General features: G+C 73.0%; 61 protein-coding genes (2 of these 61 cut by a window edge). 25 read left to right on the top strand and 36 right to left on the bottom strand.

The genetic code is table 11. The features are described 5' to 3' along the window. The 11 genes from J2W20_RS14600 to J2W20_RS14550 form a co-directional block, all read right to left on the bottom strand. Positions 1 to 798, bottom strand: partial view of a FliI/YscN family ATPase gene (locus J2W20_RS14600; RefSeq protein WP_307007417.1) — the 5' portion only. The gene continues 519 nt to the left of window position 1, outside the view; the window shows 798 of its 1,317 coding nt (coding positions 1-798); its start codon is at positions 796 to 798; its stop codon lies beyond the left edge, outside the window. Next, on the bottom strand, positions 795 to 1,487 hold the full coding sequence (locus J2W20_RS14595; protein WP_307007416.1) for a FliH/SctL family protein: 693 nt from the start codon (positions 1,485 to 1,487) through the stop codon (positions 795 to 797). Before J2W20_RS14595 ends, J2W20_RS14600 begins: the two co-directional genes overlap by 4 nt. After that, positions 1,477 to 2,514: a flagellar motor switch protein FliG gene (gene fliG, locus J2W20_RS14590; RefSeq protein ID WP_307007415.1), complete on the bottom strand. Its 1,038-nt coding sequence runs from the start codon at positions 2,512 to 2,514 to the stop codon at positions 1,477 to 1,479. The genes J2W20_RS14595 and fliG overlap by 11 nt, the downstream gene beginning before the upstream one ends. Next, positions 2,511 to 4,118, bottom strand: coding sequence for a flagellar basal-body MS-ring/collar protein FliF (gene fliF, locus J2W20_RS14585; RefSeq protein ID WP_307007414.1), 1,608 nt, complete (start codon positions 4,116 to 4,118; stop codon positions 2,511 to 2,513). The genes fliG and fliF overlap by 4 nt, the downstream gene beginning before the upstream one ends. Then, the gene (gene fliE, locus J2W20_RS14580) at positions 4,118 to 4,447 is read right to left on the bottom strand and encodes a flagellar hook-basal body complex protein FliE (RefSeq protein ID WP_307007413.1); all 330 of its coding nucleotides are present in this window, start codon (positions 4,445 to 4,447) and stop codon (positions 4,118 to 4,120) included. The genes fliF and fliE overlap by 1 nt, the downstream gene beginning before the upstream one ends. Next, positions 4,444 to 4,839, bottom strand: a complete 396-nt coding sequence (locus J2W20_RS14575) for a flagellar basal body rod protein FlgC (protein ID WP_307007412.1) — start codon at positions 4,837 to 4,839, stop codon at positions 4,444 to 4,446. The genes fliE and J2W20_RS14575 overlap by 4 nt, the downstream gene beginning before the upstream one ends. After that, the gene (locus tag J2W20_RS14570) at positions 4,839 to 5,180 is read right to left on the bottom strand and encodes a flagellar basal body rod protein FlgB (protein WP_307007411.1); all 342 of its coding nucleotides are present in this window, start codon (positions 5,178 to 5,180) and stop codon (positions 4,839 to 4,841) included. Before J2W20_RS14570 ends, J2W20_RS14575 begins: the two co-directional genes overlap by 1 nt. 116 nt (positions 5,181 to 5,296) lie before the next feature. After that, a complete protein-coding gene (locus J2W20_RS14565; protein WP_307007410.1) occupies positions 5,297 to 5,656 on the bottom strand; it encodes a hypothetical protein in 360 nt (119 codons plus the stop codon). Then, entirely contained in the window at positions 5,649 to 6,074 is a 426-nt protein-coding gene (gene fliS / locus J2W20_RS14560) for a flagellar export chaperone FliS (protein WP_307007409.1), read from the bottom strand. The genes J2W20_RS14565 and fliS overlap by 8 nt, the downstream gene beginning before the upstream one ends. 22 nt (positions 6,075 to 6,096) lie before the next feature. Next, the gene (fliD, locus tag J2W20_RS14555; protein ID WP_307007408.1) at positions 6,097 to 7,506 is read right to left on the bottom strand and encodes a flagellar filament capping protein FliD; all 1,410 of its coding nucleotides are present in this window, start codon (positions 7,504 to 7,506) and stop codon (positions 6,097 to 6,099) included. A 116-nt stretch (positions 7,507 to 7,622) separates the two neighbouring features. After that, positions 7,623 to 8,513, bottom strand: a complete 891-nt coding sequence (locus J2W20_RS14550; protein WP_307007407.1) for a flagellin N-terminal helical domain-containing protein — start codon at positions 8,511 to 8,513, stop codon at positions 7,623 to 7,625. A 218-nt stretch (positions 8,514 to 8,731) separates the two neighbouring features. Here J2W20_RS14550 and flgN point away from each other — a divergent pair, with 218 nt between their 5' ends. The 4 genes from flgN to J2W20_RS14530 are packed head-to-tail and all read left to right on the top strand — an operon-like array spanning position 8,732 to position 11,901. Then, positions 8,732 to 9,217: a flagellar export chaperone FlgN gene (gene flgN, locus J2W20_RS14545; protein ID WP_307007406.1), complete on the top strand. Its 486-nt coding sequence runs from the start codon at positions 8,732 to 8,734 to the stop codon at positions 9,215 to 9,217. Positions 9,218 to 9,233: 16 nt separating this feature from the next. Further along, on the top strand, positions 9,234 to 10,655 hold the full coding sequence (gene flgK, locus J2W20_RS14540; RefSeq protein WP_307007405.1) for a flagellar hook-associated protein FlgK: 1,422 nt from the start codon (positions 9,234 to 9,236) through the stop codon (positions 10,653 to 10,655). A gap of 2 nt (positions 10,656 to 10,657) precedes the next feature. Then, positions 10,658 to 11,542, top strand: a complete 885-nt coding sequence (gene flgL / locus J2W20_RS14535; RefSeq protein ID WP_307007404.1) for a flagellar hook-associated protein FlgL — start codon at positions 10,658 to 10,660, stop codon at positions 11,540 to 11,542. Next, positions 11,539 to 11,901, top strand: a complete 363-nt coding sequence (locus J2W20_RS14530) for a flagellar assembly protein FliW (RefSeq protein WP_307007403.1) — start codon at positions 11,539 to 11,541, stop codon at positions 11,899 to 11,901. Before flgL ends, J2W20_RS14530 begins: the two co-directional genes overlap by 4 nt. 44 nt (positions 11,902 to 11,945) lie before the next feature. On the opposite strand, the gene J2W20_RS14525 is transcribed toward J2W20_RS14530, so the two are convergent. After that, a complete protein-coding gene (locus J2W20_RS14525; RefSeq protein WP_307007402.1) occupies positions 11,946 to 12,704 on the bottom strand; it encodes a hypothetical protein in 759 nt (252 codons plus the stop codon). A 207-nt stretch (positions 12,705 to 12,911) separates the two neighbouring features. Between J2W20_RS14525 and J2W20_RS14520 the strand changes: the two genes are divergently transcribed. Genes J2W20_RS14520 through J2W20_RS14510 form a run of 3 tightly spaced genes read left to right on the top strand, consistent with a single transcriptional unit; the run spans position 12,912 to position 14,789 of the window. Continuing rightward, positions 12,912 to 13,397, top strand: a complete 486-nt coding sequence (locus J2W20_RS14520; protein ID WP_307007401.1) for a hypothetical protein — start codon at positions 12,912 to 12,914, stop codon at positions 13,395 to 13,397. Further along, positions 13,394 to 14,356 (top strand): hypothetical protein, encoded by a 963-nt coding sequence (locus J2W20_RS14515; protein WP_307007400.1) that lies wholly within the window; start codon positions 13,394 to 13,396, stop codon positions 14,354 to 14,356. The genes J2W20_RS14520 and J2W20_RS14515 overlap by 4 nt, the downstream gene beginning before the upstream one ends. Continuing rightward, positions 14,349 to 14,789, top strand: coding sequence for a hypothetical protein (locus tag J2W20_RS14510; RefSeq protein WP_307007399.1), 441 nt, complete (start codon positions 14,349 to 14,351; stop codon positions 14,787 to 14,789). Before J2W20_RS14515 ends, J2W20_RS14510 begins: the two co-directional genes overlap by 8 nt. A gap of 102 nt (positions 14,790 to 14,891) precedes the next feature. On the opposite strand, the gene J2W20_RS14505 is transcribed toward J2W20_RS14510, so the two are convergent. The 6 genes from J2W20_RS14505 to J2W20_RS14480 all read right to left on the bottom strand — a co-directional run bounded on the left by J2W20_RS14505 (position 14,892) and on the right by J2W20_RS14480 (position 20,917). After that, positions 14,892 to 15,251, bottom strand: a complete 360-nt coding sequence (locus J2W20_RS14505; protein ID WP_307007398.1) for an SPW repeat protein — start codon at positions 15,249 to 15,251, stop codon at positions 14,892 to 14,894. Between the two features lie 147 nt (positions 15,252 to 15,398). Then, positions 15,399 to 15,899, bottom strand: coding sequence for a universal stress protein (locus tag J2W20_RS14500; RefSeq protein ID WP_307007397.1), 501 nt, complete (start codon positions 15,897 to 15,899; stop codon positions 15,399 to 15,401). Between the two features lie 253 nt (positions 15,900 to 16,152). Next, positions 16,153 to 16,845 (bottom strand): DUF6328 family protein, encoded by a 693-nt coding sequence (locus tag J2W20_RS14495; protein WP_307007396.1) that lies wholly within the window; start codon positions 16,843 to 16,845, stop codon positions 16,153 to 16,155. Between the two features lie 172 nt (positions 16,846 to 17,017). Continuing rightward, the gene (locus J2W20_RS14490; RefSeq protein WP_307007395.1) at positions 17,018 to 17,908 is read right to left on the bottom strand and encodes a glycosyltransferase; all 891 of its coding nucleotides are present in this window, start codon (positions 17,906 to 17,908) and stop codon (positions 17,018 to 17,020) included. Then, positions 17,905 to 19,434 (bottom strand): PfkB family carbohydrate kinase, encoded by a 1,530-nt coding sequence (locus J2W20_RS14485; RefSeq protein WP_307007394.1) that lies wholly within the window; start codon positions 19,432 to 19,434, stop codon positions 17,905 to 17,907. The genes J2W20_RS14490 and J2W20_RS14485 overlap by 4 nt, the downstream gene beginning before the upstream one ends. A 1-nt stretch (position 19,435) precedes the next feature. Further along, positions 19,436 to 20,917: an aldehyde dehydrogenase family protein gene (locus J2W20_RS14480; protein WP_307007393.1), complete on the bottom strand. Its 1,482-nt coding sequence runs from the start codon at positions 20,915 to 20,917 to the stop codon at positions 19,436 to 19,438. Positions 20,918 to 21,187: 270 nt separating this feature from the next. Between J2W20_RS14480 and J2W20_RS14475 the strand changes: the two genes are divergently transcribed. After that, complete coding sequence (locus tag J2W20_RS14475) at positions 21,188 to 22,300, top strand: glycosyltransferase family 9 protein (protein WP_307007392.1); 1,113 nt, start codon at positions 21,188 to 21,190, stop codon at positions 22,298 to 22,300. A 216-nt stretch (positions 22,301 to 22,516) separates the two neighbouring features. Here the strand turns inward: J2W20_RS14475 and J2W20_RS14470 are convergent, their stop codons facing one another. From J2W20_RS14470 to J2W20_RS14440, 7 genes are read right to left on the bottom strand one after another with little or no spacing between them, the layout of a single operon-like run. Further along, positions 22,517 to 23,257: an SDR family oxidoreductase gene (locus J2W20_RS14470; RefSeq protein WP_307007391.1), complete on the bottom strand. Its 741-nt coding sequence runs from the start codon at positions 23,255 to 23,257 to the stop codon at positions 22,517 to 22,519. A 52-nt stretch (positions 23,258 to 23,309) separates the two neighbouring features. Further along, a complete protein-coding gene (locus J2W20_RS14465) occupies positions 23,310 to 24,716 on the bottom strand; it encodes a PfkB family carbohydrate kinase (protein WP_307007390.1) in 1,407 nt (468 codons plus the stop codon). Further along, positions 24,713 to 25,474 carry a D-sedoheptulose-7-phosphate isomerase gene (locus tag J2W20_RS14460; RefSeq protein ID WP_307007389.1) on the bottom strand — a complete coding sequence of 254 codons (762 nt, stop codon included), beginning with the start codon at positions 25,472 to 25,474 and terminating at the stop codon, positions 24,713 to 24,715. The genes J2W20_RS14465 and J2W20_RS14460 overlap by 4 nt, the downstream gene beginning before the upstream one ends. Positions 25,475 to 25,476: 2 nt before the next feature. After that, the gene (locus J2W20_RS14455) at positions 25,477 to 26,763 is read right to left on the bottom strand and encodes a glycosyltransferase (RefSeq protein ID WP_307007388.1); all 1,287 of its coding nucleotides are present in this window, start codon (positions 26,761 to 26,763) and stop codon (positions 25,477 to 25,479) included. Further along, positions 26,760 to 27,764, bottom strand: a complete 1,005-nt coding sequence (locus tag J2W20_RS14450) for a glycosyltransferase (protein ID WP_307007387.1) — start codon at positions 27,762 to 27,764, stop codon at positions 26,760 to 26,762. The genes J2W20_RS14455 and J2W20_RS14450 overlap by 4 nt, the downstream gene beginning before the upstream one ends. Beyond that, positions 27,764 to 28,789 (bottom strand): glycosyltransferase family 9 protein, encoded by a 1,026-nt coding sequence (locus tag J2W20_RS14445; RefSeq protein ID WP_307007386.1) that lies wholly within the window; start codon positions 28,787 to 28,789, stop codon positions 27,764 to 27,766. The genes J2W20_RS14450 and J2W20_RS14445 overlap by 1 nt, the downstream gene beginning before the upstream one ends. After that, the gene (locus J2W20_RS14440) at positions 28,786 to 29,391 is read right to left on the bottom strand and encodes a D-glycero-alpha-D-manno-heptose-1,7-bisphosphate 7-phosphatase (RefSeq protein ID WP_307007385.1); all 606 of its coding nucleotides are present in this window, start codon (positions 29,389 to 29,391) and stop codon (positions 28,786 to 28,788) included. The genes J2W20_RS14445 and J2W20_RS14440 overlap by 4 nt, the downstream gene beginning before the upstream one ends. A gap of 136 nt (positions 29,392 to 29,527) precedes the next feature. Between J2W20_RS14440 and J2W20_RS14435 the strand changes: the two genes are divergently transcribed. Then, positions 29,528 to 30,490, top strand: coding sequence for a glycosyltransferase family 9 protein (locus J2W20_RS14435; protein WP_307007427.1), 963 nt, complete (start codon positions 29,528 to 29,530; stop codon positions 30,488 to 30,490). A gap of 137 nt (positions 30,491 to 30,627) precedes the next feature. On the opposite strand, the gene J2W20_RS14430 is transcribed toward J2W20_RS14435, so the two are convergent. Beyond that, a complete protein-coding gene (locus tag J2W20_RS14430) occupies positions 30,628 to 31,461 on the bottom strand; it encodes a sigma-70 family RNA polymerase sigma factor (protein ID WP_307007384.1) in 834 nt (277 codons plus the stop codon). 638 nt (positions 31,462 to 32,099) lie between these two features. Here J2W20_RS14430 and J2W20_RS14425 point away from each other — a divergent pair. After that, positions 32,100 to 32,510, top strand: coding sequence for a hypothetical protein (locus J2W20_RS14425; RefSeq protein ID WP_307007383.1), 411 nt, complete (start codon positions 32,100 to 32,102; stop codon positions 32,508 to 32,510). Between the two features lie 50 nt (positions 32,511 to 32,560). Here the strand turns inward: J2W20_RS14425 and J2W20_RS14420 are convergent, their stop codons facing one another. Further along, positions 32,561 to 33,544 (bottom strand): DNA topoisomerase IB, encoded by a 984-nt coding sequence (locus tag J2W20_RS14420; RefSeq protein ID WP_307007382.1) that lies wholly within the window; start codon positions 33,542 to 33,544, stop codon positions 32,561 to 32,563. A gap of 80 nt (positions 33,545 to 33,624) precedes the next feature. Between J2W20_RS14420 and J2W20_RS14415 the strand changes: the two genes are divergently transcribed. Then, entirely contained in the window at positions 33,625 to 34,509 is an 885-nt protein-coding gene (locus tag J2W20_RS14415; protein ID WP_307007381.1) for an SDR family oxidoreductase, read from the top strand. A gap of 90 nt (positions 34,510 to 34,599) precedes the next feature. Here the strand turns inward: J2W20_RS14415 and J2W20_RS14410 are convergent, their stop codons facing one another. Together J2W20_RS14410 and J2W20_RS14405 are read right to left on the bottom strand one after the other, a co-directional pair. Continuing rightward, positions 34,600 to 34,881, bottom strand: coding sequence for a DUF2795 domain-containing protein (locus J2W20_RS14410; protein WP_307007380.1), 282 nt, complete (start codon positions 34,879 to 34,881; stop codon positions 34,600 to 34,602). Between the two features lie 24 nt (positions 34,882 to 34,905). Then, positions 34,906 to 35,517 carry a hypothetical protein gene (locus tag J2W20_RS14405; RefSeq protein WP_307007379.1) on the bottom strand — a complete coding sequence of 204 codons (612 nt, stop codon included), beginning with the start codon at positions 35,515 to 35,517 and terminating at the stop codon, positions 34,906 to 34,908. A gap of 92 nt (positions 35,518 to 35,609) precedes the next feature. Between J2W20_RS14405 and J2W20_RS14400 the strand changes: the two genes are divergently transcribed. Further along, positions 35,610 to 37,397, top strand: a complete 1,788-nt coding sequence (locus J2W20_RS14400; RefSeq protein WP_307007378.1) for a glycoside hydrolase family 15 protein — start codon at positions 35,610 to 35,612, stop codon at positions 37,395 to 37,397. Here J2W20_RS14400 and J2W20_RS14395 read toward each other — a convergent pair. Beyond that, complete coding sequence (locus J2W20_RS14395; protein WP_307007377.1) at positions 37,394 to 37,957, bottom strand: very short patch repair endonuclease; 564 nt, start codon at positions 37,955 to 37,957, stop codon at positions 37,394 to 37,396. The two genes, J2W20_RS14400 and J2W20_RS14395, sit on opposite strands and share 4 nt — an antisense overlap. Positions 37,958 to 38,077: 120 nt before the next feature. Here J2W20_RS14395 and J2W20_RS14390 point away from each other — a divergent pair, with 120 nt between their 5' ends. From J2W20_RS14390 to J2W20_RS14330, 13 genes are all read left to right on the top strand, one after another. Next, positions 38,078 to 38,587 (top strand): hypothetical protein, encoded by a 510-nt coding sequence (locus tag J2W20_RS14390; protein WP_307007376.1) that lies wholly within the window; start codon positions 38,078 to 38,080, stop codon positions 38,585 to 38,587. Beyond that, entirely contained in the window at positions 38,584 to 39,207 is a 624-nt protein-coding gene (locus J2W20_RS14385) for a gluconate 2-dehydrogenase subunit 3 family protein (protein WP_307007375.1), read from the top strand. Before J2W20_RS14390 ends, J2W20_RS14385 begins: the two co-directional genes overlap by 4 nt. After that, positions 39,204 to 40,892 carry a GMC family oxidoreductase gene (locus J2W20_RS14380; RefSeq protein WP_307007374.1) on the top strand — a complete coding sequence of 563 codons (1,689 nt, stop codon included), beginning with the start codon at positions 39,204 to 39,206 and terminating at the stop codon, positions 40,890 to 40,892. The genes J2W20_RS14385 and J2W20_RS14380 overlap by 4 nt, the downstream gene beginning before the upstream one ends. A gap of 1 nt (position 40,893) precedes the next feature. After that, positions 40,894 to 42,684, top strand: coding sequence for a thiamine pyrophosphate-requiring protein (locus tag J2W20_RS14375; protein WP_307007373.1), 1,791 nt, complete (start codon positions 40,894 to 40,896; stop codon positions 42,682 to 42,684). Next, on the top strand, positions 42,681 to 43,817 hold the full coding sequence (locus tag J2W20_RS14370; RefSeq protein ID WP_307007372.1) for an enolase C-terminal domain-like protein: 1,137 nt from the start codon (positions 42,681 to 42,683) through the stop codon (positions 43,815 to 43,817). The genes J2W20_RS14375 and J2W20_RS14370 overlap by 4 nt, the downstream gene beginning before the upstream one ends. Before the next feature lie 131 nt (positions 43,818 to 43,948). Further along, positions 43,949 to 45,397 carry an MFS transporter gene (locus J2W20_RS14365; RefSeq protein ID WP_307007371.1) on the top strand — a complete coding sequence of 483 codons (1,449 nt, stop codon included), beginning with the start codon at positions 43,949 to 43,951 and terminating at the stop codon, positions 45,395 to 45,397. After that, complete coding sequence (locus J2W20_RS14360; protein WP_307007370.1) at positions 45,394 to 45,897, top strand: hypothetical protein; 504 nt, start codon at positions 45,394 to 45,396, stop codon at positions 45,895 to 45,897. Before J2W20_RS14365 ends, J2W20_RS14360 begins: the two co-directional genes overlap by 4 nt. Further along, positions 45,894 to 46,208 carry a monovalent cation/H+ antiporter complex subunit F gene (locus tag J2W20_RS14355; RefSeq protein WP_307007369.1) on the top strand — a complete coding sequence of 105 codons (315 nt, stop codon included), beginning with the start codon at positions 45,894 to 45,896 and terminating at the stop codon, positions 46,206 to 46,208. Before J2W20_RS14360 ends, J2W20_RS14355 begins: the two co-directional genes overlap by 4 nt. Further along, complete coding sequence (locus J2W20_RS14350; protein WP_307007368.1) at positions 46,208 to 46,507, top strand: hypothetical protein; 300 nt, start codon at positions 46,208 to 46,210, stop codon at positions 46,505 to 46,507. Before J2W20_RS14355 ends, J2W20_RS14350 begins: the two co-directional genes overlap by 1 nt. Then, positions 46,504 to 46,797: a Na(+)/H(+) antiporter subunit B gene (locus tag J2W20_RS14345; RefSeq protein ID WP_307007367.1), complete on the top strand. Its 294-nt coding sequence runs from the start codon at positions 46,504 to 46,506 to the stop codon at positions 46,795 to 46,797. The genes J2W20_RS14350 and J2W20_RS14345 overlap by 4 nt, the downstream gene beginning before the upstream one ends. After that, a complete protein-coding gene (locus tag J2W20_RS14340; protein WP_307007366.1) occupies positions 46,794 to 47,573 on the top strand; it encodes an MnhB domain-containing protein in 780 nt (259 codons plus the stop codon). Before J2W20_RS14345 ends, J2W20_RS14340 begins: the two co-directional genes overlap by 4 nt. Next, complete coding sequence (locus J2W20_RS14335; protein WP_307007365.1) at positions 47,570 to 47,917, top strand: sodium:proton antiporter; 348 nt, start codon at positions 47,570 to 47,572, stop codon at positions 47,915 to 47,917. Before J2W20_RS14340 ends, J2W20_RS14335 begins: the two co-directional genes overlap by 4 nt. 3 nt (positions 47,918 to 47,920) lie before the next feature. Beyond that, the gene (locus J2W20_RS14330) at positions 47,921 to 49,741 is read left to right on the top strand and encodes a complex I subunit 5 family protein (RefSeq protein WP_307007364.1); all 1,821 of its coding nucleotides are present in this window, start codon (positions 47,921 to 47,923) and stop codon (positions 49,739 to 49,741) included. A gap of 16 nt (positions 49,742 to 49,757) precedes the next feature. On the opposite strand, the gene J2W20_RS14325 is transcribed toward J2W20_RS14330, so the two are convergent. From J2W20_RS14325 to J2W20_RS14300, 6 genes are all read right to left on the bottom strand, one after another. Beyond that, entirely contained in the window at positions 49,758 to 50,186 is a 429-nt protein-coding gene (locus J2W20_RS14325) for a rhodanese-like domain-containing protein (protein WP_307007363.1), read from the bottom strand. A 93-nt stretch (positions 50,187 to 50,279) separates the two neighbouring features. After that, positions 50,280 to 51,134 (bottom strand): aldo/keto reductase, encoded by an 855-nt coding sequence (locus J2W20_RS14320; RefSeq protein WP_307007362.1) that lies wholly within the window; start codon positions 51,132 to 51,134, stop codon positions 50,280 to 50,282. Positions 51,135 to 51,241: 107 nt separating this feature from the next. Further along, positions 51,242 to 51,682, bottom strand: coding sequence for a hypothetical protein (locus J2W20_RS14315; protein ID WP_307007361.1), 441 nt, complete (start codon positions 51,680 to 51,682; stop codon positions 51,242 to 51,244). An 8-nt stretch (positions 51,683 to 51,690) separates the two neighbouring features. After that, positions 51,691 to 52,338, bottom strand: a complete 648-nt coding sequence (locus tag J2W20_RS14310; RefSeq protein WP_307007360.1) for a proteasome activator — start codon at positions 52,336 to 52,338, stop codon at positions 51,691 to 51,693. A gap of 90 nt (positions 52,339 to 52,428) precedes the next feature. Then, positions 52,429 to 52,680, bottom strand: coding sequence for a YbdD/YjiX family protein (locus tag J2W20_RS14305; RefSeq protein WP_307007359.1), 252 nt, complete (start codon positions 52,678 to 52,680; stop codon positions 52,429 to 52,431). After that, on the bottom strand, positions 52,680 to 53,278 hold the 3' portion of the coding sequence (locus J2W20_RS14300; RefSeq protein WP_307007358.1) for a carbon starvation CstA family protein. Its footprint extends 1,699 nt past the window's final position; the window shows 599 of its 2,298 coding nt (coding positions 1,700-2,298); its start codon lies beyond the right edge, outside the window; its stop codon occupies positions 52,680 to 52,682. Before J2W20_RS14300 ends, J2W20_RS14305 begins: the two co-directional genes overlap by 1 nt.

Below are 53,278 nucleotides of genomic sequence, written 5' to 3'. Positions count from 1 at the left end.
GAGGCCGATCTCGCGCTGGGCCATCGCCACGCGCGTGAGCGAGTCCATCATGAGCAGGGCGTGGGCCCCCTGCTCGCGGAACGCCTCGGCGATGCGGGTGGCGGTCGAGGCCGCGCGCAGGCGCATGAGCGCGGGCTCGTCGCTGGTGGCGACCACCACGACCGAGCGGGCCAGGCCCTCGGGGCCGAGATCGTCCTCGAGGAACTCGCGCACCTCGCGGCCGCGCTCCCCCACGAGGGCGATCACGGAGACCTCCGCCTCCGTGCCGCGCGCCACCATGGACAGGAGCGAGGACTTGCCCACGCCAGAGCCGGCGAACAGGCCGAGGCGCTGGCCGCGGCCCACCGTGGCGAGCGTGTCCAGGACGCGGACGCCGGTCTGCAGGGGCATGTCGATCCGGGCACGCTCGAGCGCGGACGGCACGGTGCCCTCGTCGGGGACGCGGGGGCCGGGGATGGGACCGCGCCCGTCGATGGGACGGCCGAGGCCGTCGAGGACGCGGCCGAACAGCGCCGGCCCCGTGGGGACGAGCGAGCCGCCTCGGCGGGCCCGCACCGGGTGGCCCACGCGGAGGCCGCCGAGCGGGCCGAGGGGCATGCAGGTGAGGCTGCCCCGCGCGGAGGCGACCACCTGGGCCCCGGTGACCGAACCGGCGTCGCCCGCGATCTCCACGAGGTCCCCGACGGCGCAGCCCAGCCCGGCGACCTCGAGCCCGAGGCCGCGGACGGCGGTGACGGTGCCGACCCGTTCGGGGGCCGCGGCGGCGACGGCGCCGGGGAGACCCTGCAGGACGCTCATGCGCGCGCTCCGGGCGAGGCGGCCTCAGGTGGCGGGGCTTCGTGGTCCGACGCCGTCAGGGCGGCGGCTGCGCGGGCGAGGGCGGTGCCGATCCTGGCGTCGAGCTCCCCGTCGGGGTAGACGGCCACGGCGTCGCCGCGGGCGAGGGACGGGTCCGGCTCGAGGGTGACGCCGGCCGGGACGGACACGGAGCCCGCGGCCTGGCCGAGGAGGGCGAGGTCCGCCGGGTGGAGGCGGACGGCGAGGACGGCGGCAGCGTCCGGTGCGGACAGGGCGCGGGCGAGGGCGGCCCGGGCGCTGCCCGGGGCGTCGCCCAGTTCCCGGCCGATCACGGCCTCCGCGACCGTGAGCGCTGCGGCCGTGAGCTGGGCCTCGGCCTCGGCGAGGACGGGGGCGGTGCGCGAATCGAGGGCGCGGGCGGCCGCGGCGAGGACGGACACGGCGGCCTCGACCCGTGAGCGCGCGGCGGCGAGCGCGGCCGCGTGCTCGGCCCGGCGCTCCTCCTCGCGCTCGGCGGCCTCGGCAGCGGCGCGGCGCAGCCCGGCGGCGTACCCGGCGGCGTGGCCGCGCGCGTAGCCCTCCGATTCCCCGGCCGGGTCCAGGTCCGGGAACACGACCGGGCGCACCGGTGCCCCGGGGACATGCGCACTGGGCCGGGGCGCGCCGAGGTTCACCGTGTCAGTAGACAAGGTCGTCCTCCTCGCCGCGGCGCATCGTGATGGCCCCGGTGGCCTCGAGCTCGCGGATCGAGCGGACGATCTCGGCGCGCGCTTCCTCCACCTCGGAGGCCCGCACCGGGCCCAGGGCGGCGATCTCGGAGGTGAGGATGTCCCGGTTGCGGTCTGAGACGTTGCCGGTGATCGCGTCCAGCACGGGCTGGGAGGCGCCCTTCATCGCCCGGGCGAGCAGGCCGGCGTCGACCCCGCGGAGGATGAGCTGGATGTCCTTGCGCTCGAGCTTGACGACGTCCGCGAAGGTGAGCATCTTCGAGCGGACCTCCTCGGCCAGCTCGGGGTCGCGCTCGGCGAGCCCGTCCAGGACGGTGCGCTCGGTGGCCACGTCGGAGCGGTTGATGATGTCCACGAGCGGCTGGACGCCGCCCATGACCTCGACCTGCCGCTGGCCCGGGGTCACGGCCGTGCCGGTGCGGGCGCGCAGGCTCTCGGCCACGACGCTGACGGCCTCGGGGGTCGCGGAGCCCATGGTGGCCAGGGCGTGGGCGACGTCCGTGGCCTGCGCCGGGCCGAGGCCGGCGACCACGTGCGAGGCCTGCTCGGGCCGCAGGTGAGCGAGCACGAGGGCGATCGTCTCGGGCAGCTCCCCGTCGAGGAGGGTCAGCAGCTGCGCGGGGTCCACGGTGTCGAGGAACTCGAAGGACTTCCCGGCCATGGTGGAGGCGAGCCGGTCCATGACGCCCGCGGCTCGGTCCGGCCCGAAGGAGGATTCGAGGAGGCCGACGGCGAAGTCCCGGCCCCCGCGGGTCATGCGCCGCCCGGAGACCGCGATCTCGTGGAACTCGGCGATGACCTCGTCGGAGACCGCGGGGTCCACGCGGCTGAGGCGAACGATCTCGGCGGCGATGTCCTCCGCCTCGGCCTCGGTGAAGTGGGCCATGACCTTCGCGGCGGACTCGGGGCTCATCTGCATGAGCACGATCGCGACCTTCTGCGTCCCGGTGAGCCTGAGCTCTCCGACGGCCGCCAGTGCGGGCGTCATACCGTCTGCCTCTCGTCCATGAGCCCGCGCAGGTACTCGGCGGTCTTCTGCGGCTCGGTGGCGCCCAGCCGGTCCACCTGGGCGCGGCGCCGCTCGGCGTCGAGCACCTCCTCGCCGGGATCGGGCAGGGCCGGCACGAGCGGCTCCACCGCCGGGAGGGCCGTCGTGACGGAGGGCTCGATGGCGACGGGGACGGGCAGCTCATCGAGGAGGATGTCCCCGCCGAGCTCCATCGGCTCGCGGGCGGCCATGCGGCGCCGGCGCATCCACAGCAGCACGGCCGCGACGATGAGCGCCAGGAGAGCCACCCCGGCCCAGATCATGGTGGTCAGCAGCTGGCCCTGCAGCCTGGCGGCCTCGTCGGCCTGCTGCTGGGCGAGCGCGGCCTTGGCCTGGTCCGCCGCGGCGGTGCTGAACGGCACCACCTGCATCGAGAGCACGTCGCCGCGGGTCGCGTCGATGCCGGCGGCGGCGGAGACGAGCGCGTTGAGGTTCTGGATGTTCACCCCGGTCGCGGCCGAGGAGTTGACGGCCACGGAGACGGACTGGCGCTTGAGCGCCCCGGCGGGGATGGTGCGGTCCTCGGTGACCTTGTTCACCGCGTTGTCCCGGGTGTCCTTGGTCGAGTCATACGTGCCGTTGCCGCCGGCCGCGCCCGAGGGCACGGCGATGTTGTCCGGCCCGAGCACCCCGGAGGCGCCCGAGGCGCCGGTGCCGCTGTACTTCTCGGTGGTGGTCGACTGGCTCAGGGGGGCCGCCGAGGCGCTCGCGTAGGTCTCCGACTTCTGCTGCGCCGACTGCTGGTCCACCTCCGGCACCACGGCCACGGTCGCGTTGCCCGGGCCGAGCACGCGGTCGAGCACGGCCTGGACGGCGGCCTGGGTGCGCTGCTGGTAGTCCGCGGCCTGCTTGGCGCCGTTCGCGCTCAGGCCCGCGCCGACGGCGGAGAGCACGTTGCCCTGGGCGTCCACCACCGAGACGTTGGCGGCCTTGAGGCTCGGCACGGCCGCCGAGGTCAGGTGCACGATCGCCTCGACCTTGTCCGCCGAGAGGGCCTGCCCGGGCACGGTCTCGACGAACACGGACGCCGTGGGGTCGACCTGCTGGGACGTGAACACGGTCTTCTGGGGCAGGGCGAGCTGCACCGTGGCGGCCTTGACGCCGTCGAGGTGCGAGATCGTGGTGCCCAGCTCGCCCTCGATGGCCCGCTTGTAGGTGACGTCCTGCTGGAACTCGGAGGAGGTCACGCCCATCTTGTCCAGGAGTGAGTAGCCCGTGGCCGGCGCAGCCGGGAGGCCCGCCGAGGCGGCCTTGAGCCGCTCGTCGTAGACCTTCTCCTGCGGCACGAGCACGGTGGCCCCGCCGTCGGCGAGCTGGTACGGGACGTTGTCCTTGCCGAGCTGGGCCACCACCGCGCTCGCGTCCGAGCTCTGCATTCCGGTGAACAGCGGCGCGTAGGTGGGCCGGGTCAGCCACGAGACCAGGGCCACGGTGCCCAGGGCCAGGACGGCGAGGCCGATGACTGCGAGGGTCCGCTGCCCCGTCGTGAAGCCCCTGACGGTGACCCCGAGGCGCCTGCCCGTGGCCAGGAGGAACGGCGGCATCAGCCCTGCATCCTCATGATCTCGTTGAACGCGTCCACGCCCTTGTTGCGCACGGTGGCCGCGAGCTCGAGGGTGACCTGGGCCCGGGTCGCGGCGATGGTCGCGTTGTGGATGTCATCCAGGTTGCCGGTCACCGCCTGGACGGAGAGCTGGTTCGAGGTGGACTGGAGCTGCTGCAGGTTGTCCACCGCGCCGGCGAGGCTCGCCGCGAAGCCGCCGCCCGCCGTCGTGCTCGCCGCGGTTCCGGTGACGCCTGCGGCGCCGGTGGTCCCGTCGAGGCCCTGCACGCCCTGCAGCGGGGAGACCGGTCCGATGGGTGCGATGCTCATGATGACTTGCCGATCTGCAGCGCTGACTCGTACATGGTGCGGGCCCGGTCCACGACCTGGGCGTTGGCCTGGTAGCCGCGCTGGGCCATGATGAGCGAGCCCATCTGCTCGTTGAGGTCGATGTCCGGGTAGCGCACGTAGCCCTGCGCGTCGGCCACGGGGTTGGAGGGCTCGTACACCATGCGCCCGGCCGCGCTGCCCTGCGGGGTGCTCTTGACGTACACGCCCGAGGTGCCGGGGCCGGCCTGCGCCTCGATGAAGCGGGCCTGGAACGCGGGCCCGCTCGTGGGGACGGCGTCGTTGACGTTGGCGAGGTTGTCCGAGATGGCGTCGAGCCACTTGCGGTGGACCGTGAGGGCGGTGCCGGCGATCCCGATCGCGTCGAAGGTCATCAGGCCGTCCTCATCGCCGTGCGGATCCCGGTGAACTGTGCGTTGATCGCCTGCGAGGCGAACTGGTAGCGCAGCACGGTGTCGACGTTGGAGAGGGTCTCCGTGTCGAGGTTGACGTTGTTGCCGTCCGTGCGGGTCGGCTCCGCGGAGACGGAGGTGGTCGCCGATGCGCGGCCGTCGCCGGCCTGGACGGACGCGGCGAGCGCGGACTCGAACGACACCCGCTGGGCGTGGTAGCCGGGGGTGTTGACGTTGGCGATGTTGTCCGCGATGGCGCGCTGGCGCTGCGAGAGTCCGTCGAGGGCGCTGGTGAGCGCGGCGGACGTCACGGATTCGAGCACAGTTCTCCTGCCCAAGAGGAACGCGAGGGGGGCCGGTCCATGGCCTGGTCTGCGAGCAATCCGTGCTCGCAGGGAATTATCGGCAGGGAGGGCGCGGGCGTTAGCGCTCGGGCGCGTCAGCCTTGGACGTCGAGGTACACCGGGGCGTCCCGCCGTGCCGAGGGGACGGCCCGGAGCGCGCCGAGGTGGGTCGCCGCGTTGGAGCGTGCCTCGGCGAGCCGGCCCGCGAGGTCCTGCTGGGCGGCCTCGAGGGCGCGGGCGCGCTCGGCGAGGTGCTCCGGCAGCGGGCCGAACCGCTCCGGTGCTGCCCAGCGCACGACGGCGGGCGGGAGCCCCGCACGGGCGGGCCGGCCGGCGTCGTGCTCGCCGGGGAGGGGGCCGCCGAGCAGCCGCTCGGCGGCGGCGAGGTCCGACTCGAAGGCAGCGAGGATCGACTCCCAGGCCCCCGTCTGGACGTCCGTGGCCTGCTCAGCCAACGGCGTAGCCCTGGGAGGGCTCGATGCCCGCGGATTCCTGGTCGGCGACCACGCCGGCGGCGGCGTGCCAGGACTGCTGGAGCGGCTCGAGGAGGGTGATCGCCTCGCGGGTGCGCTCGGGGTCGCGGTGGATGTTGGCGTTGACGAGGGCCACGCGGACGTACTCGTAGATGGCCCGCAGGCCGTCGGCGCCGTCCCACACGCCCGGCCGGAGGGTCGCGGTGAGCTCTGCGATGATGTCCTGCGCGTGCAGGAGGTTGTCGCTCGCCGCCTGCCAGTCTGCGGCGCCCTGGGCGACCTCGGCGCGGCGCAGGTCCAGGAGGAGCCGGTCGTAGAGCATGGTCAGCAGCCGGGCGGGGCTCGCGGACAGCACCGCGTCCCGGGTGTACTGCTGCCGAGCGTAGGATGCGCCTCTCACGGGCGGTCCCCTTTCTTCGGGCTCACTTCGAGCTCTGGCTGTAGGTCGGGAGCCCCGCGATCTGGCTCGTGAGCCAGGACTGCTGGGACTTGAGGGTTCCGAGGGCGGTGTCCATCGCGTTGTACACAGCGGTGAGGGACGCCCTGCGGTCGGCCAGCCGCTGGTCCCAGTCGCTGATCTGGGTGCCGAGGTCGTTGACGGCGCTCTGGCGTCCTGCGATGAGCGAGGTGATCGAGCCGGTGACCGGGTCCGAGGCGTTCGTGGCCGCGGTAGCGACGCGGCCGGCGATCTCCGCGAGGGCGGCCTGGGTGCCCGCCGGGTCCGCGGCGAGGGCCGCGGAGAACTTGGCCGAGTCGAAGGTGAACGTGCCGTCGCGCTGGATCACGATGCCGATCTGCGACGGCGACTGCCCGTTCGAGGTCGGCATGTAGACGGCGTCAGTGATGGCCGAGCCGACGGCACGAACGCTCGAGTCTCCGGTGAAGAGCCCGCCGGACGCGGACGTCACCCCCGAGGAGCTGCTCGTCGTCGTGACCTGCGAGTTGCTCGCGATCGTGTTCAGGAGGTCGTTGACCGAGGCGACGAGGTCGCTGGCCTGCTTCGAGATCCCGGCCGCATCGCTCGCGACGGACACGGCCACGCTGCTGCCCACGGCCCCCGCGGAGGCGGTGACGTTCACGCCCGGAAGCAGGTTCGTGAACGTGTTGGTGGCCGAGGTGACGGTCTGCTGGGCGGCCGTGCCCGCGTACAGGGTCGCCTTGGCGTCCTGCGCGGAGGTCACGACGGCGGACCCCGGCTGGGACATGAGGTCGGTCGCCGTGCCGGCGCTCACGTCGGCGGACGTGCCCTGGTACGCGGTGAACGCACCCGCGGCGCCCGACTGCGTGGCGGTGAGCTGGAGGCGGTAGAGCGGGTTGCCGCTCGCGTCCGTGCCCGAGGCGACCTTGAGGGCCTTCGCGGGGCCGCCCGAGGCGTTGATCGCCGTGACCACGTCGTCGAGGGACGTGCTTGCCGGCGTGATCTGGGTCTGCTTGCCCGTGGAGTCGACGAGGGTGAGCGCCGAGGGCGCCCCGGTCGAGTCGGTGGGCCACGAGGCCATGGCAGCGGTGACGTCAACCTGGGTCTGGGCGAGCTGGTTGATCGTGACGTTGAACGTGGCCGCCGTCGCCGTGGTGCCGGCGGTGGCGGTCACGGCTGTGTTGTCCGTCGTGGCCGTGAAGAGGTTGGTCGCTCCCGGCGCAGAGATCTTCGTGGCGAGGTCGCCGAGCGCGGAGGCCTTGGTGTTGAGGCCCTGGAGGGCGGTGATCATGCTCTGCTGGTCCGCGCTCGCCTGCTTGAGCTGCTGCTGGGGCAGCGCCTCGACGTTCATGAGCGACGTGATGATGGACGTGATGTCCATTCCGCTGCCCAGTCCGTTGACCGAGACTCCCATGGTGGTGCTCCTTCGGTCCGACGCGGTGCCGGTCGGGGCCGCGCCGCGTCAGGGGTGGGACGCCGAGGGCGGCCAAGCCGTGGAGGGCCTGGCCGCCGCGGGCGCTACTGCAGGGTTTAGCCGAGGAGCTTGAGGATGCCCTGGCCGGACTGGTTGGCCTGGGCGAGCATCGCCGTGCCGGCCTGCGAGAGGATCGAGTCCTTCGTGTAGTTGACCATCTCGGACGCCATGTCGGTGTCCGCGATGTGCGACTGCGCGGCCGCGAGGTTCTGCGCCGAGACGTTCGCGATGTTCATGGCGTGCGAGAGGCGGTTCTGCGCGGCACCAAGGTCGGAGCGCTGAGCCGAGACAGCCTTGATGGCTCCGTCAAGACTCGCAATGGTCTTGGCGGCCGCGGTCGAGTCCGTCACGCTGAACGCGCTCGCGGGCGTGCCGAACGAATTGCCGGCAGCGTCCTTGAGCGATGCAGTCAGACCGCTCAGGTCCACCGTGATCTGGCTAGAAGTAGGCGTTCCGGACGCCGCTGCTGCATCACCAGCAGCCCCGACCTGGAACGTGAGCTTCCCATCGTTGCCCGGGCCACCCTTGTCATCGAGCAGAGTGATGCCGTTGAAGTTCGTGGACTTTGTGATCCGATCCAGCTCACTGCTGAGAGCATCGGCTTCCTTCTGGATCGACCCCCGCGAATCAGCGTTGTTGGAGTCGTTTGCGCCCTGCACCGCGAGGTCGCGCATGCGCTGGAGGATCGAGTGGACCTCGCCCAGCGCGCCGTCCGCGGTCTGGATGACGTTGATGCCGTCCTGCGCGTTGCGGGCAGCCACGCCGTAGCCGTTCACCTGCGACTTGAGGCCCTCGGAGATCGAGAGGCCCGCGGCGTCGTCGGCGGCGGTGTTGATGCGGAGACCGCTCGAGAGCTTGGCCATCGAGTTGGCCATGCTGATCGAGGTCTTGTTGAGGTTCTGGTAGGCCTGCATGGCCGAAAGGTTGGTGTTGACGGTCAGTGCCATCGTGGGTTCCTCCGTGAGTGGTTAGGGGTCCTGCTCCGGGCCCGTCCGTGGGCCCTCAACCGCACCTATCGGCGGCCCCCGGGAACGCGTTAGCTGCGCGCCGAAAAACTTGCCGGGCTAATTTTTCGGGCCGCCCTGCCGACAGTCCTCTGTACACGGCGCGCGTGCGCGCCACGCACCCGGCACTATTGCCTCATGGATGAGGAGTTGGCCAAGGAATGGCGATCCACGACCTGTCGGCCCAGCTCTGGCACGAGCGCGAGCTGCTGGACCTGCTGACGTTCAAGCTCGAGGAAGAGCAGCTGCTGCTGACCGCGGGGAAGACGCGGTGGCTCTCGCATGCGACCCGCGAGGTCGAGCATGTCCTCGAGCGCCTCCAGGCGGTGGGCCTGGAGCGCGCGGTGACGGCCGCCGCCGTCGCCCGCGAGTGGGGGCTCGACGAGGAGGCGACGCTCCGCGACCTCGCGGCCGGCGCGCCCGACGCCGCGTGGGCGGACATCCTCTCGGCCCACCTCAAGGCGATGACGGACCAGGCCGCCCTGATCCGGCAGCTGCGCGATGCGAACGCGCAGTTCCTGCGCGCGGCCGCCCGGTCCACCCAGGAGACCCTCGCGGAGACCGAGGCGTCCGTCACCACCCTCTACGATGCGCGCGGGCGCTCGGCTGCCCAGGGCAGCGCGCGCCTGTTCGACCAGAACCTCTGAGCGGATAAGGACCCCTGTGAGCACCTTCGGCGCCCTCAACACCGCCTACCGCGGCCTCTCCGCAGCCCAGCAGGCCATGGACCTTGCCGGCCACAACATCTCCAACGCCGGCACCGATGGCTACACGCGCCAGCGCATCGAGCAGTCCTCCGTGGCGGCGCCCGCGGCGATGGGCCTCGCGACGACCGGCCCCCAGGTGGGCCAGGGTGTCTCGGTGGACCGGATCGCCCGCCTCGGCAACGCCCTCCTCGATGCCTCCGCCCGCACCACCGCCGCCACGGCCGGGTACACGGCGCAGCGCTCCTCCGCCTACCAGCAGATCGAGGCGGCCCTCCAGGAGCCCGGCACCGACGGGCTGTCCGCCAGACTCCAGTCCTTCTGGTCGGCATGGCAGGACGTGGCCAACCAGCCCGGCCAGCCCGCGCCCGCGAGCGCCCTGATCCAGGCCGGGAACCAGATCTCCTCGGCCCTCTCCGCCGGCTACGGCGCCCTCGACGCCCAGTGGTCCGCCACCCGCGCCGACGCGCAGTCCATGGTCGCCTCGCTCAACGACGCCGCCGCCCAGGTCGCTGCCCTCAACAAGAGCATCCGCTCCACGCTCGGGGCGGGCGGCTCGGCCAACGAGCTCATCGACGCCCGGGCCACGCTCACGGAGTCCATCGCCTCCCTCGCCGGCGGCACGGTGCGCGAGGAGGCCGACGGCACCGCCACGGTCTACCTCGGCGGGAACGCCCTCGTGAGCGGCGACTCCGCCCGGTCGGTGCAGCTCGCCGGCGCCGCCACCATGGCGGACACCGCCTCGGGCGCCCCCACCCTCGTGTGGGCGGACCGCCCGGCACAGGCGGTGGGGCTCGACGGCGGGTCGATCGCCGGGGCGCTCTCCGTCCTCGGCCCCGCGAACGGCGGCAGCGGCGGAGCGATCGCCGAGGCCGCCCACCAGTACAACGCGGTCGCCGCCTCCCTGGCCGCCTCGGTCAACGCGGTCCACAGCGCCGGGCAGACCTCGACCGGCGCCCGCGGCGGGGCCTTCTTCGCCCTCTCCGCCTCGCTACCTGCCGCGCAGGGCCTCACCGTTGCGGTGACCGGCGCGGACCAGATCGCGGCCGGCGCGCCGGGAGCGGGCGCCCTCGACGGCTCCACCGCGGACGCGATCGCCCAGCTCGGCCTCGCCCCGGGATCGCCTGACGCCGGCTGGGCCGCGTTCGTCACGGCCACGGGGTCCGCCTCCCGCGCCGCCCAGCAGCAGGGCGACCTCGCGGACACGGCCGCAGCGAACGCGAAGCAGGCCCAGACCTCCAACGCGTCGGTCAGCCTCGACGAGGAGAACGTCAATCTCCTCGCGGCCCAGCACGCCTACCAGTCGGCGGCCCGCGTCCTGACGGCGGTCGACCAAGCCCTCGACACCCTCATCAACCACACCGGAACGGTAGGACTGTAGCCATGCTGCGCGTGACAGACCAGACCATGACCCTCGCGGCCCAGCGCGCCCTCGGCGCCCGGCAGGCGCGGCTCGCCGAGGCCCAGGCCACCGCCAGCTCCGGCACCCGCATCACGCGGCCCTCCGACGACCCCGTGGGCACCGGCGAGGCGCTGCGGGTGCGCGCCCAGATGGCAGCCGGGGCGCAGTACAGGCGGAACATCGACGACGGCACCGCCTGGCTCGGCACCCTCGACTCCGCCCTCGGTTCGGCGACCGACCTGCTCCGGCAGGTCCGGGACGCCACGATCCAGGGCGGCAACGGCTCGCTCAACCAGGACGGCCGCAACGCCCTCGCCGCCCAGATAGACTCCCTCCGGCAGGACCTGCTGGCCACCGCCAACACCCAGTACATGGGCCGCAGCGTCTTCGCCGGGACCTCGGACGCCGCGAGCGCGTTCACGGACGGGACCCCGCCCACCTTCAACGGCACCCAGGGAGGCACCGTGCAGCGCCGGATCGGCCCCGATCAGACCGTCCGCGTGGACGCCGACGGCGCCACCGCCTTCGGGACGGGCCCCGGCTCCGTCTTCGCGGTGCTGGACAGCATCGCCGCCGATCTCCGCTCGGGTGCGGACCCGACGTCGCGCCTCACCGCGCTCGACGACGGCATGAAGACCGTGGCCGCTGCCCGCTCCGACGTGGGCGGCCGGCTCTCCCAGCTCAGCCGCGCCGGCCAGGCCACCGCTGACGCCGCCACCTCGCTCGAGGCGCGCCGCAGCGGCATCGAGGACATGGACCTCGGCAAGGCCGTGCTGGACCTCCAGCTGCAGCAGACCGCGTACCAGGCTGCCCTCGCCGTCACCGCCAAGGTGCTCCAGCCGAGCCTGACGGACTTCCTCCGGTGAGCGCGCTCGCCTTCGCGGAGCCGCTCCCCGGCCTTGCCCCGCACACGGACTGGGTGCTCGAGGCGGTCGACGGCGCCCCCGGCCTCTTCAGCCTCTGCCCCCCGGCGGACCCGGCGATCAGGCTCTTCGTCCTCGACGCCGCGGTGTACGTGCCGGGCTACTCCCCCGACGTCGCCGGACCGGCCGCCCGTATCGGCCTCGGCGAGCAGGACCGCCCGCGCATCCTCGTCGTCGCGACCCCGGCCGGCGGCGCCACGACCGTGAACCTCGCGGCTCCGGTGCTGGTCAACGACGCCGACGGACGGGCGGTGCAGGCCGTGCTCGACGGCTGGCCCGTGCGAGCCGGACTCGGCGCATAGTAGGGCCGGACAGCCGTCGCCTCCGGCGGGCGGCCCCGCTGGTCCTAGTTCCCGCGGCCGCCCTGGCCGTTGCCCTGGTTCCCGCGGCCGCCCTGGCCGTTGCCCTGGTTGCCATTGCCCTGGCTGCCGTTGCCCTTGGCAGGGCCGTTCCCGTTCCCCGGGCCCGCGGATACGGAGATCCCGTAGGGGTCCGTCAGACCGAGGATCCGGTCGAGGGTGCTCACGAGCTGCCCGGCGGCGGACGCAGTGCTGTTGCCCTGTCCCTTGCCGCCGCCACGGCCGTTCGCGTACCCGTTGCCCTGGCCATACCCCTTGCTCTGGCCGTACCCGTTCCCGTTGTCCTGGCCGTTGCGCTGGGAGGCGGCGCCGCCCTGGCCGCGGCCGTTCGGCCCAGGGCCCTGGGCGTTGCCTGCGGCGCCATCGTCGTTCGAGTCCGCGGGATCCTGGCCCTTCCCCAGCGCGGCGGCCTGGGCGCCCGAGGAGCCGCGGCCCTGGCCGGGTGCGCTGCCCGTCCCCGAACTGTCGGGGCTGCCGTCAGGGCCGCCGCCGTCTCCGCCCGGATCGGCGGCAGGGCCGGCGTCGGCCGCTGCCTTCGCAGCGGGGGTGAGCACGACGGCGGAGGGGTCGCCGCAGGCCCCGGTGGCGCAGGGATCGAGGGACGGCATCGCCATGGGCTCGACGCCGGCGGCACTCGCGGGCGGAGCCGGGGAGGCGGAGGCGGGCACGGCACGGAGCGCGGCGGCCGATGCGCTGGCCCGCGCCGACTGGACGGAGGCACCGTACTGCTGGAGCGGCCCGTTCATGGCCGCCTGCAGTGTGCTGACGCCGCAGAATGTCAGAACAGCTGTCCCCCCGACCACTGCCGGCAGCTGCCACATCAACTTCTTCATTTTTCAGCCTTGATGTCGCGCGGCCGTTCATCCGGCCCTCACGCAGACCTTACACTGTGACCAGTGGTGCTGGTGCCACTGGTGCTGGCGGGACCACGGGGGACTAAGGGGGGTTGTGTCGTGGACACAGACGTTCTCCGGCGGCAGGCGGCCGCCGCGTTCGAGGCGCTCGGGGCGCCCGATCATCTTACGCTCGACTCGCTCGCCGAGCGGATCGAACTGCATCGTGGCCGGAAGATCGTGGTCCGCGCGGTCGATCATCTCGGGGCTGACAAGATTTCGGGGCTGTGGCTCTCGCTGCCCGCGGCAGAGCTCGTGCTCCATGCCAAGACCGGCTCGGAGCTGCATCGCGAGCAGATCATCCTCCACGAGCTGGCCCACATGGTGCTCCAGCACGACCTCCTCGAGGGTGAGGACCGCCATCTCGCGTCGCTCCTGCCGGACCTGGACCGCAGCATCGTGTCCCGGGTCCTGGCTCGCTGCCGCCGGCAGTCGGAACCAGAGATCGTCGCCGAATCCCTCGCCGACCTGTTCGCCGGGGCCATCGCCCGCGGCCGGCGGGCCCGCCGGGACGAGCCCCTCAACTTCCGGGGCGTGTTCGGATGACCCCGCTCGCCGCAGCGACGGCCGCACTGTGGATCCTGGTCCTGACCCGGCTCGGGCCGTTCCTGCGCAGACGCGGGGACCTCGTCTTCTCCGCGGCCCTCGCCGGCGCCGCGGCCGCGGTCCTCATGGCGCCCGCGGTGAGCGGCGCCGTCTTCGGCGGGGGTGCGGCGGTGCCCACGGTCGGCTCCCTCATCATGCTCGCCCTCGGGCTCGTGCGCGCGGCGATCGTCCGCGCCGTCGTGCTTCCGGCAGACCAGGCGTCGGTGCTGCAGCGCGGGCTGCTGCAGACTGCCGCGGCGATGACCGCGTACTGCTCGGCCTACGCCTGCGCGGTCGCGGTGGGCGCCGTTCCGCTGCGCGGCCTCCCCGCAGGACCCGAGGCCCAGGTGGACGTCGGGGTGTTCGTGTTCACGACGACGCTCTCGATCTACGTCATCTTCGCCGCGGTCCAGATTGCGCTCGTGTGCCTGCGCTACGTGCCCCAGATGGCGTCCGGCCTGTTCAGGACCGGCTTCACCACGGTGGCCGTGGGATGCGGCTCCGCCGTGGCGGGCATGGCGGCCAACGTGCTCCGCGAGGCCGGTGACCTCACCTCGGTGGGCCTCGACGCCGGGCCCGCGCTCGAGGCCTCCTTCGAGTGGTTCGCCGGCTGCGCCGGGGTGCTGCTGCCGCTCGGGCTCGCCCTCCCCTCGCTGACGCGGTGGGCCGACGCCTGGCAGGTGTACGAGCGATACTGCCTGCTGCGCCTGGACCGGGTCTGGCGGCGCGCGGCCGATGCCAACCTCGTGATGGATGCGCTCACGGCGCCCCTCAACGGTGTGGTCAGCAGGGACCCCAGGTCGCGCCTGCACCGCGCCCTGGTCGAAATCATGGACAGCGAACTCGCCGCCGGCGGCTCGCTCCTGACATCATCGGAATCGAGACTCGTCAAGAAATCGGAGGAAGCCTTCTATGCCTGAGCATCTCCCGCCGGAGCCGCAGGAAGTCTTGGCGGAACGCCTCAACACGCTCCTCGACGTCGTGGCTGCCGAAGGCGGCAACCGCTACACGTTCCCGGAGATCAAGACCGCCATGGAGGCCCGTGGCGTGCACATCTCCCGGCAGCGCTGGCACTACATGCGCGCCGGCACCGGTCCGATGACCACGGACACCCCCCTGCTCGAAGCCCTCGCAGACTTCTTCGGGGTGCCCGTGTCTTTCCTGACCGACGCCGACGCCGAGGTGCCCTCGCGCGTGACGGCCCAACTCGAGCTGCTCCGCACGCTCAAGGAGGCCGAGGTCAAGAACTTCGCGGCCCGTGCCCTGACCAGCGACCTCTCCCCCGAGACGCTCCTGGAGATCCGCGACATCATCGATCAGACCCTCAACCGCCAGTCCCACGACCACGACTGAGCCAAGCACCACTGAGCAGGGACGGCACGGCGCAGGGCCCGCCTCGTGACGTGAAAGGGCCGCGGCCCCTGCGGGCCGCGGCCATGGTGAAGGATGACTCGTTCAGTGCGAGGGCATCACGCGGTGGTGCCTGGCATCGTTGGCCGGCTTGAAGGCCGCAGCTGTCACTCCAGCGGCGACGATGCCGGCGATCCAGGAGGTCCAGGACGCTCCCGTGTGAGTCGTGTACATGCCCATCCACGGGGACACGAACAGCAGGACGCCCAGTGCGCACTGCACGTATTCGAGCCACGGCGTGCCGGGCAACGACAGGTTGAGGACGCCCGACGCGATCAGCAGGATCCCGAACACGAGCATGAGCGAGGTCGACGACGCAGTCTGCGACGTCCACATCGTTGCAAGCGCCGCGTAGAGGCCGCAGATGAGCGCGACGTAGTCCTCCCAGCGCGTCCACTTGTTCATGGGTTGCTCTCCTCCCAACTCTCCACCCCCGGTCCCCCCGGGGGACTCGGTCAGTGCTCGGCTGGTCGGTGCAGATGCGCCGGCGCATGGGCGCTGGCCACTTCCAGTACACGCCGGAGAAAGGCCTCTGTAAAGGGCGGAAGTCCCCTAGCTGCGGGTCAGCTCCTGCGCGTCGAGCGACTCCCCCGCCTGCTCGTCGCCCTGGGTGTGCAGCACCATCACCGGGCAGGAGGCGTGCTCGGCCACGGCCCGGCTCACGGACCCGAGGAGCATCCCCATGAAGCCTCCGAGGCCGCGGGAACCGACCACGAGCATGGTGGCGTCCCGGCTGGCCCGGACGAGGACCTGGGCCGGGCGACCCTGGACCGTGAGCGCCCTCAGGCCCTCAGGCTGGTGCTCCCCGTAGGCCTCCTGGAGCGAAGACTGCAGCACCGTCGCGGCGTCCTCCTCGGGGTTCCAGTCGATGCCGGGGTACGAGACGTAGCCGGCGCTGCTGGCGGGAATGTGCCAGGCCGCGATCGCCGTGATGGGGCCGCCCACCGTGGGTGCGAGCCGCGCGGCCCACTTGAGGGCCTCGATCGAGAGGGGCGAACCGTCGACGCCGACGACAATCCCTTGGACGGGGGCAGGATCCTGTGCTTCGCTCATGGCCAGAGCCTAGGGGCCCCGCTCGCCCGGGGGCTAGGGAACTTGGGCCCCGGTGCACGGCGATGGCGACGCCCGCGAGCGCGCTCCGCAGCTGAGCCGACCCCGGCCCGAGGATCTCCATCCCTCTCCCCACGGCATGAGGTCGGCGGACAGGTTGACGGTGTTCGCCACCGTCAGGAGGACGAGGAGGATTCCGACGGAGCCCTTCCAGTCTGTGCCAGCGCGCCTGCCGCCTGCCGCCCATGGGGTCCCCTCACTCGGCCGGCAGTCCGCGCGCCTCGGGGTCGCGCGGCTCGTGCACCTGGCGCGTGTGCACCTCATGTGTGCCGTGGTCGTGTGTGTCGGGGTCGCCCGTCCCGCGGTCCGGGCTGCCGTCGCCCGGCTCAGCCTCCCGCTCCTGGCTCGCTGCCTCTGTCTCGGGCAGCTTGGTGGGCTCCGGGAAGCGCGAGATGGCGGCCGGCACGGCGAGGAACATCATGATGCAGAGCACGCACAGGACACCTCCGGCCACGAGGGACTGCCACCGGCCGAGCACGACGTCGAAGATCAGCGACGAGGTGCCCATGATGAGCAGGGCGGCCAGGCCGAGGGCCACCTTCGCCGCCCAGGACCCGCTCGCCACGAGGCGGTCCTTCACCTGCTTGCGGAAGAGCCACCGGTGCACGCTCAAGGGCGTGAGCACCACGAGGAGGGCGATCGCCGCGACCACGACCAGCACGAGGTAGAGCGTGCGGGCGTAGTCGTCCAGCGCGGTGAAGCGGGCCTGGAACGGCAGCGTCATGAGGAAGCCCGCAATGAGCTGCAGGCCAGTCTGCAGGATGCGGAGCTCCTGCAGGATCTCAGCCCAGTTGCGGTCCAGCTTCTCCGCATACGTCTCCCGGCGGTGGTAGAGGAGGTGGCGCTGAGACTTGCGCTCGGAGGTCCGCTCAGTGGTTCCGGAGGGCATCGACAAGCTCACTCATGCGCAGGGAGGCGTGCCCTTTCGCGCGCAGCCCCTCGTACATCTGCGGACCTTTGACGCTCGGAGGCGTCCGACTCGCCGGCATTGCCGTTCTCCTTCCACCGCGGGCCGCACCTTCCGACCCGCCTGAGCTGTTGTTTCCCTCTCGATGCCGGGTTCACACCTCTTCAGGACCCCGCCCCCCGTCCCCGACCAGGACGGCCGAGGCCTCGACCGAACGGTCCGTGACCGTGGTGGGGCTCTCGAGATGCACGGCCTGGGAGGGGATGATGCCGGCACCGCCGTAGCGCTCCATCACTCGCCACTGCGCCACAACGTCCTCGCCGGCATGGGCTGCGGGGAGGTCGCGCCAGAACCCGAAGCCGCCGCAGTCCTCGAGGGCCTCCCGGCGGTAGAGCACGCACCCGCCGACCCAGGCCACGCGGTACGGGAGCCACTCGCCTGCCCGCAGCCTGCCGGTGCGGCGCAGGTCCGCTGCGAGGTGGGCCAGATTCGCGGCATTGTGCAGGCGCCAGCGCACGAACCCCGGGGCGCCACGGTCCATCCGCTCGGGCCGCACCGGGCCGTCCCACACCGAGAAGGCCTCGACTTCTTCCGGGCGGGGGTCGTCGAGGTAGGACAGGCCTTGGACGGCCATCCCCACGAACCCGCATCCGAGGGTGCCGAGCGCTTCTCCCAGGGTGCGGACCGCGCCGGGGGCCAGCCAGACGTCGTCGTCCAGGAAGAGCACCCGCGGCGCGGCGGAGGCCTCGAGGAGGAACTGGCGGTGCTCCGCCAGACCCCTCCGCGGGTGGTGCCGGAGGGTGCGGACAGGGCGGCCCTGCGCCTCGAGCAGCCGCAGCATCGCGGCGGCCCCCTCGTGCTCCCAGCCTGCCGCACCGTCGCTCTGGTCGCTGACGACGACGCCGAAGCCGTCCGCGTCCTGGGCAGCGAGCCCGGCCAGGGTGGTGGCCAGCTCGGTGGGGCGGTTGCAGGTCGGGATGAGGACCTCGAGGAGCGGTTCGCCGCTCGGGCTGGGTGCGGCCCAGTCCTCGGGACCGCGGGTCACCGGTCCGCCCTCCTGTCCACAGGGCGGCTGCCCATCGCGCTGCCGGCCTCTGGGTGGTGGCTGTCCCTCGGGCCGCTGGCCTCTGGGTGACTGTCTGTCCGGCGTTCGTCCACCGGGCGGCGGCGCGGGCGTTCGGTCCAGCCGAGGGTCTCGAGCCGCCCGCCGACGGCCGCGACGGCGCCCGCCTCGGCGAGCATGCCCGGAAGGTAGTCGCCGCCCTTGACGTAGACGTCCGGGGCGAGGGCCTCGATGAGCGGCACGGCCGTCTCGGAGTCGAAGACCAGAGCGTGGTCCACGGAGCCGAGGGCCGCGACGACGGCCGCCCTGTCGTCCTCCGCGGCCGACGGCAGGACTCCGTGGAGGCGGTGCGCGGACTGGTCCGAATTGACGCCGACCACGAGCAGGCCGCCCATCCGTGCGGCTTCCTCGAGGAAGGCGGTGTGGCCGCGGTGCAGCCCGTCGAACACCCCGTTGGTGAGGACCACCGCTTGGCCGGCGGACCGGGCGGCGGCCGCGGCCTCGCGGGCCGCCTCGAGCGTGCTGACGCGGCGGGGCGGTTCGCGGCGGAGCGCGGCGGCCAGCCGCTCCCCGGTGCAGGTGCTCGTGCCCGGGAGGCCCACCACGACGTCCGCGGCGGCCTGGCCGACGTCGGCGGCCGCATCGACGGGCAGGCCCAACGCAAGGGCGTACGCGAGCCCGGCCACGAAGGTGTCGCCGGCGCCGACCGCGTTCTGCTCAGGGGCGGGACGGGCGGCCGTGGCGTGCACGCTGCCCGGCGGCCCCAGGAGCACGGTCCCGTCCCGGTCCAAGGTCACGAGGGTGTGTGCAGCTCCGGTCGCGGTGCCGAGTTCGCGCGCATGCCCCTCGGCCCAGGCACGCCGGTCTCCGTGGGGCGCAGGCTCGCCGAGGAGGTCGGCCGCCTCCTGGGCATTGGGCGTCGCGACGTCGGCCCGGAGGCTCGCCCAGTCGTGGAAGCGGCGGGCGTCCACCACGAGCGCGTGCGCTCCCCGGCGGACTGCGCTGCGGTCCAGGGCCGCGAGCGCGCCGAGGCCGTAGTCGCACACCACGACGGCGTCCACCCCCGCCAGCGCGGCGAGGGAACGGTCCGAGACCTCGCGGGCCTCGTCCTCGTCAGCACGGCGGCACGAATCCACCCTGAGGAGCAGCTGGCCCCCGGCGAGCATCCTGGACTTCACCGACGTGGACCGGCCGGCACGCCGCACGAGCGTTCCCTCGGTGCTGACCCCTGCCCGGTCCAGGCACACGGAGAGCGCGGCGCCTGGTTCGTCGTCGCCCGCCACCCCGGCGAGCACCACCTCCGCGCCGAGCGCGGCGAGGTTCATGGCGGTGTTCCCCGCCCCTCCCGGAGCGTCGACGACGCGGGCCACGTCAAGCACCGGAACGGGCCCCTCGCGGCAGAGCCGTTCGGCGCCGCCCTCGCACCAACGGTCGAGGAGCACGTCCCCGAGCACGAGGATCTTGGGGCGGCGGCGGCCGAGGGCAGCGAGGATCTCTGCGGCGTCCACCTCAGATCACCAGGCCGGGCCCGGGCCGGGAGACCACGGGCGGTTCGAGGTGGATCACCTTGGGCCGGCTCAGCTCGTCCAGCAGGCGTGGGCCGAAGCCCACCGGGCTGCCGGTCTGCGGGAGGCCCGGGGCATCGGTCCCGGTGGCTCCCTGGGCGACGCCGTTGACCACCACCGTGCCCACCGGCAGCTCGGCCGCCGCGATCTGCGCATGGGCGATGTCCCGGGTGAGGACCGTTGCAGAGGCACCGCAGGGGCAGTGCGCGGCCTCGGCGATCGCCTCGCCGAAGCTTCCCACCCGGATGACGGCGGCCACGGGACCGCGGACTTCTTCGGTGAAGCCCTCCAAGGTCGCGGCGGGGCCGGTGAGGATGGTCGGCGGGTAGTAGGAGCCCGATCCGTCGGGGATCGCGCCGCCGGCGATGCGCAGGGCGCCTCGGTCCAGGGCCTGGGCCACCACGCGGTGGACGTCCTTCCGCGCTCGGGCGTCGACGAGCGGACCGAGCCGCTCGCCGGACGTCCATTGCCGGGCCTGGCCGGCGAAGGCCTCGAGGAAGTCGTCGGCGATGTCCTCGAGCACGTAGATCCGGCTCGCCGCGGAGCGCAGCTGGCCCGCGTGCCGGAAGGCGGCCTCCGCGGCACTCGCAGCGGCCCAGCCGGGATCCACCTCCCGGTCCACGATGAACACGCCGTTGCCCGGCCTGCCGCGGACCAGATGGGCACCCGTCGCGCACGCGGACTGGGTCAGGCTGTCCGCCGCCTCCGAGGACCCGATGTGGACGATCGCGTCGACGCGCAGGTCCTCGGCGAGGGCCGCGCCCACGGCGCCGCTGCCGGTCACGGTGCCGATCACCCCGGCGGGGACCGCGGAGGCGAAGAGCCGTCCGAGTCGCCGGCCGAGCGCGGGGCAGCGGCCGCTCGGCTTGAGGACCACGGCGTTGCCTGCGGCGAGGGACGCGCCGACGACGGCGCAGGCCACCGCCACGGGGTCGTCCCAGGACGTCAGGCCGAGCACGACTCCGCGGGGTTCGAAGACCGTGAAGTCGAGCCCCGAGAACGCCCCGGCGAGACTCGGGCCCGAACGGAGCAGGCCCAGCTCTGCGAAGCGCCGGAGCGCCTCGGCTCCCGAGCGCACGCCCTCCAGGGCGTCGTCGAAGAGGCGGCCTGTCTCCCGGGAGTTCAGGTCGGCGAGCTCGTGGGCCGCCGATTCGACGGCTGCGGCGATCTCGCGCAGAGCCGTGGAGCGTTCCGCCTGCGGCGTGCGTCGCCACAGCGCTGACGCCCGGCGCGCCGACTGGAGCGCGCTCTCGACCCGCTGTGCCTCAGGCGCGGCGAGTGCTCCTGCCTCTGCCTCCGTCTCCGTCCCGGAGGCTGCGCCTCCTGTTGCTGCGTCGGCTCCGGATGCGTCCGTTCCGAAGGCGTCGTCTCCCGATGGGTGCGGCGCACCCGCGTAGTCTGCCTTGCCCGGCAGGACAGCGCTCATGTCGACCTCCTGTACAACGTCTATCGGCCTACTACCCCTGCCCACCTCTCCCAAGCGACCCCTTCGGGAGACTTCTCGGGGTCGTTTGCGCGCGGGCCCGGGGGGTAGCGGATCCGCACGGAGCCGACTGCGGCCGGGGTCCGCGGAGGTTCGGGGCCCCGCCTGGGAGCGCGCGGCCGGAGGTCCGCCGCCGGACGTCCCGACGCAGGTGGCGCCGCCGGCGCGGCCGGCGTCGGCCTACCAGAACACGGAGAGATTCAAGGAGACACGATGGCGCGAGCCGCCCACGGAGAGGACCAGCCCTTCGACGGCGTGGACCGGATCGCGGTGCTCCGGGGCGGCGGGATCGGAGACCTGCTCTCGGTCCTCCCCGCCCTCGAGGCCCTGGCAGAGACCTACCAGCCCGCACACCTCACGCTGCTCACGACCCCGCTGCTGGCGGCGCTGCTCGAGGGCCGTCCTGGCCCGTGGGACCGCGTCATCGTCGTCCCGACCTTCCCCGACGCGCCGGACGCGTCGGGGCACACGTGGCGGGATGACCCGCGCACCGCTGACATCGTCGCTGCGCTGCGGGCCGAGGGGCTCGGGCTCGCTGCCCAGCTGCATGGCGGCGGCAAGAACTCGAACCCTTTCGTCCTCGCCCTGGGCGCCGCCCACACGGTCGGCTGCTCGACCCCGGACGCGGACCCGCTCGACCGCCAGTTGGCGCACCTCTACTACCAGCGCGAGGTGGACCGCTGGCTCGAGGTCGTCTCGCTCGCGGGGGCTGAGACGGCGCATCTCGAGCCCCGGCTGGCTGCCGTTCCTGCCGACGCCGACGCTGCCGCTCCCTGGCTGCAGACGGAGGCAAGGGGCCTCGTCGTCGTCCATCCGGGCGCGAGCGATCCGCGGCGCCGCTGGCCTGGGGCACGGTTCGCCCACGTGGCGGCGGCCCTCGCTGAGGAGGGCTGGCAGGTCCTCGTGGTGGGCGATCCGGACGAGCGCGGGCTCGCCGAAGGGATCGCGCACGACGCCGCGCGGGCGGCTCCCAGCGCCGCGCACCTCATCGGGTCGGCGGCCGGGCGGACGGACCTGCACGGGCTCGTGGGCCTCCTCGACGCGGCGCAGCTCGTGGTCGCCAATGACAGCGGTCCGCGGCACCTCGCGCAGGCGCTCGGGACCCCGACCGCGTCCGTGTACTGGGGCCCCAATCTGGTCAATGCGGGACCGCGCCAGCGGAGGATGCACCGGGTGCAGATCTCGTGGCGCCAGCTGTGCCCGGTGTGCGGGGCGGATGGCACCGACCCCTTCGGCAGGTCCTGCGACCACTCCGAGCCATGGGTCTCCGACGTCCCGGTCGAGGGCGTCCTGGCCGACGCGAGGGCCCTCCTCGCTGGGCAGTAGGCAGCACTCCCCCGGCCCCTCACGGGTGTCACCCCCGTCGGCGCTCAAGGTGCCGCATTCCCGTGTCAGCCCGCAACGCCGCCGAGAGCACCGGCCCCAGCGCACCCGGAGCCACTCCCTGCGGCCGCGCCAGATCATTGAGCTCCCATTCCAGCCGCAGCCACTCCGGCGGCTCCGGCGGGACCCAGCCAGACGCGCCGTCGTCCGGCAGGCGGCCTACGGCCAGGAATCCTCCATGGAACCGGCCACGAGCAGCTCGCGGACCTCGCAGCCGCGCGGCTGCGAGAGGGCGAAGAGCACCGAGCGGGCCACATCCGAGGGCCGGTTGAGGGTGCTGCGGTCGTGCGGCTTGTACTCCTCGGGCCGGTCATCGAAGAAGGCCGTGTCCATGCCGCCGGGGATGAGCGTGGTCACGCCCACCTTCCCCTTCAGCTCAGCGGCAAGGGCCCTGCTGAAGCCGATCACCCCGAACTTGGAGGCGCAGTAGGCCGTGGCCCCCGCAGCGCCGCGGAGGCCGAGGGTCGATGCCACCGTCACCACCCGGCCGTGCGACTCGAGCAGATGCGGGACGGCGGCGCGCACCACGGCGGCCGTCCCGAGGAGGTTCACGCGCAGCACGCGCTCCCATTCGTCGGCGGGCACCTCCGCGAGTTCGCCGCAGCGGTCGATGCCTGCGGCGCACACCACCGCATCGAGCCCGCCGGCCTCCTCGACGGCGCGGGCGACGGCGGCCTCCGCCTCCTCGCGCACCGAGAGGTCCGCGACCACCCCGGCCACGCCCTCGGGTGCAGGCTGCCGGTCGACGACGATCGGCCGCGCCCCCTGCCCCGCCGCGGCGTCGACGATCGCCGCGCCGAGGCCCGAGGCGCCCCCGGTCACGAGGATCCGGGCGCCGCGGAGTGGCCCCTGGCTGGCCTGGTCGGCCTCGTGGCTGATGCGTGTACTCGTGGTGGTCATGGGAGTCCTTCCGGTTCAGTGGTGATGGTCAGTGGTCTGTCGTCGCCCGGCGTCAGCCGAGCCCCGCGATCGCGGAGGCGAGGCCCGTCGTCGACCGTCCCGGCTCGAGCGGGACGGTGACGACGTCGCCGCCCCACTCCCGCAGGAGTGCGGTCTCGGGCAGCCGGTCCGCGTCGTAGTCGGCGCCCTTGACCCAGACGTCCGGGCGGAGCGCCTTGAGCAGCTGCTCCGGTGTGTCCTCGGAGAAGACCTCCACGGCGTCCACGCAGCTGAGCCCGAGGAGCAGGTCCACCCGATCGGCCTGGGACATGAGCGGGCGGCAGTCGCCCTTGAGACGCCGGATCGACTCGTCCGAGTTGAGGCACACGATGAGGCAGTCGCCCAGGTCGCGGGCCGCCTCGAGGAGCCGGAGGTGGCCGGCGTGCAGGAGGTCGAAGCAGCCGCCCGCTGCGACCACGCGCCCGCCGGTGGACTGGACGCGCCGGGCAAGGGCGAAGGCCGCGCTCTCCTCCTGCTCCTCCCCCACGGCCAGCGCCTCCGAGACGTCGCCAGAGGCCGCGGGGGGCAGGGGCATCTGGCCGCCCTCGAGCGAGGAGACCCCGCCCCCGCCGAGGAACTCCACCGCCCCGGAGATGGCCGCCTCGACCGCGCGCTCCAGTCCGTGCCCAGAGGCGAGCGCGACCGCGAGCGAGGCGGCGAAGCGGTCCCCCGCGCCGCACGAGTCCTCGATCCGCAGCCCCGCAGCCGGGGCCGCGATGTGGGTGTCGGCGTCGGGCCCGCACACGAGGGCGCCCCGCTCGGCCAGGGTGACCACGACGGCCTCCGCGTTCCAGCGCTGCCGCAGCCGCCCCGCGGCGGTCGCCACGGCGCCGAGTCCATTGACCGCCCGCCCGGAGAAGGCCAGCAGTTCGGGCAGGTTCGGCGTCACGGCGGCGGCCTTGGAGACCGGCCGGGCACCTTGCGGGTGGGGGTCCCAGACCACGGGGACGTGCCGGGCCGCGGATTCGATCGCCGCGCGGAGGGTGGGGGCTTCCGCGAGCCGCCTGCCGTAGTCGGCGACCACGATCGCGTCCGCACCGGCGATCCGCTCGAGCATCACCTCGTCGACCAGGGGGAACGGCTTCTGGCCGCAGCCCTCGTCGATCCGTGCGACCCTCTGGCCGTCCGCGATGACCCGCATCTTGACCGGCGTCGGGCCGCCGAGCGCCCCGGCGGTCACGCGCACCCCGCTGAGCAGGGCGCGGAGGCGCGCCGCCGCCTGGTCGTTGGAGAGGGCGGTGACGAGGTCGACGTCGTGCCCGTCCTCCGCGAGCATCGTCGCCACGAGGCCGGCACCCCCCGCGCGCTCGAGCCGGCGGCCCACTTCGACGACGGGAGCGGGGGCGTCCGGGCAGAGACGGCTCGCGTGGCCGTGCAGGTCGATGTCCATGAGGGTGTCTCCCACCACGGCAAGTCTCATCTGGGGTCCCTTCCTGGGATGCTCCGGCCGGCCCGGGGCCGCGGCGCCGGGGTATCTGCGATGCACGCGTCGAAGCACGCGCAGAGGGCGTGGATCGCCACGAGCTGCGACTCCTGGACGTGGCAGTTCCTTCCATCGAGGAGCACAGCCTCGTCCACCGCTGAGGAGAGCGGATTGGGTCCCGGGCCGGTCATGGCCCAGCTGACCGCCCCGACCTCCCGCGCCGCCGCGGCTGCGCTGAGGAGGTTGGGGCTCTTCCCGGAGGTGGAGAGGAGCACGACGACGTCGCCCTGCCTGGCATGCGCCCTGACCTGCCGGGCGAAGACCTCGTCGTAGCCGTAGTCGTTCCCGATCGCCGTCATCGCCGAGGTGTCCCCGTGGAGGGCGATCGCCGAGAACGGTGCCCGCTCGCCGTCGTACCTCCCCACGAGCTCGGCCGTGAGGTGTTGCGCCTCGGCCGCGGAGCCGCCGTTGCCGGCCACGAGGAGCCTGCCGCCGTGGGAGAGCCGCTGGGCCAGCTCATGCCCCCACCGGGCCAGCACGAGGGAGTGGCGCTCGAGCACCTCGAGGGCCACTATGGACTCCGCGATGTGGGCGGCCACACTGCGTGCGAGCGCAGCGGTGGGGTCGCTGGCGCCCCGGCCGCGCTGGGCGGCGGAGCGGAAGGCGGCGCTCCCTGCGCCGGGTACGGGCCCCAGGGCCGCCCAGGAGCGGGGCGCGGTCCGCGCGGCGTCCAGTCCTCGGTGAGCAGCACACATCCTCAGGCCCCCTCCTCGACGCGGCGCAGCCTGCGCCGGGACCGCAGGACATCCGGCTCCGGCTGCTGCCAGTGCTCGCGCATCACCCGGTAGATGCGCTCGGTGTCCGAGGCCACCTTGTCCCACGTGTAGCGGCTCCGTGCGCGCTCGATCCCCGCGGCGCCGAGGGCCGCCCGGCGCTGCGGATCGTCGGCGAGCGCGGACACGGCGTCGGCGAGCGCCACGGGGTCCCTGGGCGGGACGTGGAGGCCCGTGACGCCGTCGACCGTGGTCTCGGCGAGCCCGCCCACGGCCGCCACGATCGTGGGGACTCCGCAGGCCATGGCCTCGAGCGGGACGATGCCGAAGGGCTCGTACCAGGGGCAGCAGACCACGGCGTCGAGGCTGCGCATGAGCTCGGGCATGGCGTCGCGGGCGACCTGGCCGGTGAAGATGATCTGGCTGCCGATCCCGAGGGATTCGGCGAGGTCGCGCAGGCGCCGCGCCTCCGGGTCCTCGGCGACGCGCTCCTTGGCCACGGAGCCGCCGACCACGAGGAGCTCGATGTCCCGGCGCCCGGACTCGGCGAGGAGGGCGAGCGCACGGATCACCGTGTCCACGCCCTTGCGGGGCACGAGGCGGCCGATCGTGGCGATCCGGAACCGCTGTCCCCGGGTCCGTGCCGGTCCGTCCGGGGTGAAGAGGCCGGTGTCCACGCCACAGGGCGCGATCGAGATGTGCCGCCGGCTCACGCCCATGGAGCGCAGCTCGAAGGCCTCGTCGGGGCACGTGGCGATGACGCGGTCCACCGACCGCGCGACCCACGGTTCGAGGGTCTCGCGCTCGGGCGGGCTCGTGTCCTCGACCCCCTGGTGGCGGCGCTTGACCACGCCCAGCGCGTGGAAGGTCTCTGCCACGACGGGCGGGGTGAGGCCGAGGCGCTGCACCTTGTCCGCCGCCTCGATGCACGCGACGCCGGACATCCAGAAGTGCCCGTGGACCACGTCGGGGGTGTCCTGCGCCCAGTACTCGCTGATCCGGTCCGCAAGTTCGGGGATGTAGGGCAGCAGCCTGTCCTTGGGAACGGCGCGTGCGGGCCCGGCGTCGACGTTGACGAGGGCGACGCCGGTGGGCAGCATCTGCTCCCAGTGGAGCCTGTTGCTGTCGCGCCGCGTGAACACGGTGACGGCGTGCCCGCGGCGGACGAGCGCCGCGGAGAGCTCAGCGACGTGCACGTTCTGCCCTCCCGCGTCCTCGCCCCCGATGGCCGCGAGCGGACTCGCGTGCTCAGAGACCATGGCGATCTTCATCGTTGTGCTCCTTTCAGCGTGCTCGCACCGCGCCTACCGTCCGCGGCCTCCGCGAGCACCTGGTCCCACGCAGCGTGGAACCGGTCCAGTCCGTAGCGGGCCAGGGCGGCCTCGCGGGCGTTCAGCCCAGCCTCGACGGCCTCGTCCGGGTGGGCGAGCAGCCGGCGTGCGGCAGCGAGGAGTTCCTTCGGGTCGGAACTGACGCAGCCGGCGCCCGGGGGCACGGCGCGCCAGGCTTCCGTGGAGCCCACCACGAGCACCGGCAGTCCGAGGAACATCGCCTCGATGAGGGCAAGTCCCAGGGAGGTCCAGCGGAAGGGATGGAGGTAGGCGCGGCGGCGGCCGAGCTCGGCGTGCAGCGTCCCGGAGGGCAGGTCACCGGCCCAGCTCAGGCGGTCGGGCCCCAGGCCTGTGGCGTCCTCGAGGCCGCCGCCGCCCATGCCGAAGACGTCGACGGGTGCTGCCTCGGAGAAGACGGGCAGCAGGTCCGTGCCGGCCACCCGGCGGCGCCGGACGGGCTCGTTCACTGCGACCCCGAGCCTCTCGAGCTCGCCGGTGTAGCGCAGGCCGGGGTCGTTGACCCCGTGCTCGACCACGAGCACGGGCGCGTGGCCGCAGTCCCACATGAGCGCGTTGAAGTGGGTGACGTGCACGATCGGAATGTCGGTCTGGTCGGCGAGCGGGTGCCGGCTCTCCGGGACGGAGCCTTTGGGGGTGTTGTGCTCGACGAATACCGCGGGGATGTCGATCCCGGGCCGCAGGCCCGTCAGGGACTGGACCAGCCCGATCTCCTCGGTGCGCTGGAGCACGACGGCGTCGATCTCGCCCCCGCGGACCGCGAGCTCCTCGGCCGTGGCCTCCACAGCGCGCGGCCAGGGCCTGCCCGCGAGGCCCAGCCCCCAGGGCCCGCGCTCGGCGTCGACGGGGACCACGTATTCGTGCGCGCCGCGGACGAATCCGTCCATCCAGCCGCCGTGGACGTGCCACACCAGGATGCGCATCAGGCCACCGCCCCGGTCTGGGCCGCGAGCAGGTCCTGCACGGCCTCGACGACCTGCTCGGCCAGCACGCCGGCCAGGCACGGATGGCCCGGGAGCGGGCAGATCCGCGCACGGGTGCCGGCGCAGGCCGCCCCCTGGTCGCCGAGCAGGACGGTGGGCGCCCCCCTCGGCCGCCAGACCTCGGCGGGCACCACGGGGGCGAAGAGGCTCACCACGGGCGTGCGGACGGCGGCCGCGAGGTGCGCGGGGCCGGTGTTGCCGGCGACGACGACGCTGGCGCCTTCGAGCACGTCCACGAGGCCGGGCAGGCCCGTGCGTCCCCCGAGGTCGATCCCGTGGGAGCCCGCCACGCGGGCGGTCAGCGCGCGCTCGTCCGGTCCGCCCGTGACCAGCACCCGCAGGCCCGTGGCGGCGAGCTGCTCGACCAGCTCCGCGGCGTTCTCGGCGGGCCAGGACCGTGCGGGCGCGTCGGCCCCTGGGTGCACCACGACGTAGGGGCCGTCGGGACGGAGCCCGCTGCGGTGCTGGGGCACGAGGGCGGGCAGGCCGTCGTCGTCGGCCGGTAGCGGGAAGCCCGCCGCGGCGGCGATGCCGAGTGCCCTGTCCACCTCATGGGCCTCCCAGGGGAGTTCGCGCGAGGTCACCCGCACGTCGAGCAGCGAGCCCGGGTAGTCCTCCGAGAGCGCTGTGATCCGCGGGACCCCGCAGAGCCGCAGCTCGAGGGCGAGGGGCAGGGGCGACTGGTGGAAGGAGGTGAAGATGACGGCCTCGTCGGGGGCGATGTCCGCGACAAGCCGCTCGAGCCGGCGGAGGTTCCGCGGGGTCGCCTCCGGCGCCGGGTTGCCGATCCAGGGGCAGTCCCATTCGCGGGTGTGGCGCACCTGAGGCAGCAGGCGGGCCGCGCCGGTCCCGCGGGGCCCGGTGAGCAGGTAGGGCTCCGCATGGGCCGCGATCGCCCGGATGGCGGGGCCGGCCATGACCACGTCCCCGAGGCTGTCGAGCCGGACGGCGAGGACGCGCCTCACGCCGCGCTCCCGAGGGGCGGGGCGCCCGGGTCGAGCCGGGTGCTGTGCGCCAGCTCGGCTCCCAGGGCGAGCATGACGGCGGACGAGAGGTCCCCGGCGACCGTGGGCGCGTCGAGGATTTCGGGGCGGAGGGTGATGGGCGTGGGGACCATGATCCCGCGCGAGCCGGCGCGGCGGGCCGCCTCCATGTCCTTGCCGATGTCGCCGATGACCACGGCGTCCTCCGGCCGGATCCCGAGGTCCCGGCAGGCCGCGAGCACGAGGCCGGGCTTGGGCTTGCGGCATTCGCACCGGTCCTCGGGGGCGTGCGGGCAGACCTGCCAGGTGTCGAACGGGCCGAGGATCTCCTCGATGCGGGCGTTGACGGCCCGGAGCTCGTGCTCGGCGATGAGGCCGAGGCCCACCCCGGCCTGGTTGGTCACGACGCCGCAGGCGATGCCGAGTGCGCGGAGGCGGCGGAGCGTCTGGAGCGCGCCGGGCATCGGGACCACGAGGTCGGGGTCCGTGTTGTAGGGGACGTCCGCGACGAGCGTCCCGTCGCGGTCGAAGAGGATTGCGGACGGTACCGGCCGCCGCTCCCTCTCGCCATCGGTCTTCCTCATAGGAGAAGCAGTGCCCCTGCAGCAGTACACTAAACGGAACTAACACGACTTCTTCTCCTCCTCCTTCTCCCAAAATCGCTCAAGCCGCGGGCGTACGCCATCCCACACTCAGGGAGCAGCCGTGGCACAGCGCGCAATGAAGCCGACCGTCCTCGCCCTGCGGGCGCTCAAGCTGGGCGACCTCCTCGTCGCCGTCCCGGCGCTCCGGGGCCTCCGCCGGGCCTTCCCCGACCACGAGCTCGTGCTCGCTGCCCCGCGCTGGCTCGCGCCGATCGTCCCCCTCATCGGCGGGATCAACGCGCTGCTGCCGACGCCGGGCCTCGACCACCCGCTCGCGTGGCGCCGCCCGGTGGACGTGGCCGTCAACCTGCACGGGAACGGGCCCGAGAGCAGGGGTCGGCTCGATGCGCTGAAGCCCACCTACCGGATCGGCCACGCGGCGCCCGGATGGGCCGGCCCCGAATGGGACGACTTCCTCCACGAGCGGGACCGCTGGGTGCGCCTGCTGACGTGGAACGGCATCGTGGCCGACTCCTCCGACTTCCGGTTGTGCCCGCCCGAGACGCCGGCACCGGTGGAGCGGGCCACGATCATCCACGTGGGCGCCGCGTACGGCAGCAGGCGCTGGCCCATCGAGCGGTTCGCGGACGTCGCGACCGTGCTCTCCCTGCGGGGCCACCAGGTGGTGGTCACCGGTGGGCCGGACGACGTCTTCCGCGCCTCGGCGGTGGTCAAGGCCGCAGGGCTGCATGCCTCAGCCTGCGTGGCCGGGCGCTGGGAGCTCGATGCGTTCGCCGCCGCGATCGCCGCGGCGCGGGCCGTGATCACCGCGGACACCTCGGCGGCCCATCTGGCCACGGCCTACGGCACCCCCTCGGTGGTGATGTTCGGGCCGGCGGCCCCGGAGCAGTGGGGGCCGCCCGCGGAGGGCCCGCACGTCGTCCTCACGGATCCGCGGGTGCGCGTGGGCGATCCCTTCGCCGCGGACCCCGATCCTGCACTGCTCGCCGTCCTGCCCGGCCACGTCCTCGACGCGCTGGAGGGGTTGGAAGAGGACGACGCCGCCGGCCAGGAGGGCGGGCAGGTCGCCTTCAGCTAGGGCCGGCCTGACGGTCTGCCGCTCCGAGGACCAGGCACAGTGAAGGGCGCGGTGCACGCACCGCGCCCTTCCTGCGTGCCGCGCCCGGACCTGATGCCGCCCCCCTCACACCGGCATCATGCCCGGACGGACGGGCCTCAGGCCGCCATCCTCCTCCGCAGCCTGTCGAGCAGGCGCTTGAGGAGGCGCGAGACCTGCATCTGGCTCACGCCGAGCTCCTTGGCGATCTGGTCCTGGGTCATCTCCTGGACGAAGCGGAGGTCGAGGAGCTGCCTGTCATTGTCGGTCGCGTCGGACATCGCCCCGGCGAGCGCGTGCATCTGCTCGACGTGCTCGTAGCCGGGGTCCTCGGCACCGAGGACGACGTTCAGCCGGCGTTCCTCGGGATCCTCTGACGAGTCTCCATGCTCGACCGGCTGGCCGACCATGGCCGATTCGGCGATCTGCGCCTCCGCCACGTCGGAGGCCGGCACCCCGGCCGCCATGCTCAGTTCGGCCGTGGTGGGATCGTGCCCGAGCTCCTGGGCGAGGCCCGGGCGCAGCGCGTTGACCTTGAGGCGGAGCTCCTGGAGCGCACGGGGCGGCCGGACGACCCACGACTGGTCACGGAGATAGCGCTTGAGTTCTCCCGTGATGGTGGGCACCGCGTAGGGCACGAACCCGTGTCCGAGGGGCTCCCGGTAGCGGTGGGCGGCCTTCAGCAGGCCGAGCCGGGCAACTTGGCGCAGGTCCTCAGTGTCGTGCCCCGCGCAGCGGAACCTGCGGGCGAGGGCATCGGCGACCCCGAGGTACTCGATGGCGAGCTGTCCCGCTGCCACCGGGTCGGTGCCGTCGGTCGGAGGCTCGCTGCGGCGCGCCCGGCCTTCGGGCGCGGCTCCCAGGATGACGCCGTTGACGCTCTCCGGAGCGCCGGCAAGGTCTGAATCGTTGGGGACTGGGAGCAGATGAGTCTGCCGTGGAGCTTCCTGCATGGCGAGTTGCCTCCTCGCTGGAATTGGAAAGATGTGGTGGGGCGTCAGTGACTGCCGGGCGCCTCCTGAGCTGGGTGGTCCGCGTCGTGCGCGGGGACGTATGGGGGCCAGGTCCCGGTGTCTCGAGTCCTGGTGGGCTGGTGGTCGGCGTCGCCTGGGAGGGAAGAGGGACCGCGAGTGGCCGCGGCGACTCGTGCGGGCGTCGCTACGCGCACAGCGGCGCGGCAGGCGTCTTCTTCGATCAGCTCGCGGCGGCCGAGGGGTCGCGCCGCTTGGGTCATAGTGACGGTGAATCTCCAGTCAACTGGCCATCCGGCGTGGTAGTGCGGGCCAGCTGCTTGACTCCGGCTTCCACCGTAGGCACGACTGCTCGTCGAATACAACGGCGCGAGAAGGAACAGTTCTGTCTCTTGGCATGTGGAGTGCAGATTATCTCGCGTGCTATTCAAGGGCGTGCTCCCAGTTGACCCGCCCGATCCCCGGAAAGGCGCGGGCACAGGGCACTCCCGCCGGGCGCGCCCTCGGCGCAGACCCGATGCGGTTCTGATGCGATGTTGATGCGGTTTTGATGCGGGCGATCGGCGGGTATGGACAGGAGAGCGGGCCAGTCCCGCCTTCCATCGATTCGAGAGGACGCCATGGACCAGCGGAATCTTCCTGACGAGCCCGAGCGCCGGGAGGGCACACCCCTCGAGAGCGGCGAGGCCCACTACGCGGACCGGGAGCCGGGCGAGGAGCGCACGGCCGAGAGCTCGGGCCCGCACCCGGGGACCCCGGTGCCCCGGCACGGGGTGGACGACACCGTCGCCGACGGTCCGAGCGATGTCACCCCGTCCTCTCAGGGCGCCGGAGCAGTCTGGGGCGATGCCGAGCGCACGCCCAACCCCGGTCCAGTCCGGCCGCCCGGGCCTGAGGACCAGGCCCGCATCGACGCGGTCGCCGAGGAGTACGAGATCGCGACCACCGAGGAAGGTGAGCACTACCTGACCCCTCGCGAGGACGCGGAGAACGCCTCGCAGCGGGCGCGCGACGACTTCCCGGACCACTGATCCGGGGGTGCCGGGCGGTGATCCGGGAGTGCGGGGCCGGCGCGCTGCGCCTAGGTTCCCGGACCCGTGCGGGGCGTCGAGTCGAGCAGCTCGGCCAGCGCCGCGTCGGAGACGTTGCCGCCCGGCGTCGTGAGCTTCCTGCCCTCGTGGTAGGCGAGGAGGAGGCGCGGGTCGACGTAGGATCCCCGCGCCACCGCGATCGTGTTGTGGAGCCAGTCCGCGGCGTCGGCGATGGCGCGGCGCCACGCCTCCTCTGCGTCGAGGCCCTGCTCGCCGCTGCGAGCGAGGGATTCCGCCGCGATCACGGTGCCGCGCCACGTCCGCAGGTCCTTGGCGCTCACCCCCATCCCGGCCCGCACCCGCAGGTACCCGTTGAGGGACTCGGATCCGATGCGCTGGAACCCCCCGCCGGACTCGTAGCCCAGCGCGGCCCGGGACCTCGCGCCCTTCGGCAGGCTGCGGAGGTACTCGGCCAGGTCGGGATCGCGCAGTTCCACCGACCACTGCATCCCGGATTTGCCCGGGAACTCCAGCGAGATGGTGTCGCCGTCGAGCCGCAGATGCCTGCGCTGGATCGTGGTGACACCGAACGATCCGTGCTGGCGGGCGTACCTGCGGTTTCCCACGCGCACCCCGAGCCGGTCCACGATGCGGAGTGCGGCCGCGAGAGCCTGCTCCTTGGGTCCGTGCTTGCCGCGGAGGTCCTGCGTCACCGCCCGGCGGATCCCGGGGAGCCGCCGCGCCAGGGCGACGGCCCGGTCGAATTTGCGGGCCTCCTGCCGCTCGCGCCACGTGCTGTGGTAGAGGTACTGCTTCCGACCGGCGGAATCGATGCCGGTCGCCTGGACCCGGGCACGCTGGGATGCCGCGATCCGCACGTTCCGCCAGGCCGGGGGTATGGCGAGCGCCTCGATCCGGGCGAGCACCTCCGGCGCGTCGACCCGCTGACCGTCCGCGTCCCGGTAGCTGAACCCCTTGCCCGCGCGGCGCCGGGTGATCGTCCCGTGCGCCGTCCGCCTGCTGCGCGTCTTCATCGGCAGCTACTTACCCACAGCCCCACGGATGGAACCAGCCCGGCCGGCCGCCGGCCGGGCCGTCACGGAAGGAGTCACCCATGAATGCATCTGACCCCCAGGACCCGCGCAGTGCCCGCGTGACGGGCACCATTCCGCCGCAGGATCTCGAGGCCCCGGGCACCACCCGGGAGACCGAGCCCCGCCCGGACCACGGTGAGAGCACCTACGAGGGCCACGGACGCCTCACGGGGCGCGCCGCCCTCATCACCGGAGGAGACTCGGGGATCGGCCGCGCCGTGGCCCTCGCGTTCGCCAGAGAGGGGGCAGACGTCGCGATCACCGCGATGCCCGAGGAGGTGCAGGACGCGGCCGAGGCCACGGCGGCCATCTCCGAGGCGGGGAAACGCGCGGCGCACTTCGAGGGCGACCTGCGGGACGAGGACTTCGCCGCCTCTCTGCCCGGGCGCACGCTGGAGGAGTTCGGGAAGCTGGACATCCTCGTCCTCAACGCGGCGTACCAGCAGGCGCGGGACGGCATCGACACGGTCTCCAGCGAGGAGTTCGACCGGGTGATCCGCACCAACCTGTACAGCCAATTCTGGACGCTCCGCGCTGCCGTCCCCCATCTCCAGCCGGGTGCGTCCATCATCATCACGAGCTCCGTGCAGGCCGCTCAGCCCTCGGCGGGGCTCTTCGACTATGCGATGACGAAGGCCGCGCAGGCCGCCCTCGTCAAGGCACTCGCACCGGAGCTCGGCAGCAAGGGCATCCGCATCAACGCGGTGGCGCCGGGACCCGTCTGGACGCCGCTCATCCCCTCGACAGGCTGGCCCGAGCACGTCCCGGAGTTCGGCAAGGACTCCCCCCTCGGGCGCCCCGCCCAGCCGGCCGAACTCGCACCGGCCTACGTGCTGCTCGCCTCGGACGAGGCCTCCTACATTTCAGGAGCGGTGGTTCCCGTCACCGGCGGGAAGCCCTTCTAGAGTCCGGGCCCGAGACCACCGGCCCAACGAAAGGAGCGCCGGCCCGCAAGGACCGGCGCTCCTCCCCTCTGCTGCAGGGCTCCCTGCGGGTCACCCGGCGTCGAAGCGGTCGCCGCCGCGCTCGTCATCGTCGTCGTCCACCCCTGAGTCACCGGCAACGGCCCGCTCGGGGTGGTTGCCCACCTCCGAGATCGCCTGGCTCACCTCAGTGGGCTTCGCGTAGGAGCGGTCCGGGATGGCCTCGAGGGAGCGCAGCACGTTGCTGTCGGCGCCCTCCTCCTTGGCCTTGGCAACGAGAGTCCCCTTCTCGGCGGGGTAGTCGACGCCCTCGAGGAACTTCTGGATCTGGATCGGGTTTGCGGAATCGGTCATGGTTCTCCTCTCTCGTGAACCCGCTCAGCGGGTTCCTTCAGTCGGGGTGGTGGTACCGGTCGCCCCGCCGCGCTCGGCGTCCGGGGGCACGGTTCCGTCCATGCGGTCGGTGCGGAGGTCTTCCGTCGCCCCGTGCCGGCCGGGTCGAACCGTGCCGGCATCTTCGCGGATCGGCTCCTGGCGGACCGGTTCCCCGGGAACCTGCTCCCCGCGGCGCTCCGCCACGGCTTCCTCGCGGCGTTCCTGACGGACCTTCTGGCGCGGGACCGCCTCTGCGCGGGCACCGTCGGTGCGGCTGCGGCGGTCCGGGTCGAGCTCGTCCGCCTTGCGGCGCTGCTCCTCGATCTTCTCGCGGTCCTCGCGGGTGCTCTCGCTGTGTCCCTCGGCCTCGCGGCGCAGACGGGCGGCCTCGACCTCCGCGCGCTCGGCGCGCACCTGCGCCTCGTGGGCCTTGACCTCCCGGTCTCGGACGTCGATCTCCCGGCGCTGGGCCTCGGCACGCAGCTCCTCCGCGTGCTCGCGCTGGCGCTGCCGCCGGGCTTCGCCCCGCTTCCGGGACACCGCGATGGCCACGATGATCACAATGACGACGATCACCGCGATGACAATGACCGCCGTGAGCTGGGTCGGGTCCATGGGTCAACCTCCTGGGTGTCAGGTTTCCCTCCCTGTACCCGCCGGAGCGCGGATCCAATCACTCACGCTGCCGCCCTTGGTAGGGTGCGCGCATGGCCCGGATCGAGGACTACGCACTGGTCGGCGACCTCCAGACGGCCGCGCTCGTGGGCCGCGACGGCTCGGTCGACTGGCTCTGCCTGCCCCAGTTCGACTCGCCCTCGTGTTTCGCCGCGCTCCTCGGCAGCGCCGACCACGGGCGCTGGAGGATCGCGCCGGCGGGGGCCGGGGACTGCACCTCGCGCCGCTACCGCCCGGACACCCTCGTCCTCGAGACCGTCTGGGAGACCGACGACGGCGCGGTGCGGCTGATCGACTTCATGCCGCCCCGGGACGGGGTCGTCGATTTCGTCCGGATCGTCGAGGGGCTCCGCGGCGAGGTGCCCCTGGAGATGGACCTCGCCCTCCGGTTCGACTACGGCCACGTGGTGCCCTGGGTGCGCCGCCATGGCGGCGTCCTCCAGGCGATCGCCGGCCCGGACGCCGCCTACCTGAACACGCCCGTGCCCCTCGTGGGCCGCGATCTGCGCACCCGCAGCAGCTTCACAGTGAAGGAGGGCGAGCGGGTTCCGTTCGTCCTGACGTGGGGCCCGAGCCATGAGGAATACGCTCCCCGGCCGGACCCGGAGGCTGCCCTCGCCCGCACCTGCGCCTTCTGGGAGGAGTGGACCGGCCGCTGCACGGTGACGGGCCCGCACCGGGAGGCCGTCAACCGGTCCCTCATCACCCTCAAGGCCCTGACCTTCGAGCCGACCGGCGCCTTCGTCGCCGCGCCCACCACCTCGCTGCCCGAGACGATCGGCGGCGTGCGGAATTGGGACTACCGCTACTGCTGGCTCCGCGACGCCGCGCTCGCCCTCCAGGCCCTCCTCGCCACCGGCCACACGGACGAGGCCGCGGCCTGGCGCGACTGGCTCCTGCGGGCGGTCGCCGGCGACCCGGCCGACCTGCAGATCATGTACTCGATCACCGGACGGCGCCGCCTGCCGGAGACCACCCTCGAATGGCTCCCCGGGTACGAGGGAACAACCCCGGTCCGCACCGGCAACGCCGCTGCGGGCCAGCTCCAGCTCGACGTGTGGGGCGAGGTCCTCGACGGCCTGGCCCTGACCCGCAGCTCGCTCCGCTCGCGCGACGACTCCTGGGACCTCCAGCTCGCCCTCGTCGAATACCTCGAGGGAATCTGGGACCAGCCGGACAACGGGCTCTGGGAGATGCGCGGGCCGCGGCAGCACTTCACCCACTCCAAGGTCATGGCCTGGGTGGCCGCAGACCGCATGGTGAAGGGTGCCGAGGCCGGGCTCCCGGGCCCCCTCGCACGCTGGCGCGAGGTGCGCGACGCGATCCGCGCCGACGTCTTGGCCCACGGGCTCGACCCCACCCGGACCCACTTCGTCCAGGCCTATGGCTCAGCCGAGCTCGACGCCGCCCTCCTGCTCCTCCCCCGCGTCGGCTTCCTGCCGTACACGGACCCCCGCATCGTCGCGACCGTCGAGGCCGTGCAGCGCGAGCTGAGCGTGGAAGGCCTGCTGCTGCGCTACCGGACCGAGTCGGGCGCGGACGGCCTGCCGGACGGCGAAGGGGTGTTCCTCGTCTGTTCCTTCTGGCTCGTCAGCGCGCTCGTCGGGATCGGGCGGACCGAAGAGGCGTCGGCCCTGTTCGAGCGGCTCCTCGGGCTGGCGAATGACGTGGGGCTGCTGAGCGAGGAGTACGACCCGCACGCGCGCCGGCACCTCGGCAACACGCCCCAGGCCTTCAGCCACTTCGGCCTCGTCAACGCCGCCCTCGCGCTCCACCGCGGGACGCCGGCGAGCGACCAGCCTCCCGCCTCGTCGCACTAGTCGGACTCGGCGCCGCCCGGGCCCGCGCCGGATCCCGCCGGCCGCACCGCCTCGGCGATCGCCGCGGCCACCCTGGCGGGGTCCTCGTGGCTCCAGAACCGCAGGACCCGCCAGCCGGCTGCGCCGAGGGCGGCGGTCGTCTCGGCGTCCCGCTCGCGGTTGCGGGCGATCTTGGGGCGCCAGTAGTCCACGTTGCTCGCCGGCTCGATGTAGTGCTCCGGGCATCCGTGCCAGTAGCAGCCGTCGATGAAGACCGCCACGCGGGCGCGCGTGAACACGAGGTCCGCCGTGCGCCGCAGGGCCGGTTCGGGGCGGTAGGCCACGCGGTAGCGCAGGCCCATGGCGTGGACCGCCCGGCGCACCTTGAGCTCGGGGGCCGTGTCCCGCGAGCGGTTTCCGAGCATGGTGCGGCGGATCGCCGGCGTCGTCGCCCAGGACGGCTCGCCCTTCCGGCTCCGGGCGCGCCCGTCGCTGCCGCGGGCGGACGACGGCGGTGACGCGCCCGCCGCCGGCGCGCCACCGGCGTCGTGCGTCTCCTCGGGGACCCCGGCCTGGCTCATGCGGCCAGCGTACGCCGGCGGCTGGGAAGGTACTGGGAGCCCGTTTTGCCCGCTCCCCCGCGGGTAGCGCTGAAGAAGGAGGGCTGGACGCCGCCCGGTCCGTGCACGGAAGGAACCCCGATGGGAACACTGGCATTCCTGGCCGCGAAGAGCCCGGGGCGCGGGCCCCTGAACCGCAGCGGCCCCCTCGGCGCGGTGCAGCCGCGCGGAATCCAGAAGCTGGTCCGCAACGTCGAGACCGGCCGGTTCGAGCGCACGCTCTCGGGCCTCACCGCCGCGGGGGCGCTCGTGACCGCGGCCGAGATCTACCTCGAGCACGACAAGGCGAGCTTCGGCAATCCTTGGATGTGGGCGCCCGTGGCCCTGGGACCGCTCGGCGCCGCCGCCGGGATCGGCGGCGTGTTCAGCGCGCGGCTCGCCCACACGGCCCTGCCGATCACGAGCGCCGCGATCATCGCGAATGGGCTCCAGGGGACCTACCTCCACCTGCGGGGGATCGCCCAGCGCCCCGGCGGCTTCAAGGAGCTGCGCTACAACGTCGAGATGGGCCCGCCGCTGCTGGCCCCACTGCTCGTGACCCTGGTCGGCGGGATGGGGATCCTCGCGTCGATCCTGAGGAGGGAGCCGTGACGCTCCCGCTGCCCGCCGAGGACGGCGGAGGACGCTTTCCGGGCCAGCGCGCCCTCGACGAGCGCGGCCACTGGGACGACACGACGGCGGCTCTCGTCATCTCCCGCACCCAGCGGCCGCCGGACACCAGCTTCTTCTCGGCTCAGGAGCAGGGCATCGCCGCCGCCCTCCTCGACCGGCTCGTGGGCCAGGAGCCCGACGCGCAGCCCCGCATCCCACTCGTGAACTTCGTCGACGCCCGCCTCGCAGCGGGCGAGACCGACGGATGGCACTACGCGGACCTGCCCGAGGACGCCGAGGTGTGGCGGCAGGGGCTGCGCTTCCTCGACGAAGACGCCCGCGAGCGCTGCGGCACCGGATTCGCGACCGCGAGCCGGGAGCAGCAGGAGGACCTCCTGACCGGGCTCCATGAGACCGAGGGCCCCTGGCACGGCTTCCCTGCCGGCCACGTGTGGAACCTGTGGCTGCGGTACGCATGCACCGCGTTCTACTCGCACCCCTACGTGTGGGACGAGATCGGCTTCCCCGGCCCCGCATATCCCCGCGGCTACGCGAACCTCGGCCTCGGCCGGCGCGAGCACTTCGAGGTACGGGACGCGCGCCCGGGTGAGAGCGCATGAGCGCGGGCCGCGGGCTGCGCGGGGTCAGGGCGCGCAATGAGTCCGCCTGGCTGCTCCCCCTGGCCGACCCGGACGTGGACACCGGCATGCGCCGCTTCGCGGACGACGACGAGGTTGACCTCGTCATCGTGGGCTGCGGAGCCGGCGGCTCGACCATGGCGCAGCGCCTCGCCCGCGCCGGGTGGAACATCGTGGTCCTCGAGGCCGGGCCCTTCTGGGAGCCGGACCGCGACTGGGTCAGCGACGAGGCCGGGTCGCACCGGCTGTACTGGACGGAGCCGCGCGTGATCGACGGCGACGACCCCGTGCCGCTCGGCTCGAACAACTCTGGCCGCGGCGTGGGCGGCTCCATGGTGCACTTCGCCGGCTACACCCCCCGCTTCCATCCCAGCGACTTCCACACCCAGACCCTCGACGGGGTCGGCGCCGACTGGCCTCTGCGGTACGAGGACCTCAAGCCGTACTACGAGGACATCGAGGAAGAGCTGCCCGTGGCCGGCCAGGACTGGCCGTGGGGTGACCCGCACAGCTACCCCCACACCCCGCACCCCGTGGGGGGCAACGGCCAGGCGTTCCTGCGGGGCGCGCTGGCGTGCGGGATCGAGGCCCGCGTGGGGCCGGTGGCCATCTCCAACGGCCGCTTCGGACACCGCCGGCACTGCATCTACCGCGGGTTCTGCCTGCAGGGCTGCAAGGTGGACGCCAAGGCCTCTCCCCTCATCACCCACGTCCCCGACGCGATCGCGCACGGGGCCGAGATCCGGGCCGACTCGATGGTCACCCGCGTCGCCGTCGACCCCCGCACCGGGCTGGCGACCGGCGTGCACTACGAGCACGGCGGCGTGGAGCACTTCCAGCGGGCACGGAACGTGGCGGTGGCGGCCTACTCGATCGAGACGCCCCGGCTGCTGCTCAACTCGGCCTCGCCGCAGTTCCCCGACGGGCTGTGCAACGACCACGACCTCGTGGGCCGCTACCTCATGGTGCAGGGCGCGCCGCAGACGGGCGGCCGGTTCGAGGAGGAGGTGCGCATGTACAAGGCGCCGCCGCCCGAGGTCAGCAGCGAGGCCTTCTACGAGACGGACCCCACGAAGCCGTACAAGCGCGGCTACTCGATCCAGACCGTGTCCCCCCTGCCGATCACATGGGCAGAGCACATCGCCGCCCAGGGGCACTGGGGCACCGAACTGCGCCGCCGCATGACCGACTTCGTCCACTGGGCCTGCCTCGGTGCCCTGTGCGAGTTCCTGCCCCAGCCGGAGAACCGGGTGACGCTCGACTCCGAGACGGACCGGCGCGGCATGCCTGTGGCCCGCTTCACCTACAGCCGCTGCGGCAACGACCGCCGGCTCATGGCGGCGGCGGCCGACACGATGGAGCAGATCCTCACCGCCGCGGGGGCCAGCGAGGTCATGACGATCGAGCGCTACGCCCACCTCGTGGGCGGGGCGCGCATGGCGGCCGACGAGCGGCACGGCGTGGTCGACGCCGACTGCCGCACCTTCGCCGTTCCGAACCTCTTCATCACCGACGGCAGCGTGCTGCCCACCCAGGGCAGCGCCAACCCGGCACTGACCATCATGTCCCTCGCCGCACGCACCGCGGCCCGCCTCGCTGCGGGCGCGCGCGGGGGGCAGCGCCAACCACAGCGCGAACCAGTAAGCGAACCAGCAAAGGAGAGCTGACATGGCCGAGAAGAACGTGGCCGAATTCCTGCTCGAAAGGCTCAAGGCCTGGGACATCAGCACCGTGTTCGGATACCCCGGAGACGGCATCAACGGCATCGTCACCGCCCTCGGCAAGGGCGAGGGCCCCCGGTTCGTGCAGGCCCGGCACGAGGAGATGGCCGCCTTCGAAGCAGTGGGCTATGCCAAGTTCACGGGCAAAGTGGGGGTGTGCATGGCCACGTCGGGTCCCGGCGCGGTCCACCTCCTCAATGGCCTGTACGATGCCAAGCTCGACCATGTCCCGGTGGTCGCGATCGTGGGGCAGGTGGCGCGCACGTCGATCGGCGGCTCCTACCAGCAGGAGGTCGATCTCCCCTCGCTGTTCAAGGACGTCGCCTCGGACTACGTCCAGCTGGTCACCGTCCCCGAGCAGCTGCCCAACGTGATCGACCGGGCCATCAAGGTCGCCTGCGCGCGGCGCGCGCCGACCGCCGTCATCATCCCCTCCGACGTCCAGGATCTCGAGTACTCGGCGCCTCCGCACGAGATGAAGATGGTCCCCTCGAGCCTCGGCATCGAGTGGCCCGAGCTGGCCCCGGACACCGAGGGCCTGCGGAGGGCGGCCGACGTGCTCAACCAGGGCAAGAAGGTCGCGATCCTCATCGGCCAGGGCGCACGCAACGCCGCCGCGGAGGTCCAGGAGGTGGCCGAGCTCCTCGGCGCCGGGGTGGCGAAGGCGCTCCTCGGGAAGGACTCGCTTCCGGACACCCTCCCGTTCGTCACCGGCTCGATCGGGCTCCTCGGGACGAGGCCGAGCTACGAGATGATGCGCGACTGCGACACCCTGCTCACGATCGGCTCGAGCTTCCCCTACCTGCAGTACATGCCGGATCCGGAGAAGGCCCGGGGAGTGCAGATCGATGTCGACGCCACCATGATCGGCATGCGCTACCCCTACGAGGTCAACCTCGTGGCGGACGCCGCCGCCGGCCTGCGCGCGCTCATGCCGCTCCTGAACCGCAAGGAGGACCGCGGCTGGCGCGAGGACATCGAGGACAAGGTCGCCAAGTGGTGGGCGGACATGCGGGACGAGGCCCTCGTCGACGCCGATCCGGTCAATCCGCTCCGGGTCTTCTCGGAGTTCTCGGAGCGCATCCCGGCCTCGGCGATCGTCACCTCGGACTCGGGCAGCGCTGCCAACTGGTACGCGCGGCAGATCCGGTTCCCCGCCGGGGTGCGCGGGAGCCTCTCCGGGAACCTGGCCACGATGGGACCTGCGGTGCCCTACGCGATCGGGGCCAAGATGGCGCACCCCGACCGGCCCGTCATCGCCTTCGAGGGGGATGGCGCGATGCAGATGAACGGCCTCGCCGAACTCATCACGATCGCCCGCTACTGGAAGGACTGGTCCGATCCCCGGCTCGTCGTGGTCGTCCTCCACAACGACGACCTCAACCAGGTCACGTGGGAGCTGAGGGCGTTCAGCGGCTCGCCGACCGTGCCCATGACGCAGGAGCTGCCGGACGTGGACTACGCCGGCTTCGCCGCCAGCCTGGGCCTGGGGGCCATCTCGGTGGACACCCCGGACGCGCTCGGCGCCGCCTGGGACAAGGCGCTCACCGCCACCCGTCCCACGCTGCTCGACGTGCGCACTGACCCCAACGTGCCCCCCATCCCGCCCCACGCCACGCTCAAGCAGGCCCTCAACACGGCCAAGAGCGCCGCCAAGGGGGATGAGAACGCCTGGCAGTTCATCAAGGAGGGCCTCAAGGTCAAGGCCCAGGAGCTCCTCCCGGGGCATCGGGAATGAACGCGCCGGCGGGCGCCCCGATGCACGACGCCGGATCGGGCGCCGCGGTCTCGTCCGTCACCGCTGCGGCCTATACCGTCCCGACCGACGAGCCCGAGGCCGACGGGACCTTCGCCTGGGACTCCACCACCATCGTGGTGGTGCGGGTGGAGGCGGGCGGCACGCACGGGACGGGGTACACGTACGGCCCGGCGGCCCTCGTGCCGGTCGTGCAGGAGCTCCTCGCGCCCGCGGTCGTCGGCGCGGACGTCTTCTCGGTCCCCGCCTGTTCCGAGGCGATGGCCCGGGCGCTGCGCAACGCGGGCCAGTCGGGGGCCTGCGCGTACGCGGCGTCGGCCGTCGACTGCGCGCTGTGGGACGCCGCAGCCCGTCATGCCGGGCTGCCCCTGCACCAGTTCCTCGGCGCGGCCCGCACGGAGGTGCCCGTCTACGGCAGCGGTGGCTTCACCACCTACACCGACGCCCGCATGGTCGAGCAGCTCACCGGTTGGACGGCGCAGGGGATCCCCCGTGTGAAGATCAAGATCGGGCAGGACCGGGGCGCGTCGGAGTCCCGCGACCTCGCCCGGATGCTGGCCGCCCGCGAGGCGATCGGCGGCCGGTCCGCCCTGTTCGTCGACGCCAACGGGGCCTACACCCCGAAGCAGGCCGTGCGCGTGGCGGACGCCGCCGCCGAGGCCCGGATCACGTGGTTCGAGGAGCCCGTCTCGAGCGAGGACCTCGACGGGCTGCGCTTCGTGCGCGAGCGCACGTCCCCCGACGTCGCCGCGGGAGAGTACCTCACCCGCCTCAAGGACGCCGAGCGGATGTGCGCCGCGGGGGCGGTCGACTGCCTGCAGGCCGACGTGACCCGCTGCGGCGGCATCACCGTCTGGCTGCGCATCGCCGCCGTGGCGGCGGCCCACGGCGTGGGCTTCTCCGGCCACTGCGCCCCGGCGATCTCGGCAGCCCCGGCCGCCGCAGCCCCGGGGCTGCGGCACCTCGAGTGGTTCCATGACCACGTCCGTCTCGAGTCGATGCTGTTCGACGGCGTCCCGGATCCCGACGGCGGGGCCATCGCGCCGGACCCCTCCCTGCTCGGGAACGGCCTGGTCCTCCGCTCCGCCGACGCCGAGCAGTACCGCGTCGCCTGAGTCTCCCTGGACGCGGGCAGGGGCACCCGGAGGGGACCGGTGCGGGGCGGCGTTTCGCGCCGCGGCGCGGAGGGTAAGAACGGCGCGCCTGTTGGCGGGGGTCGCCGGGAGGGTTTCGTCCAGGAGGGACCATGAGTCAGAGCACGCTCGGCACCATCCGCACCAATATCCCCGGCCGGCTCGACCGCCTGCCCTGGGCCCGATGGCACTGGATGGTCGTGATCGGCCTCGGCACCGTCTGGATCCTCGACGGGCTCGAGGTCACCATCGTCGGCTCCATCAGCGACCGGCTGACGCAGCCCTCCGCGGGCCTGGGCCTCTCTCCCGCCGGGATCGGCCTGGCGGCCGCGATCTACGTCGCGGGGGCCTGCGTGGGCTCCCTCGTCTTCGGCTACCTCACCGACAGGTTCGGCCGGAAGCGGCTGTTCATCATCACCCTCGGCCTCTACCTGCTGGCCACCGTCGCCACGGCGTTCTCCTTCAACCCGGTCTACTTCTACATCTGCCGCTTCTTCACCGGCGCGGGGATCGGCGGCGAGTACTCCGCGATCAACTCGGCGATCGACGAGCTCATCCCCGCCCGGCGCCGGGGGCTCGTGGACCTCGCCATCAACGGCTCCTACTGGCTCGGCACCGCCTTCGGGGCCATGCTCTCGGTCGTGCTGCTGAACACCGCCCTGTTCCCCGCGGAGCTGGGCTGGCGGCTCGCGTTCGGCCTCGGTGCCGTCCTGGGCCTGCTCATCCTCCTCGTGCGGCGGAACGTGCCCGAGTCCCCGCGGTGGATGTTCATCCACGGCCAGGAGGACGGCGCAGAGAAGACCGTGGTGGACATCGAGTCTGAGATCGAGAAGGAGACCGGGCATCAGCTCGGCGAGGTCGACGACTCCATCACGATCGGGCAGCGCCGCTCGATCGGGTTCGGCGAGATCATCAAAGTCTCCCTCGAGCGGTACCCGAAGCGCGTGGTCCTGGGGCTCTCGCTCTTCGTCGGGCAGGCCTTCCTCTACAACGCGGTGTTCTTCACCTACGCCCTGGTCCTGACCAAGCTCCTGCATGTCCCCGAGGACGTTGCCCCGTGGGCCCTCGTGGCCATCGCGGTGGGCAACTTCGCCGGGCCGCTCACGCTCGGCCACCTGTTCGACTCGGTGGGCCGCAGGGTGATGATCTCGGCCACCTACATCGGCTCCGGGGTGCTCCTCGCCGTCGTCGCAGCCCTGTTCGGGGCGGGGGCGCTGGACGGCTTCTGGCTCACCGCGTGCTGGACCATCGTGTTCTTCGTGGCCTCCTGCGGGGCGAGCAGCGCCTACCTGACGGTGAGCGAGGTGTTCCCCCTGGAGACCCGGGCACTGGCGATCGCGTTCTTCTACGCGGTGGGCACCGGCCTCGGCGGCATCATCGGCCCGTTCCTCTTCGGCGGCTTCATCGGCCAGGGTGTCGGGGCCGTGGCCGGCGGCTACTTCATCGGCGCGGGCCTGATGGTCGCCGCCGGCCTGGTCGAGGTGTTCCTCGGCGTCGAGGCCTCCCGCACCTCCCTCGAGGAGGTCGCGCGGCCCATCACGGCCCAGCAGGAGGCGGTGTGAACCAGCAGACGGCGTCCCGCGCCGCACCCGCCCGCGCCGCCCTCGAGTACGCGCTGTGGACGGCCGCGGGCACCCTCTTCTGGCTCGCGACGGCCTCGACCGTCACGGCCGTGGAGACCGCGGTGGCCGCCGCGGTCTCCTTGGTCTGCGCAGTGCTGGCGCGGCTGGCCCGCCGGGCCCTGCCGTTCCGGGCGCGCCCCGTGCGCGGATGGCTGCGCTGGGCCGCCGCAGTGCCGGCCGCAACCGTGGCGGACCTGGTCCGCCTGCCGGGCTGGCTGCGCACCGGGCAGCGGGAAGAACTGCGCGAGGCCGGCATGCCCGCTGGCGGTCCCCGGGAGACCGGCTGGCGTGCGGGCGGCATCGTCGCCCTCTCGGCGACCCCGGGCTCGATCGTCGTCGCCTCGGACCCGGAGTCGGGGGCCGTGAAGGTCCACTCGATCACCTCGGGCTGGCCCCGTCTGGACGAGCAGGTCCTCAGGGAGAAGGAGCCGGAGCAGTGACGTCCGAATCCCTGTGGGCGGCCGCCGCCCTCGCGCTCCTCCTCGTGGGCGTGGCCCCGGGACTGCTGCTGTGCGCGCGGGGCACCGCTGTGTCACGGCTGATCGGCCTCGAGCTGCTGGGCGCCTCCGCCATCATGGCCATGGTCGCGCTGTCCGCGGCAGTGAACCAGTCCTCCTACCTCATCGTCCCGCTCGTCCTCGCTGTGCTGACGGCGACCGGCACCCTGGTCTACACGCGCCTGCTTACCCCCGAGTCCACCGCCGCGGGGGACGCGGGCCCGGGCAACGCCGGCGCGGGAGAGGGCCCCTGATGCTCGCCGCCCAAGCGGTCTGCGGCGCCCTCGCCGTCCTCGTCGTGGCCTACGCCGCGGGCGGGGCCCTGCTCGCCCGCTCGCCGCTGGGCCGGCTGCACTTCCTCGCTCCCGTGACGACCCTCGCGGTGCCGCTCTTCGCCGTCGCCGGCATGCTCGCATTCGGGGTCTCCCTGGGCAGCGCGTCCGTCGCGGTCACGGCCGCGGCCCTCGCCGTGAGCGGGCCGGCGCTCACCGCCGCCGTGGGCCGGGCGCTGGCGGCCGAGGCGGGGGCCGATGTCGGGAAGGAGCCCGAATGACCAGCTCCCCGGTCACGGACCTTCTGGTGGCGGTGAGCCTCACGCTCGTGCTCGCCGGCGCCGCCGCGGTGGTGCTCACACGCCGGCCGGCACGCCAGGCCGTGGTCCTCTCGGCCTACGGCCTCGTGCTGTCGCTGATGTTCATGGTGCTGCAGGCACCGGACGTGGCGCTGAGCCAGGTGGCGATCGGGACCGCCGTCGTGCCCCTCATCGTGGTGCTGGCCATCCGGAAGATCGAAAGCGTGCGCTCGGAGCAGGCGGAGTCGCGCGGCGCGGAGGACGAGCAGTGAGCCGCGGCGTGCGGATGGGCCTCCTCGGCGTGGCGCTCGTGGCGCTCGGCACGATGCTCTGGGCCGCCCTCGCACAGCTCCCCGGCTTCGGCGGCGCGAGCCACCCCTACCGAGACCTCGCGGTCGCCGCGACCTTCGCGCACGCAACGGCCAACGCGGTCTCGAGCATCAACTTCGACCAGCGGGGCTTCGACACCTTCGGGGAGGAGACGATCCTCTTCTGCGCCGTCGCCGGCGTGATCGCCCTCCTGCGGCCCGTCCACCGCGAGCGCCGGCGCACCGTGGGCAGCGGCGGGCAGACCCTCGAGTCGACGAGTCTCGTGGTGTACGTGCTGTTCCCGCTCACGCTCGTTCTCGGCGCCGACGTCGTGGCCCACGGGGCGATCACCCCCGGCGGCGGCTTCCAGGGCGGTGTGGTCCTGGCCACGGGCATCCACCTGCTCTACGTCGGCGGCCACTACCGGCTCCTGGAGCGGCTGCGCCCGCTGGACTGGTTCGCGCAGGGGGAATCGCTCGGCGTCGTGCTGTTCGGTGCGCTCGGCCTCGCGGGCGCGGCGCTCGGGGCGGACCTGTTCGCCAACGCCATCCCCCAAGGCCAGCTCGGAGACTTCGTGTCCTCGGGGACCGTGCCCCTGTTCAACATCGCCGTGGGCATGACGGTGGCCAGCAGCGTCGTCATCCTCCTGTCCGGATTCCTCGATCAGGCGCTCGCGATCCGCGCAGCTCCCCACCAGGATCCCGGCGAGCGGGACGAGGACGAGGAGGGAGCAGCATGAGCGTCTACGCCTACATCGTTGCCGGGGCCGTCCTGCTGATCGGCATCGCCGGGATCGCCACGAGCCGGAATCTCGTGCACGCCGTCGTCTCGCTGTCCGTCGCCCAGTCCGCCACGTACATCCTCCTCATCGCGGTCGGCTACCAGAACGGCGGCCTGGCTCCCATCTTCGGCTCGCAGGTGGGCCGGGACACGCCCGTCGTCGACCCCGTGGTGCAGGCGCTGACCCTCACCGACATCGTGGTCTCGGCAGCCGTCACCTCGATGCTGCTGGCGCTCGTGATCCAGATGGCCAAGCGCCGGCGCGCCATCGACCCCGACGACCTCGGCCCGTTGAAGGGCTGAGGCATGCAGACCGGGACGGCGGCCCTGATGCCCGCCCTTGTCGTGGGGCTCGTGCTCGCCGCCGGCGCGCTCATGGCGGTCGGAAGGTACGTCCGGAGGCCCTTCGCCGACGTCCTCGCCGTCGTCGCCGCCGTGGCAGCGGTGTGCGTGGACGGCGTGCTGCTCGCGGGCTCCTCGTCGACCCGGCTCGTGTACTGGATGGGCGGCTGGTCTGCGCGGGACGGACGCACCGTGGGCATCGCCCTCGTGGGCGACGGCCTGGGGGTCGGGCTCGCGCTGCTCGCCGCGGCCCTCATGGTCGCCTCCCTGGTCTTCTCGTGGCGGTACTTCGAATCGGACAGCTCGCACTACCACGGCCTCATGCTGCTGTTCCTGGCCGGCATGACGGGGTTCGCGTTCGCCGGGGACGTCTTCACGATGTTCGTCTTCTTCGAGCTCATGGGGGTCGCGGCCTATGCGCTCACCGGGCTCAAGAGCGAGGACCCCTCCGCGGTCCACGGGGCCATCAACTTCGGCATCATCAACTCGCTCGCCGCCTATCTGTCGCTGACCGGCGTCGGGCTCGTCTACGCCCACACGGGCAGCCTCAACCTCGCCGCCCTCTCCCACCAGCTCGAGGGCGACCACAGCCTCCTCGTGCCCATCGCGTTCGTCCTCCTGTGCACCGGCTTCCTCGTCAAGGGTGCGGTGGCGCCGTTCCACTTCTGGCTCGACGACGCGCACGCCGTGGCGCCGTCCCCCGTCTGCGTCCTCTTCTCCGGCGTCATGGTCGAGCTCGGGCTGTACGGGGCGGCCCGGGTGTACTGGACGGTGTTCAGCGGCACGCCGGCAGCGGCCGGGATCCAGTCCCTGTTCCTCGTCCTCGGCGTCCTCACCGCTGTGGTCGCGACCCTCATGTGCTTCATCCAGCGCCACCTCAAGCGGCTCCTGGCCTACTCGACGATCGCCCACATGGGCGTCTTCCTCGTGGCCCTCGGCTCCGCCTCCGAGTCCGCGCTGGCCGGCCTCGCGGTCTACGTCCTCGGGCACGCCGCGGTGAAGGGCTCGCTCTTCCTGCTCAGCGGCGTGGTCCTCGACCGGTACGGCAGCGTGGACGAGTACACCCTGCAGGGCCGGGGACGCGACGCGCCCGTGCTCGGGGGCGCCTTCCTGGTGGCGGCGGCCGCCCTCGCCGGCGCTCCCCCGTTCGCGACCGGTCTCGGCAAGGCCATCACGGAGCATGCCCTGACCGAGTCGGGGCGCGTCTGGGGCATGGCGCTCATGATCGCGGTCTCTGCGCTCACGGCCGGCGCCGTGCTGCGCGTGGGCCTGAGGATCTTCCTCGGTCTCGGCTCGCCGCCCGAGGGCATCGAGGCCGAGGGCATGAGCGGGGACGAGGAGATGATCGAGGTCCGGATCGGCCGGCGGCGCGTCCCGCCGTCGATGAGCCTGCCGGTGGCCGCGCTCCTCGGCGCGGGCGCCCTGCTCGGCTTCCTGCCGGGCCTCGCCGACGCGGCTGCAGCGGCGGCCCGGCAGTTCGCGGACCGGGCGGGGTACGTGGCAGCCGCCCTCGCGGGCACGGCGGGCGCGGTCCCGGGCGGCCCCTCGTCGGGATGGGACGCCCCGGGCATCCTCTGGGGGCTCGTGACCACCGCCTTGGCGCTGGGGGTTGCCGCCGCGGACCTCTACCGGCACCGCCTGCCCTCGGCAGCGGGCCGCCGCCCCCTGGCATTCCTCGACCCTCCCCTGCGTGTCCTGCGGAACCTGCACTCGGGGCGGGTCGGCGACTACACCGTGTGGCTCGTGCTGGGCGTCGCGGCGTCCGGCGCGATCGTGCTCCTCTAGCGCGCGGCGGCGGCGCTCAGTCCCGAACCTGGCGCCGGTGCGCCGCCCACGCCTGGAAGCCGCCCACCAGGTCGGTGGCCCGGCTCAGGCCCAGCCGCTGCAGGGTATGGGCGGCGAGGCTCGAGCTGTAGCCCTCGTTGCACACGATCACGATCCGCCGGCCGGGGTCGTCGGCGACCGGGAGCCGCCAGGGGCTCGTGGGATCGAGGCGCCATTCGAGGACGTTGCGGTCCACCACGATCGCCCCGGGGAGGGCCCCGTCGCGGCGGCGCTGGTCTACCGGTCGGGTGTCGACGACCAGGGCACCGGCCGACATCTCACGGTCCAGGTCCTCCGGCTGGACGCGCTCGAGTCCTGCGCGGCTCTCGGCGAGCAGGAGGTCGATCGCGGCCCAGCCGTCGTCCGCCTCGGCCGCCGCCGCGGACACCTCAGCCTGCTGTTCCACAGGGTCCTCGTTTCATCCGGGCGCACGACGGAAGGTGACCCGCCCCGCGGAGGGGGGTCACCTTCCGTCGTGCTTCAGTCCAGGCTTCCGGGCTCAGGCGAAGTCGGCCTCGGCGGGGTCGGCGCCGATGCGGCCGGCCGCACCCTTGCCGAGGCCGTTGATGGCCTCGATCTCGGCCGGCTCCAGGGTGAGGGCGAGGGCCGTCCAGTTCTGGGCGATGCGCTCGGGCGTGACGGACTTCGGGATCACCACGTTGCCGAGGGCGAGGTGCCAGCCGAGGACCACGTTCGGGACGCTCACGCCGTGGTTCTGGGCGATCTCGCGCAGCACCGGATCCTCGAGGAGGTCCTTGCCCTGGCCCAGCGGCGACCAGGACTCGTGCAGGATCCCCTTGGACTCCTCGTAGGCGCGCAGCTCGGCCTGCGGGAAGTACGGGTGGGTCTCGACCTGGTTGATCACGGGGACCACACCGGTCTCGCGCTGGATCTCCTCGAGCGCCTCGACGGTGAAGTTGGAGACGCCGATCGAGCGGACTCGGCCGGACTCCTTCAGCTTCGCGAACTCCTCCCAGGTCTCGAGGTAGAGGCCGCGCTTCGGCTGGAGCCAGTGGATGAGGTAGAGGTCCACGTAGTCGAGGCCGAGCTTGTCCAGAGAGGTCTCGAAGGCCGGGGCCACCTTGTCGCGGCCCTGGTCCGCGTTCCAGAGCTTCGTGGTGATGAAGAGCTCGTCGCGGTCCAGCCCCGAGGAGGCGATGGCGCGGCCCACGCCGGCCTCGTTGCCGTAGATCGCGGCGGTGTCGATGTGGCGGTAGCCCACCCGGAACGCCTCGCCGACCACGCGCTCGGCGACGTCGTCCTCGACCTGCCACACTCCGTACCCGAGCTGCGGGATGGTGCGGCCGTCGTGGAACGAGAGGACAGGGGAGGTCAGGGTCTCAGCAGAAGTCATGCTGCCCATCCTGCCACCGCGGGGCGCGCGCACCGGCGGTTCCAAGGGATTTCCCAGCGGACTTCGCGGAGCGCGAACCGCGGAATAGATCCGGGGAGCCGTACAGCTCAGCGGCGCATGAGCTCCTCGGCCTCCTGCACATGCTCGAGCACGGTCGCGGCCCGGCGCTGCACGGACAGCGCCCCTACGGGCACGTGACCGACGGCGAGGCGCAGCATGGCGGCCGCCTCAGCCGTGGTCGCGAGGGCATTGCCTGCACGGGAGAGGGCGCGGTGCACGGCCGCGTAGTCGCCCGGGACGTCGAGCCCCTCGCTCGGGGAGCGGCGCTGCGCCTCGGCGCAGACCGCCCGCACCCGGGGAAGGAGGTCGGCAAGGCCGTCGGCGATGACCACGAGCTCGCTGTAGAGAGTGTCGTCGTCGATCCCCTCGAGGACCTGGTGGTAGCGGTCGAGGCCCCTGCGGAAGCGGTCGTGCGCGCGGCGCCACAGGCCCTTGCCGAGCTCGGCGTCGTCACGGCGGCCGGCGAGGGCGGACTTGATGAATCCCACGGAGACGCTCAGAGGTACTGGCCCGGGCCGTGGTCCGGATCGCGGGGGATGCCCTGCCGCTGGCCGGGCATCTGTCCGGGCCCCTGGGCCGCGCGCTGGGGCTCGCCGTTCGGGCCGATGACCACGCCCGGCGCGATCATGGTTCCGGGCGGGAGCTGGCGCAGCTGCACCTGCGCAGCGGCGAGCTGGTGGGCGGCCTGCTGCGCGGCGATGGCCGTCTGGATGCCGTGGAAGAGACCCTCGAGCCAGCCCACGAGCTGGGCCTGGGCGACGCGGAGCTCGGACTCCGAGGGCACCGACTCGTCCGAGAACGGCAGCGAGATGCGGTGGAGCTCGTCGACGAGCTCGGGCGCGAGGCCGTCCTCGAGCTCGCGGATCGAGCGCTCGTGGATCTCGGCGAGGCGCTCGCGGGCTGCCTCGTCGAGCGGGGACCCCTTCACTTCCTCGAGGAGCTGCCGGATCATCGTGCCGATCCGCATGACCTTCGCCGGCTCGTCCACGAGCTCCTGCAGGTTCGCCCGCCTCGGCTGCTGCGCGGACGACGCCGCGTGGCCGGCCTCCGCGGCGGCGTCGCCCTCGATCGCGGTCCCCTCGACGGGTTCCTCCGTGTGGTCCGCTGCCTGCCCGTCCGTATGCTCGTTCCCCGCTGACGTCATAGCGCCATCCTCTCACGCGCCCCGCGCCGGGCCACGGGGCGAAGTGCCGCGCCGGGACCGCGCCCGGCGCCCCTGTTCAGCGGGGGCCGGTCAGCAGCACCGGCCCTGCGGGTTCGCGTCCTGGCGGTCGGCGTGGTCGCGCCAGAACTCCCGCTCGGTCATCGCCGGCGCGCCGCACCGGCCCGCGGCCTGCTCCGCCCGGTGGTGCTCGAGGTACCTCTCGTACGCGTCGGCGCCCATGACCCCGCGAGCGAGCGCCCGCGCCCCGGCGAGGACCGAGCGCACGGCGGCGACCGCCGTCGTGCGCCCGGCGCCGCCAGGACGGGCCGATGAGGGGGACATCAGTGGTGACCCGCCGGCGTCGTGTCCATGCCGGCGTCGCGCCACTGGGCGAGGACTTCGCGTTCGGCCCCGGTGGGCACCATTCCCGCGGGGGCGAAGACCCGCGAGGGCACGGCGGGGTCCTCGGTATCGGCCTCCGGGCCCACGCCGATCCCGCGGAAGGCCTTGAACGTCGCGACGAGCGCGGCGAGGATCACGATGATCGAGAGCACCACGAACACAACGCTCAGCACGCCCTGGACCATCGTGTTGCGGACCACGGCCTCCATGGCGGCGACCGTCTTCGCGGTGCCGAACGAGGTCTTCCCGTCAGCGAGCGCCTTGGCGAAGGCGGCATTCTGGGCGAAGTAGCCCACCGCCGGGACCGGCGAGAAGATCTTGTAGGCACTCGCCGTGATGGTCACGACGGCCGCGAACGCGAGCGGCAGGGCCACGATCCACAGGTGGCCGAACGTCCGCCGCTTGGCCACGATGGCCAGGCACACCGCGAGCGCGATCGCCGCGAGGAGCTGGTTCGCGATGCCGAACAGCGGGAAGAACGTGTTGATGCCGCCGAGGGGATCGGTGACGCCGAGGATCAGGATGTAGCCCCAGCCGA

This window comes from Sinomonas atrocyanea (assembly GCF_030812675.1).
GTDB classification, from domain to species: domain Bacteria; phylum Actinomycetota; class Actinomycetes; order Actinomycetales; family Micrococcaceae; genus Sinomonas; species Sinomonas atrocyanea_B.
Note: the sequence above shows the minus strand (reverse complement) of the source record. Positions and strands in the feature narration are given on the sequence as shown.

What these genes read in the sequence shown, in the direction of transcription:
- J2W20_RS14370 (WP_307007372.1), top strand. Translation starts at nt 42,681, where the DNA reads ATGAACGCGCCGGCGGGCGCCCCGATGCACGACGCCGGATCGGGCGCC.
- J2W20_RS14380 (WP_307007374.1), top strand. Translation starts at nt 39,204, where the DNA reads ATGAGCGCGGGCCGCGGGCTGCGCGGGGTCAGGGCGCGCAATGAGTCC.
- J2W20_RS14390 (WP_307007376.1), top strand. Translation starts at nt 38,078, where the DNA reads ATGGGAACACTGGCATTCCTGGCCGCGAAGAGCCCGGGGCGCGGGCCC.
- flgL (WP_307007404.1), top strand. Translation starts at nt 10,658, where the DNA reads ATGCTGCGCGTGACAGACCAGACCATGACCCTCGCGGCCCAGCGCGCC.
- J2W20_RS14365 (WP_307007371.1), top strand. Translation starts at nt 43,949, where the DNA reads ATGAGTCAGAGCACGCTCGGCACCATCCGCACCAATATCCCCGGCCGG.
- fliD (WP_307007408.1), bottom strand. Translation starts at nt 7,506, where the DNA reads ATGGGAGTCTCGGTCAACGGACTGGGCAGCGGAATGGACATCACGTCC.
- J2W20_RS14415 (WP_307007381.1), top strand. Translation starts at nt 33,625, where the DNA reads ATGAATGCATCTGACCCCCAGGACCCGCGCAGTGCCCGCGTGACGGGC.
- J2W20_RS14575 (WP_307007412.1), bottom strand. Translation starts at nt 4,839, where the DNA reads ATGACCTTCGACGCGATCGGGATCGCCGGCACCGCCCTCACGGTCCAC.
- J2W20_RS14305 (WP_307007359.1), bottom strand. Translation starts at nt 52,680, where the DNA reads ATGTCCCCCTCATCGGCCCGTCCTGGCGGCGCCGGGCGCACGACGGCG.
- fliF (WP_307007414.1), bottom strand. Translation starts at nt 4,118, where the DNA reads ATGCCGCCGTTCCTCCTGGCCACGGGCAGGCGCCTCGGGGTCACCGTC.
- J2W20_RS14550 (WP_307007407.1), bottom strand. Translation starts at nt 8,513, where the DNA reads ATGGCACTGACCGTCAACACCAACCTTTCGGCCATGCAGGCCTACCAG.
- fliG (WP_307007415.1), bottom strand. Translation starts at nt 2,514, where the DNA reads ATGACGCCCGCACTGGCGGCCGTCGGAGAGCTCAGGCTCACCGGGACG.
- J2W20_RS14410 (WP_307007380.1), bottom strand. Translation starts at nt 34,881, where the DNA reads ATGACCGATTCCGCAAACCCGATCCAGATCCAGAAGTTCCTCGAGGGC.
- flgN (WP_307007406.1), top strand. Translation starts at nt 8,732, where the DNA reads ATGGCGATCCACGACCTGTCGGCCCAGCTCTGGCACGAGCGCGAGCTG.
- J2W20_RS14495 (WP_307007396.1), bottom strand. Translation starts at nt 16,845, where the DNA reads ATGCCCTCCGGAACCACTGAGCGGACCTCCGAGCGCAAGTCTCAGCGC.
- J2W20_RS14460 (WP_307007389.1), bottom strand. Translation starts at nt 25,474, where the DNA reads ATGTGTGCTGCTCACCGAGGACTGGACGCCGCGCGGACCGCGCCCCGC.
- J2W20_RS14405 (WP_307007379.1), bottom strand. Translation starts at nt 35,517, where the DNA reads ATGGACCCGACCCAGCTCACGGCGGTCATTGTCATCGCGGTGATCGTC.
- J2W20_RS14375 (WP_307007373.1), top strand. Translation starts at nt 40,894, where the DNA reads ATGGCCGAGAAGAACGTGGCCGAATTCCTGCTCGAAAGGCTCAAGGCC.
- J2W20_RS14470 (WP_307007391.1), bottom strand. Translation starts at nt 23,257, where the DNA reads ATGACCACCACGAGTACACGCATCAGCCACGAGGCCGACCAGGCCAGC.
- J2W20_RS14320 (WP_307007362.1), bottom strand. Translation starts at nt 51,134, where the DNA reads ATGACTTCTGCTGAGACCCTGACCTCCCCTGTCCTCTCGTTCCACGAC.
- J2W20_RS14465 (WP_307007390.1), bottom strand. Translation starts at nt 24,716, where the DNA reads ATGAGACTTGCCGTGGTGGGAGACACCCTCATGGACATCGACCTGCAC.
- J2W20_RS14455 (WP_307007388.1), bottom strand. Translation starts at nt 26,763, where the DNA reads ATGAAGATCGCCATGGTCTCTGAGCACGCGAGTCCGCTCGCGGCCATC.
- J2W20_RS14345 (WP_307007367.1), top strand. Translation starts at nt 46,504, where the DNA reads ATGACCAGCTCCCCGGTCACGGACCTTCTGGTGGCGGTGAGCCTCACG.
- J2W20_RS14440 (WP_307007385.1), bottom strand. Translation starts at nt 29,391, where the DNA reads ATGAGGAAGACCGATGGCGAGAGGGAGCGGCGGCCGGTACCGTCCGCA.
- J2W20_RS14335 (WP_307007365.1), top strand. Translation starts at nt 47,570, where the DNA reads ATGAGCGTCTACGCCTACATCGTTGCCGGGGCCGTCCTGCTGATCGGC.
- J2W20_RS14420 (WP_307007382.1), bottom strand. Translation starts at nt 33,544, where the DNA reads ATGAAGACGCGCAGCAGGCGGACGGCGCACGGGACGATCACCCGGCGC.
- J2W20_RS14330 (WP_307007364.1), top strand. Translation starts at nt 47,921, where the DNA reads ATGCAGACCGGGACGGCGGCCCTGATGCCCGCCCTTGTCGTGGGGCTC.
- J2W20_RS14450 (WP_307007387.1), bottom strand. Translation starts at nt 27,764, where the DNA reads ATGCGCATCCTGGTGTGGCACGTCCACGGCGGCTGGATGGACGGATTC.
- J2W20_RS14310 (WP_307007360.1), bottom strand. Translation starts at nt 52,338, where the DNA reads ATGACGTCAGCGGGGAACGAGCATACGGACGGGCAGGCAGCGGACCAC.
- J2W20_RS14430 (WP_307007384.1), bottom strand. Translation starts at nt 31,461, where the DNA reads ATGCAGGAAGCTCCACGGCAGACTCATCTGCTCCCAGTCCCCAACGAT.
- J2W20_RS14400 (WP_307007378.1), top strand. Translation starts at nt 35,610, where the DNA reads ATGGCCCGGATCGAGGACTACGCACTGGTCGGCGACCTCCAGACGGCC.
- J2W20_RS14475 (WP_307007392.1), top strand. Translation starts at nt 21,188, where the DNA reads ATGGCGCGAGCCGCCCACGGAGAGGACCAGCCCTTCGACGGCGTGGAC.
- J2W20_RS14435 (WP_307007427.1), top strand. Translation starts at nt 29,528, where the DNA reads ATGAAGCCGACCGTCCTCGCCCTGCGGGCGCTCAAGCTGGGCGACCTC.
- J2W20_RS14425 (WP_307007383.1), top strand. Translation starts at nt 32,100, where the DNA reads ATGGACCAGCGGAATCTTCCTGACGAGCCCGAGCGCCGGGAGGGCACA.
- J2W20_RS14515 (WP_307007400.1), top strand. Translation starts at nt 13,394, where the DNA reads ATGACCCCGCTCGCCGCAGCGACGGCCGCACTGTGGATCCTGGTCCTG.
- J2W20_RS14500 (WP_307007397.1), bottom strand. Translation starts at nt 15,899, where the DNA reads ATGAGCGAAGCACAGGATCCTGCCCCCGTCCAAGGGATTGTCGTCGGC.
- J2W20_RS14505 (WP_307007398.1), bottom strand. Translation starts at nt 15,251, where the DNA reads ATGAACAAGTGGACGCGCTGGGAGGACTACGTCGCGCTCATCTGCGGC.
- J2W20_RS14525 (WP_307007402.1), bottom strand. Translation starts at nt 12,704, where the DNA reads ATGAACGGGCCGCTCCAGCAGTACGGTGCCTCCGTCCAGTCGGCGCGG.
- J2W20_RS14395 (WP_307007377.1), bottom strand. Translation starts at nt 37,957, where the DNA reads ATGAGCCAGGCCGGGGTCCCCGAGGAGACGCACGACGCCGGTGGCGCG.
- fliE (WP_307007413.1), bottom strand. Translation starts at nt 4,447, where the DNA reads ATGAGCATCGCACCCATCGGACCGGTCTCCCCGCTGCAGGGCGTGCAG.
- J2W20_RS14480 (WP_307007393.1), bottom strand. Translation starts at nt 20,917, where the DNA reads ATGAGCGCTGTCCTGCCGGGCAAGGCAGACTACGCGGGTGCGCCGCAC.
- J2W20_RS14510 (WP_307007399.1), top strand. Translation starts at nt 14,349, where the DNA reads ATGCCTGAGCATCTCCCGCCGGAGCCGCAGGAAGTCTTGGCGGAACGC.
- J2W20_RS14350 (WP_307007368.1), top strand. Translation starts at nt 46,208, where the DNA reads ATGCTCGCCGCCCAAGCGGTCTGCGGCGCCCTCGCCGTCCTCGTCGTG.